The 56,323-nt window shown below is 70.3% G+C and carries 52 protein-coding genes and 2 tRNA genes (1 of these 54 running past the window's edge); 33 read left to right on the forward strand and 21 right to left on the reverse strand.

From position 1 onward, the window contains the following. Window positions 1-81, reverse strand: partial view of an aminopeptidase N gene (gene pepN, locus ACFWXC_RS34585; RefSeq protein ID WP_384484887.1) — the 5' end (the start) only. 2,523 nt of this gene lie to the left of the window's left edge; the window shows 81 of its 2,604 coding nt (coding positions 1-81); the start codon lies at window positions 79-81; its stop codon lies beyond the left edge, outside the window. A gap of 137 nt (window positions 82-218) precedes the next feature. Here pepN and ACFWXC_RS34590 point away from each other — a divergent pair, with 137 nt between their 5' ends. Next, window positions 219-881, forward strand: a complete 663-nt coding sequence (locus ACFWXC_RS34590; RefSeq protein ID WP_384484889.1) for a DsbA family protein — start codon at window positions 219-221, stop codon at window positions 879-881. Window positions 882-1,036: 155 nt separating this feature from the next. On the opposite strand, the gene ACFWXC_RS34595 is transcribed toward ACFWXC_RS34590, so the two are convergent. The 8 genes from ACFWXC_RS34595 to ACFWXC_RS34630 all read right to left on the reverse strand — a co-directional run bounded on the left by ACFWXC_RS34595 (window position 1,037) and on the right by ACFWXC_RS34630 (window position 9,548). Next, complete coding sequence (locus ACFWXC_RS34595) at window positions 1,037-1,684, reverse strand: superoxide dismutase (protein ID WP_384484891.1); 648 nt, start codon at window positions 1,682-1,684, stop codon at window positions 1,037-1,039. A gap of 133 nt (window positions 1,685-1,817) precedes the next feature. After that, entirely contained in the window at window positions 1,818-3,215 is a 1,398-nt protein-coding gene (locus ACFWXC_RS34600; RefSeq protein WP_384484893.1) for an amino acid permease, read from the reverse strand. 113 nt (window positions 3,216-3,328) lie between these two features. Continuing rightward, window positions 3,329-4,222, reverse strand: coding sequence for a TauD/TfdA dioxygenase family protein (locus ACFWXC_RS34605; protein ID WP_384484895.1), 894 nt, complete (start codon window positions 4,220-4,222; stop codon window positions 3,329-3,331). Window positions 4,223-4,233: 11 nt separating this feature from the next. Continuing rightward, window positions 4,234-5,565, reverse strand: a complete 1,332-nt coding sequence (locus tag ACFWXC_RS34610; RefSeq protein WP_384484897.1) for an LLM class flavin-dependent oxidoreductase — start codon at window positions 5,563-5,565, stop codon at window positions 4,234-4,236. Next, on the reverse strand, window positions 5,562-6,275 hold the full coding sequence (locus ACFWXC_RS34615) for an ABC transporter ATP-binding protein (RefSeq protein WP_384484899.1): 714 nt from the start codon (window positions 6,273-6,275) through the stop codon (window positions 5,562-5,564). Before ACFWXC_RS34615 ends, ACFWXC_RS34610 begins: the two co-directional genes overlap by 4 nt. After that, window positions 6,251-7,093, reverse strand: coding sequence for an ABC transporter permease (locus tag ACFWXC_RS34620; protein WP_384484901.1), 843 nt, complete (start codon window positions 7,091-7,093; stop codon window positions 6,251-6,253). Before ACFWXC_RS34620 ends, ACFWXC_RS34615 begins: the two co-directional genes overlap by 25 nt. Next, complete coding sequence (locus ACFWXC_RS34625; RefSeq protein WP_384484903.1) at window positions 7,090-8,157, reverse strand: ABC transporter substrate-binding protein; 1,068 nt, start codon at window positions 8,155-8,157, stop codon at window positions 7,090-7,092. Before ACFWXC_RS34625 ends, ACFWXC_RS34620 begins: the two co-directional genes overlap by 4 nt. 206 nt (window positions 8,158-8,363) lie before the next feature. Beyond that, window positions 8,364-9,548, reverse strand: a complete 1,185-nt coding sequence (locus tag ACFWXC_RS34630) for an ROK family protein (protein WP_384484905.1) — start codon at window positions 9,546-9,548, stop codon at window positions 8,364-8,366. A 443-nt stretch (window positions 9,549-9,991) separates the two neighbouring features. Here ACFWXC_RS34630 and ACFWXC_RS34635 point away from each other — a divergent pair, with 443 nt between their 5' ends. Next, window positions 9,992-10,576 (forward strand): biotin transporter BioY, encoded by a 585-nt coding sequence (locus ACFWXC_RS34635; RefSeq protein WP_384484907.1) that lies wholly within the window; start codon window positions 9,992-9,994, stop codon window positions 10,574-10,576. Window positions 10,577-10,643: 67 nt separating this feature from the next. Here ACFWXC_RS34635 and ACFWXC_RS34640 read toward each other — a convergent pair whose 3' ends face one another. Then, the gene (locus tag ACFWXC_RS34640) at window positions 10,644-11,354 is read right to left on the reverse strand and encodes an LPXTG cell wall anchor domain-containing protein (protein ID WP_384484909.1); all 711 of its coding nucleotides are present in this window, start codon (window positions 11,352-11,354) and stop codon (window positions 10,644-10,646) included. Between the two features lie 315 nt (window positions 11,355-11,669). On the opposite strand from ACFWXC_RS34640, the gene ACFWXC_RS34645 reads away from it, so the two are divergent. Next, window positions 11,670-13,379 carry a protein kinase gene (locus ACFWXC_RS34645; protein WP_384484998.1) on the forward strand — a complete coding sequence of 570 codons (1,710 nt, stop codon included), beginning with the start codon at window positions 11,670-11,672 and terminating at the stop codon, window positions 13,377-13,379. Between the two features lie 12 nt (window positions 13,380-13,391). Here the strand turns inward: ACFWXC_RS34645 and ACFWXC_RS34650 are convergent, their stop codons facing one another. Continuing rightward, window positions 13,392-14,861: an amino acid permease gene (locus tag ACFWXC_RS34650; RefSeq protein WP_384484911.1), complete on the reverse strand. Its 1,470-nt coding sequence runs from the start codon at window positions 14,859-14,861 to the stop codon at window positions 13,392-13,394. Window positions 14,862-15,076: 215 nt separating this feature from the next. On the opposite strand from ACFWXC_RS34650, the gene ACFWXC_RS34655 reads away from it, so the two are divergent. Beyond that, complete coding sequence (locus tag ACFWXC_RS34655) at window positions 15,077-15,562, forward strand: ribose-5-phosphate isomerase (protein ID WP_384484913.1); 486 nt, start codon at window positions 15,077-15,079, stop codon at window positions 15,560-15,562. A 181-nt stretch (window positions 15,563-15,743) separates the two neighbouring features. Next, on the forward strand, window positions 15,744-16,547 hold the full coding sequence (locus ACFWXC_RS34660; RefSeq protein ID WP_384484915.1) for an Fpg/Nei family DNA glycosylase: 804 nt from the start codon (window positions 15,744-15,746) through the stop codon (window positions 16,545-16,547). A gap of 10 nt (window positions 16,548-16,557) precedes the next feature. Here the strand turns inward: ACFWXC_RS34660 and ACFWXC_RS34665 are convergent, their stop codons facing one another. After that, window positions 16,558-17,799: a GNAT family N-acetyltransferase gene (locus ACFWXC_RS34665; protein WP_384484917.1), complete on the reverse strand. Its 1,242-nt coding sequence runs from the start codon at window positions 17,797-17,799 to the stop codon at window positions 16,558-16,560. A gap of 175 nt (window positions 17,800-17,974) precedes the next feature. Between ACFWXC_RS34665 and ACFWXC_RS34670 the strand changes: the two genes are divergently transcribed. Then, window positions 17,975-19,138, forward strand: coding sequence for a PP2C family protein-serine/threonine phosphatase (locus ACFWXC_RS34670; protein WP_384484919.1), 1,164 nt, complete (start codon window positions 17,975-17,977; stop codon window positions 19,136-19,138). A 246-nt stretch (window positions 19,139-19,384) separates the two neighbouring features. Beyond that, window positions 19,385-19,852, forward strand: coding sequence for an HD domain-containing protein (locus ACFWXC_RS34675; RefSeq protein ID WP_384484921.1), 468 nt, complete (start codon window positions 19,385-19,387; stop codon window positions 19,850-19,852). A 6-nt stretch (window positions 19,853-19,858) separates the two neighbouring features. On the opposite strand, the gene ACFWXC_RS34680 is transcribed toward ACFWXC_RS34675, so the two are convergent. After that, window positions 19,859-21,016 (reverse strand): acyltransferase family protein, encoded by a 1,158-nt coding sequence (locus ACFWXC_RS34680; RefSeq protein ID WP_384484923.1) that lies wholly within the window; start codon window positions 21,014-21,016, stop codon window positions 19,859-19,861. A 462-nt stretch (window positions 21,017-21,478) separates the two neighbouring features. Here ACFWXC_RS34680 and ACFWXC_RS34685 point away from each other — a divergent pair, with 462 nt between their 5' ends. Continuing rightward, the gene (locus tag ACFWXC_RS34685; protein WP_360483848.1) at window positions 21,479-21,673 is read left to right on the forward strand and encodes a hypothetical protein; all 195 of its coding nucleotides are present in this window, start codon (window positions 21,479-21,481) and stop codon (window positions 21,671-21,673) included. Between the two features lie 261 nt (window positions 21,674-21,934). Here ACFWXC_RS34685 and ACFWXC_RS34690 read toward each other — a convergent pair. Further along, window positions 21,935-22,005 (reverse strand) — tRNA-Gly (locus ACFWXC_RS34690). A 163-nt stretch (window positions 22,006-22,168) separates the two neighbouring features. Here ACFWXC_RS34690 and ACFWXC_RS34695 point away from each other — a divergent pair. The 5 genes from ACFWXC_RS34695 (at window position 22,169) to clpX (ending at window position 27,089) form a co-directional block, all read left to right on the forward strand. Next, a tRNA-Pro gene (locus tag ACFWXC_RS34695) sits at window positions 22,169-22,245 on the forward strand. 187 nt (window positions 22,246-22,432) lie between these two features. Continuing rightward, entirely contained in the window at window positions 22,433-23,821 is a 1,389-nt protein-coding gene (tig, locus tag ACFWXC_RS34700) for a trigger factor (protein ID WP_384484925.1), read from the forward strand. A gap of 450 nt (window positions 23,822-24,271) precedes the next feature. After that, window positions 24,272-24,880 carry an ATP-dependent Clp protease proteolytic subunit gene (locus ACFWXC_RS34705; RefSeq protein ID WP_384485000.1) on the forward strand — a complete coding sequence of 203 codons (609 nt, stop codon included), beginning with the start codon at window positions 24,272-24,274 and terminating at the stop codon, window positions 24,878-24,880. 67 nt (window positions 24,881-24,947) lie between these two features. After that, on the forward strand, window positions 24,948-25,613 hold the full coding sequence (locus tag ACFWXC_RS34710; RefSeq protein WP_217549465.1) for an ATP-dependent Clp protease proteolytic subunit: 666 nt from the start codon (window positions 24,948-24,950) through the stop codon (window positions 25,611-25,613). Window positions 25,614-25,802: 189 nt separating this feature from the next. Further along, window positions 25,803-27,089: an ATP-dependent Clp protease ATP-binding subunit ClpX gene (gene clpX / locus ACFWXC_RS34715; protein ID WP_384484928.1), complete on the forward strand. Its 1,287-nt coding sequence runs from the start codon at window positions 25,803-25,805 to the stop codon at window positions 27,087-27,089. Window positions 27,090-27,156: 67 nt separating this feature from the next. Here clpX and ACFWXC_RS34720 read toward each other — a convergent pair whose 3' ends face one another. Then, window positions 27,157-28,122, reverse strand: coding sequence for a hypothetical protein (locus tag ACFWXC_RS34720; protein WP_384484930.1), 966 nt, complete (start codon window positions 28,120-28,122; stop codon window positions 27,157-27,159). A gap of 137 nt (window positions 28,123-28,259) precedes the next feature. Between ACFWXC_RS34720 and ACFWXC_RS34725 the strand changes: the two genes are divergently transcribed. From ACFWXC_RS34725 to ACFWXC_RS34780, 12 genes are all read left to right on the forward strand, one after another. Continuing rightward, complete coding sequence (locus tag ACFWXC_RS34725) at window positions 28,260-30,884, forward strand: valine--tRNA ligase (RefSeq protein WP_384484932.1); 2,625 nt, start codon at window positions 28,260-28,262, stop codon at window positions 30,882-30,884. Window positions 30,885-31,050: 166 nt separating this feature from the next. Then, window positions 31,051-33,495: a SpoIIE family protein phosphatase gene (locus tag ACFWXC_RS34730; RefSeq protein ID WP_384484934.1), complete on the forward strand. Its 2,445-nt coding sequence runs from the start codon at window positions 31,051-31,053 to the stop codon at window positions 33,493-33,495. Between the two features lie 55 nt (window positions 33,496-33,550). Continuing rightward, on the forward strand, window positions 33,551-35,053 hold the full coding sequence (locus ACFWXC_RS34735) for a bifunctional folylpolyglutamate synthase/dihydrofolate synthase (protein ID WP_384484936.1): 1,503 nt from the start codon (window positions 33,551-33,553) through the stop codon (window positions 35,051-35,053). A 2-nt stretch (window positions 35,054-35,055) separates the two neighbouring features. After that, complete coding sequence (locus tag ACFWXC_RS34740) at window positions 35,056-35,430, forward strand: DUF4233 domain-containing protein (protein WP_384484938.1); 375 nt, start codon at window positions 35,056-35,058, stop codon at window positions 35,428-35,430. Window positions 35,431-35,497: 67 nt separating this feature from the next. Then, window positions 35,498-35,911, forward strand: coding sequence for a nucleoside-diphosphate kinase (gene ndk / locus ACFWXC_RS34745; RefSeq protein WP_362575699.1), 414 nt, complete (start codon window positions 35,498-35,500; stop codon window positions 35,909-35,911). Window positions 35,912-36,231: 320 nt separating this feature from the next. Continuing rightward, window positions 36,232-37,251 carry a rod shape-determining protein gene (locus tag ACFWXC_RS34750; RefSeq protein WP_099928866.1) on the forward strand — a complete coding sequence of 340 codons (1,020 nt, stop codon included), beginning with the start codon at window positions 36,232-36,234 and terminating at the stop codon, window positions 37,249-37,251. A gap of 163 nt (window positions 37,252-37,414) precedes the next feature. After that, on the forward strand, window positions 37,415-38,437 hold the full coding sequence (mreC, locus tag ACFWXC_RS34755) for a rod shape-determining protein MreC (protein ID WP_384484940.1): 1,023 nt from the start codon (window positions 37,415-37,417) through the stop codon (window positions 38,435-38,437). Window positions 38,438-38,452: 15 nt separating this feature from the next. Further along, window positions 38,453-39,130 (forward strand): rod shape-determining protein MreD, encoded by a 678-nt coding sequence (mreD, locus tag ACFWXC_RS34760; protein ID WP_384484942.1) that lies wholly within the window; start codon window positions 38,453-38,455, stop codon window positions 39,128-39,130. A gap of 94 nt (window positions 39,131-39,224) precedes the next feature. Next, on the forward strand, window positions 39,225-41,492 hold the full coding sequence (mrdA, locus tag ACFWXC_RS34765; protein WP_384484944.1) for a penicillin-binding protein 2: 2,268 nt from the start codon (window positions 39,225-39,227) through the stop codon (window positions 41,490-41,492). A 28-nt stretch (window positions 41,493-41,520) separates the two neighbouring features. Next, complete coding sequence (gene rodA / locus ACFWXC_RS34770) at window positions 41,521-42,720, forward strand: rod shape-determining protein RodA (RefSeq protein ID WP_384484946.1); 1,200 nt, start codon at window positions 41,521-41,523, stop codon at window positions 42,718-42,720. Between the two features lie 149 nt (window positions 42,721-42,869). Further along, window positions 42,870-44,387 carry a CHAD domain-containing protein gene (locus tag ACFWXC_RS34775; protein WP_384484947.1) on the forward strand — a complete coding sequence of 506 codons (1,518 nt, stop codon included), beginning with the start codon at window positions 42,870-42,872 and terminating at the stop codon, window positions 44,385-44,387. A 102-nt stretch (window positions 44,388-44,489) separates the two neighbouring features. Beyond that, the gene (locus tag ACFWXC_RS34780) at window positions 44,490-46,466 is read left to right on the forward strand and encodes a TIGR03960 family B12-binding radical SAM protein (RefSeq protein ID WP_384484948.1); all 1,977 of its coding nucleotides are present in this window, start codon (window positions 44,490-44,492) and stop codon (window positions 46,464-46,466) included. Between the two features lie 40 nt (window positions 46,467-46,506). Here the strand turns inward: ACFWXC_RS34780 and ACFWXC_RS34785 are convergent, their stop codons facing one another. From ACFWXC_RS34785 to ACFWXC_RS34795, 3 genes are all read right to left on the reverse strand, one after another. Next, entirely contained in the window at window positions 46,507-47,196 is a 690-nt protein-coding gene (locus tag ACFWXC_RS34785; protein ID WP_384484949.1) for a DUF899 domain-containing protein, read from the reverse strand. Window positions 47,197-47,313: 117 nt separating this feature from the next. Next, window positions 47,314-48,081: an SDR family oxidoreductase gene (locus ACFWXC_RS34790; RefSeq protein ID WP_384484951.1), complete on the reverse strand. Its 768-nt coding sequence runs from the start codon at window positions 48,079-48,081 to the stop codon at window positions 47,314-47,316. A 14-nt stretch (window positions 48,082-48,095) separates the two neighbouring features. Next, window positions 48,096-48,422, reverse strand: a complete 327-nt coding sequence (locus tag ACFWXC_RS34795) for a putative quinol monooxygenase (protein WP_384484953.1) — start codon at window positions 48,420-48,422, stop codon at window positions 48,096-48,098. A 107-nt stretch (window positions 48,423-48,529) separates the two neighbouring features. Between ACFWXC_RS34795 and ACFWXC_RS34800 the strand changes: the two genes are divergently transcribed. From ACFWXC_RS34800 to ACFWXC_RS34815, 4 genes are all read left to right on the forward strand, one after another. Further along, the gene (locus ACFWXC_RS34800; protein WP_384484955.1) at window positions 48,530-49,066 is read left to right on the forward strand and encodes a winged helix-turn-helix transcriptional regulator; all 537 of its coding nucleotides are present in this window, start codon (window positions 48,530-48,532) and stop codon (window positions 49,064-49,066) included. Between the two features lie 240 nt (window positions 49,067-49,306). Beyond that, complete coding sequence (locus tag ACFWXC_RS34805; RefSeq protein WP_384484957.1) at window positions 49,307-50,017, forward strand: isochorismatase family cysteine hydrolase; 711 nt, start codon at window positions 49,307-49,309, stop codon at window positions 50,015-50,017. After that, the gene (locus ACFWXC_RS34810; RefSeq protein WP_384484960.1) at window positions 50,007-50,774 is read left to right on the forward strand and encodes an SDR family oxidoreductase; all 768 of its coding nucleotides are present in this window, start codon (window positions 50,007-50,009) and stop codon (window positions 50,772-50,774) included. Before ACFWXC_RS34805 ends, ACFWXC_RS34810 begins: the two co-directional genes overlap by 11 nt. A 68-nt stretch (window positions 50,775-50,842) precedes the next feature. Then, complete coding sequence (locus ACFWXC_RS34815) at window positions 50,843-51,460, forward strand: VOC family protein (protein ID WP_384484962.1); 618 nt, start codon at window positions 50,843-50,845, stop codon at window positions 51,458-51,460. Between the two features lie 24 nt (window positions 51,461-51,484). On the opposite strand, the gene ACFWXC_RS34820 is transcribed toward ACFWXC_RS34815, so the two are convergent. Continuing rightward, the gene (locus tag ACFWXC_RS34820; RefSeq protein ID WP_384484964.1) at window positions 51,485-52,105 is read right to left on the reverse strand and encodes a DJ-1/PfpI family protein; all 621 of its coding nucleotides are present in this window, start codon (window positions 52,103-52,105) and stop codon (window positions 51,485-51,487) included. 184 nt (window positions 52,106-52,289) lie between these two features. Here ACFWXC_RS34820 and ACFWXC_RS34825 point away from each other — a divergent pair, with 184 nt between their 5' ends. After that, complete coding sequence (locus ACFWXC_RS34825) at window positions 52,290-52,526, forward strand: DUF6400 family protein (RefSeq protein ID WP_384484967.1); 237 nt, start codon at window positions 52,290-52,292, stop codon at window positions 52,524-52,526. A 38-nt stretch (window positions 52,527-52,564) separates the two neighbouring features. On the opposite strand, the gene ACFWXC_RS34830 is transcribed toward ACFWXC_RS34825, so the two are convergent. Then, complete coding sequence (locus ACFWXC_RS34830) at window positions 52,565-53,527, reverse strand: zinc-dependent alcohol dehydrogenase family protein (protein WP_384484969.1); 963 nt, start codon at window positions 53,525-53,527, stop codon at window positions 52,565-52,567. A gap of 97 nt (window positions 53,528-53,624) precedes the next feature. Between ACFWXC_RS34830 and ACFWXC_RS34835 the strand changes: the two genes are divergently transcribed. Further along, window positions 53,625-54,233 carry a TetR/AcrR family transcriptional regulator gene (locus tag ACFWXC_RS34835; protein WP_384484971.1) on the forward strand — a complete coding sequence of 203 codons (609 nt, stop codon included), beginning with the start codon at window positions 53,625-53,627 and terminating at the stop codon, window positions 54,231-54,233. A gap of 83 nt (window positions 54,234-54,316) precedes the next feature. Then, window positions 54,317-54,781 carry a hypothetical protein gene (locus tag ACFWXC_RS34840; RefSeq protein ID WP_384484973.1) on the forward strand — a complete coding sequence of 155 codons (465 nt, stop codon included), beginning with the start codon at window positions 54,317-54,319 and terminating at the stop codon, window positions 54,779-54,781. A gap of 52 nt (window positions 54,782-54,833) precedes the next feature. On the opposite strand, the gene ACFWXC_RS34845 is transcribed toward ACFWXC_RS34840, so the two are convergent. Next, window positions 54,834-55,187, reverse strand: a complete 354-nt coding sequence (locus tag ACFWXC_RS34845) for a DUF805 domain-containing protein (protein ID WP_384484975.1) — start codon at window positions 55,185-55,187, stop codon at window positions 54,834-54,836. Between the two features lie 181 nt (window positions 55,188-55,368). Between ACFWXC_RS34845 and ACFWXC_RS34850 the strand changes: the two genes are divergently transcribed. After that, window positions 55,369-56,217: a hypothetical protein gene (locus tag ACFWXC_RS34850; protein ID WP_384484977.1), complete on the forward strand. Its 849-nt coding sequence runs from the start codon at window positions 55,369-55,371 to the stop codon at window positions 56,215-56,217. Window positions 56,218-56,323 lie beyond the last annotated feature (106 nt).

Raw genomic sequence — 56,323 nt, forward strand, 5'->3', positions numbered from 1 at the left:
CAGTGACACCTCGTAGCCGTCCACCGACAGCAGGGCGGCCCGCTCCCGGGCCTCGTCGCGGGACAGATTCTCACCGGGCACGGGCGGCACTCCCTCATCGTTGTCGGTACGCCGGAACAGCACCGATCCTCCCATGCGCCCCTGACCGGGGGGACCCGGGAATGGGGTGACCGATGGCGGTGTTGCGGCTGGAAAAGGACCGTATTCCGAGGAGAGCCATGTCCGAGACCCTGACGAGTTCCGGCAAGACCCCTGTCGACTTCTGGTTCGACCCGCTCTGCCCCTGGGCCTGGATGACGTCCCGGTGGGTGCTGGAGGTCGAGAAGGTCCGGGACATCGAGGTCCGCTGGCACATCATGAGCCTGGCCGTGCTCAACGAGCCCAGGCTGGACGAGCTGCCCGAGGAGTACCGCGAGCTGCTGGAGACCAAGGCGTGGAAGCCGATCCGCGTGGTCACCGCGGCCTGGCAGAAGCACGGCGCCGACGTCCTCGGTCCGCTGTACACCGCGCTCGGCACCCGTATCCACAACAACGGCGAGGGCCCGACCCTCGAGGCCGTCGCCGGCGCCCTCGCGGACGTCGGTCTGCCCGCCGACCTGATCGACTACGCCGAGCAGGAGGACTTCGAGTTCGACGCCGAGCTGCGTGCCTCCCACAAGGAGGGCATCGACAAGGTCGGCCAGGACGTCGGCACCCCGGTCATCGCGGTCCCCGGCGCGGACGGCGAGCAGATCGCCTTCTTCGGCCCGGTCGTCACCCCCGCCCCCAAGGGCGAGGAGGCGGCCCGCCTGTGGGACGGCACCCTCGCGGTCGCCTCCGTCCCCGGCTTCTACGAGATCAAGCGGACCCGCACCAAGGGCCCCGACTTCAGCAACCTGTAGACCCGATCGCGCCCGCCTCGGCCGCGAGCCCTTACGGGAGAGCCCCCGCGAGTCACTCCCCCAGAGGGGGTACCCCCACTCGCGGGGGCTTCCTTTCTTCCGCCTGCCCTCGTGAGCGGTGAGAAGACGATCACGAGGCAGGGCGCACCGGTGGCTCAGGGAGCCAGCAGCAGCACATCCGCGCGGGACTTCGCCGCCTCGTAACGGCGGGCCACGTCCTGCCAGTTGACGACCGCCCACATGGCGTCGATGAAGTCGACCTTCTGGTTCCGGTACTGCAGGTAGAAGGCGTGCTCCCAGGCGTCGAAGACCAGGATCGGGGTGGAGCCCTGGCCGACGTTGCCCTGGTGGTCGTAGACCTGCTCGACGACCAGGCGGCCGCTCAGCGCCTCGTGGGCGAGGACGCCCCAGCCGGAGCCCTGGGTGGTCGCGGCGGCCTTGGTGAGCTGGGCCTTGAAGCCGGCGAAGGAGCCGAAGGACTCGGTGATCGCGTCGGCCAGGTCGCCCACGCCGTCGGCCGCCAGCGGCTCGCCGCCGCCGTCCTTCGGGCCGGTCATGTTCCGCCAGTAGATGCTGTGCAGGATGTGGCCGGACAGGTGGAAGGCCAGGTTCTTCTCCAGGCCGTTGACCGAGCCCCAGCTGTCCGTGTCCCGTGCCTCCGCGAGCTGCTCCAGCGTGTCGTTGGCGCCCTTCACGTAGGCCGCGTGGTGCTTGTCGTGGTGCAGCTCGATGATCTCGGGGCTGATCACGGGCGCGAGCGCGGAGTAGTCGTAGGGCAGTTCGGGAAGCGTGTACACGGGCATGGGCGTGAGTCCCCTCCGGACCTCTTATTGCAAAAGGCTTGCAACTACACGTTAGCAACAAGAAGCCTGGTGCGGGCAAGAAACAAGGCCCCCACGTGTCGTCACGTGAGGGCCTCGCGGGAAGAGGGCGGGGTCAGCCGCCGGCGCGCCGCCGCTGCCGGAGGTACCCGGCCGCCGCGAGTACGGCGGTCATCCCGCCCGTGGAGTACAGCTGCACCCGGGTGTCCGCCTCGCGGGCCATCAGGACGAAGACCGCGGTCATGCCGGCCAGCGCCAGCCACGTCAGATACGGGAACGCCCACATGCGGACGACTAGCTGCTGCGGGGTCTCCCGCTCCTCCCGCTCCAGACGGCGGCGGAGCAGCAGCTGGGAGACGGCGATGAAGATCCAGACGACCAGGATCACCGCGCCGATCATGTTGAGGAGCCAGGGGAAGACGTCGTCCGGGCGCCAGTAACTGAGCACGACACAGACGAAACCGAAGACGCAGGAGGTGAGGACCGCGAGGCGCGGCACGCCTGCGGAGACCCTGCCCAGTGCCTTGGGGCCCTGGCCGCGCTCCACCAGGGAGTAGGCGATGCGCGAGGAGCCGTAGATGTTGGCGTTCATCGCGGAGAGCAGCGCGGCCAGGACGACCACGTTCATCACCTGGCCGGCGCCGGGGATGCCCAGGTGGTCGAGGGCGGCGACGTACGGGCCCTGCTCGACGACCTCCTTCGAGTCCCAGGGGACCAGGGTGACGATGACCGCCATCGAGCCGATGTAGAAGAGGGCGATGCGCCACATGGCGGTACGGACCGCGCTCGCCACGCCCCGCACCGGGTCCTGCGACTCGGCCGCCGCGATGGTGACCGTCTCCAGGCCGCCGTAGGCGAAGACCGAGGCGAGCAGGCCGACGATCAGGCCCTCGCCGCCGTTCGGGAGGAAGTCGGCGAGGTGGGCGGTGCCCGGGGAGTCCGTGCCCGGGAGCACGCCGGCGATCGCCAGGACGCCCAGGACCAGGAAGAGGCCGATCGCGCCGACCTTCAGCGCCGCGAACCAGAACTCGAACTCGCCGAAGTTGCGCACCGCGGCCAGGTTCGTGACACAGAAGACGGCCATGAAGAGGGCCACCCACGCCCACTCCGGGGTGCCCGGCAGCCAGCCGGTCACGATCTTCGCGGCGCCGATGCCCTCCAGGCCCACGGCCGTGCAGAGGAGGACCCAGAAGGACCAGCCGGCCGTGAAGCCCGCCCAGGGGCCGATCGCCCGCTCGGCGTGCGCCGAGAAGGAGCCCGACGACGGGTGGGCGGCCGACATCTCGCCCAGCATCCGCATCACCAGCATCACGAGCAGGCCGGAGAGGGCGTAGGCGACGACGACGGACGGGCCGGCGGCGGCGATCGCCGCGCCGGAGCCCACGAACAGGCCCGCGCCGATGACACCTCCCAGGGCGATCATCGACAGGTGGCGCTGCTTGAGGCCGTGGGAGAGCGAGGCGTCGGCACCCTGTGCGGGCGGCTTCTCGACCTGGGTGGTGCTGTGCGGCATGGGCGCGGCTCGTCCAATGCGTGAGATGGGCAAAAACGCCCACAGTCTGGGCGGCCGCTCCGCTCACAGGGAGCGGTCGCCCACTATCCGGACGTCCTGCTAACGCACCGGGGTCACGCGGCCACGGAGGTGTAGTGCGAGGCGTCGCCCGCGATCGAGTAGCTCTCCTTGCCCTCGGTGCCCACCGGGACGTCACCGGCGAGGGTCACCCGGTGCAGCCGGCGCGGCAGGCCGTCGTAGTTGTCGATGGCGTAGTGCTGGGTGATCCGGTTGTCGAAGATCACCAGCTGGTTCGGCGACCAGCGGTGGCGCAGGATGTTCTCCGGCCGGGTGACGTACGCCTGGAGCAGCTCGAGGATCTTGCGGGACTCGGACGGCGAGAGGCCCGCGATCCGCTGCGCGAAGCCGCCGATGAACAGGCCGCGTTCACCGGTCAGCGGGTGCACGCGGACCACCGGGTGGACCGTGCGGTACGTGATCGAGGTGAACTGGGCGCGCTGGGCGGCCTGCTCCTCGTCGATCTCCTCGTCGGGTACGGCGTAGTCGTAGTCGTTGGTGTGCTCCGCCCACAGCGTGTCCGCCAACTGGCGCAGCGGTTCCGGCAGTTGGCGGTAGGCGGCGGCCGAGCTGGCGATCAGGGTCTCGCCGCCGTACGGCGGGACGGTGACCGAGCGCAGGGTGGTGGCCTGCGGCGGGTTGAGGACGAAGGTCACGTCCGTGTGCCAGTGGTTGGCGGCCCGGCCGCGCTCGCTGTCGACCGGCAGGACGTTCGGGACACCGGCGATCGAGGAGACCGTCGGATGCGCGGTGGTGACCTCGCCGAAGTGCCGGACGAAGGCCTGCTGGGTGTCGTCGTCGAGGTTCACGTCGTCGAAGACGAGCGCCTTGTGCGTGCTGAGGGCCTCGCGGATCGCGGCGGCGGTCTCCGCGCCGAGCGGCCGGGAGATGTCGACGCCGGACACCCGGGCGCCGATGTTCGCGGTGACCTTGGTGATCTCCAGGGACATGGTGATTCCTTTCAGACGAGTGCGGGGGCGTACTGGTTGGCGGGGCGGGGCAGGCCGTAGCGCTCCCGCAGGGTCCGGCGCGGGCCGTATTCCGTGCGCAGCAGGCCGCGGGCGCGCAGGATCGGTACGACGTGGTCGACGAAGGCCTCCAGGCCGGAGGGCAGCACCGGCGGCATGATGTTGAAGCCGTCGGCGGCGCCCTCGGTGAACCAGGTCCCGATCGCGTCGGCGATCTGCTCGGGCGTCCCGGCGAAGGTCAGATGGCCGCGGCCGCCGCCGAGCCGGCCGATCAGCTGCCGTACGGTGAGCCGGTCGCGGCGGGCGAGTTCGACGATCAGCGTGTAGCGGCTCTTGGCCCCTTCGACGGCGTCCTCGGACGGCAGGTCGGCGGGCAGCGGCGCGTCCAGTTCCAGGGTGCCGGGGGCCAGTTGCAGGAGCCGCTCCAGGCGGTCGACACCGTGCCGGTGCACGATGTGGTCCTCCAGGAGCCGCTCGTTCGCCCGCGCCTCGGCCTCCGTCGAGCCGATCACCGGGACGATGCCCGGCAGCACCTTGATGTGGTCCGGGTCCCGGCCGGCCGCGGCCGTGCGGGCCTTGAGGTCGGCGTAGAAGGCGCGGGCGTCCTCGATGGTCTGCTGCGCGGTGAACACCGCCTCGGCGTACCGGGCCGCGAACGCCTTGCCGTCCTCGCTGGAGCCCGCCTGCACCAGCAGCGGGTAACCCTGCGGGGAGCGCGGCACGTTGAGGGCGCCCTCGACACTGAAGTACGGCCCCTGGTGCCGGGGCGGGTGGATCTTCGCGTCGTCGCCCCAGACGCCGGCCGCCTTGTCGGCGACGATCGCGTCGTCCTCCCAGCTGTCCCAGAGCTTCAGGGCCACGTCCAGGAAGTCGGCGGCCCGGGCGTACCGCTCGGCGTGCGCGGGCTCCGCGTCCAGACCGAAGTTGCGGGCCGCCTCCGCCCCCGCGGTGGTGACGATGTTCCAGCCCGCCCGGCCGCCGCTGACGATGTCGAGGGAGGCGAACCTGCGGGCCAGGTTGTAGGGGGAGTTGTAGGAGGTGGAGGCGGTGGCGATCAGGCCGATGTGCTCGGTGGCGGTGGCCAGCGCGGTGAGCAGGGTGAGGGGTTCGAGCGCCCCGGAGGGCCGCTGCTCGACACTGCCCCACAGGTGCGGGCCGTCGGCGAGGAAGAGCGAGTCGAAGGTGCCGCGCTCGGCGGTGCGGGCCAGCCGGACGTAGTGCGCGAGGTCGGTGTGCGCGTAGGGGTCGCTCTCCGGGAGGCGCCAGGAGGCCTCGTGGTGACCGGTGTTCATGAGGAAGGCGTTGAGGTGGAGCGGGCGGGTCATGCGGGGTCCTCCGTGACACCGAGGGCGGCGAGCAGCCGCTTCCGATAGAGGGCGCTGGGCTGGGTGCGGTCGACGGTCAGATCCAGGCCGATCCGGCCGTTCTCCAGGACCAGGACGCGGTCGGCGAGGACGATCGCCTCGTCGACGTCGTGGGTGACGAGCAGCACGGACGGCCGGTGCCGCTTCCACAGCTCGCGCAGCAGGTGGTGCATCTTGATGCGGGTGAGGGCGTCGAGCGCCCCGAACGGCTCGTCGGCGAGGAGCAGTTCGGGCTCGCGGACCAGGGAGCGGGCGAGCGCGGCACGCTGCGCCTCACCGCCGGACAGCTCACCCGGCCAGGCCCGCTCCCGGCCGCCGAGACCGACCTCGTCGAGCGCGGAGCGGCCCTTCGCGTCGGCGTCCTTGCCGTCCAGTCCCAGCACCACGTTGTCCAGCACCCTGCGCCAGGGCAGCAGCCGCGAGTCCTGGAAGACCACCGACACCCGTTCCGGGGCGGTGAGTTCCCCGCTGCCGGTGACGCCGTGGTCGAGTCCGGCGACCGCCCGCAGCAGGGTGCTCTTGCCGGAGCCGCTGTGTCCCAGCAGAGCGGTGAACTGCCCGGCGGGCAGGTCCAGGTCGACGCCGTCGAGGACCGTACGGCCGCCGAACGACCGGGTCAGTCCCCGGAGCCGGACGGCGGGACGGGTCAGCTGCTCAGTGTGCGGCGCCATGACAGCACCCTCCGTTCGATGCCACGGACCACGGTGTCGGAGACGAGGCCGAAGACGCCGTAGATCAGCAGGCCGACCAGGATGATGTCGCTGCGGCCGTAGTTCTGGGCCTGGAACATCATGTAGCCGAGGCCGCTGGTGGCGTTGATCTGCTCCAGGACGACCAGGCCGAGCCAGGATCCGGTGACACCGAGCCGGAGTCCCACGAAGAATCCGGGCAGCGCGCCGGGGATCACGATCTGCCGGACGAACTGGAGCCTCGACAGGTCCAGGACCTCGGCGAGTTCGACGTACCGGCTGTCGATGGCGGACAGCGCGGCATGCGTGTTCAGGTAGACCGGGATGTAGACGACGATCGCGATGATGGCGATCTTGAAGGTCTCGCCGATCCCCAGCCAGAGGATGAACAGCGGGATCAGACCGAGGGTCGGTATCGCCCGGTTGATCTGCACGGTCCCGTCGATCAGCGCCTCCCCGGTCCGGCTGAGCCCGGAGGCCAGGGCCAGCAGCACCCCGGCGGTCAGCCCGATCGCGAAGCCGTACCCGGCCCGCTCCACGGAGGTCAGGACGTCGGTGCGCAGCGTCCCCGCGGTCCACAGGTGGTACGCCGTGTCCAGGACCGTCCAGGGCGCCGGGACGGCACCCGGGTCGAGCTGCCCGGCGGCGGACGCGATCGCCCAGGCGGCGAGGAAGACCAGGGGTCCCGCCAGCCGGGCGGCGGGCAGCCGGCGGCCGGGGGAGAGGCGGCGGCGCGGGCGGACCCGGCGGGCCTCCTCGTCGACGGGAACCGGCACGGTGCCGGTGGCCACGGCGGTCATTTCCGGTACTCCGCCGGTACGGCCTTCGCGGCGATGGACTCGAAGCGGTGGTCGAAGAGCGAGGAGACGTCGGTCTTCTTCACGAAGCCGCCCTCCGTCAGCAGATCGGCGGTCTCCTGCTCCCACTTGATCGCCTCGTCCCAGCTGGGCGGGAACAACGGCTTGTTGGCGAGTTTCGTGATGCCCTGGGCCTGGGCGAGGGTCAGGTTCTGGGTCTTGACGTAGAACTCCTCGTTCCAGGTGTCCGGGTTCTCCCACTGCCAGACCAGGCCCTTGGCCCACTGCGGGATGTACGCGGCGACCGCGGCCGCCTTGGCCTTGTCGTTCAGCACCGCCTGCGGCGCCCACAGCAGGTTGAGCAGGTCGACGACGTCGGTGGCGATCGTGCGGGCGCCCTTCGCGCCGTACTGCTGGATATAGGCCGGCGCCTGGGTGTTGCCCAGCGGGGCCACGTCCACCTGGCCGGACTGCAGGGCGGTGAAGAACTGGTTGCTGGTCAGCGGGACCAGCCGGACGTCGTCGTAGGCGAGCCCGGCCTCCTTCAGTGCCCGCAGCAGCACGACCCCCTGGGCCTGCCCCTGCGAGAACGCCAGCTTCTTGCCCTTGAAATCGGCGACCGTGCGGATGTCGCTGCCGGGCTTCGTCGCGAACAGATAGTTGGGTTTGCGGGTGATGTTGATCGCCACGATCTTCGTCGCGAAACCCTGGAACTGCGCCTGGATCGGCGGAATTCCCGCGTTGTTCGCGAGGTCCAGCGACTTGGCGCGGAACGCGTTGATGACGTCGGGACCGGCCCCGATGTTCAGCCAGCTCGACACCGTGAACGGCAGCTCGGGCAGTTTCGCCAGCTTGAACTGCAACTGCTGGGTGTTCAGATAGGAGGCGATCTTCAGGCTAGTGCCGGCCGGGACCTTGGCGGCCAGCGGGGCGGTGGACGCGCCCGCCGTCTCGGCGGCGGCCGTGCCGCCCGCGCAGCCGCTGAGCCCGGCCACGGCCGCCGAGGCGCCGAGCAGCGAGGTGAGGAAGAGCCGGCGGTCGATGCCGGAGGAGGACGCAGAAGGCATGGGAGTGCTCCGGGGAGAAAAGCAGCTGAGAAGCAGCAGAAAGGCAGGGAGAATTCCCGGCGGCAGAAGGCCGGAAAGAAAGATCTCACGCAGCGGGAAATGCGCGCTCGGGGCGCGTCAAGACGTCAGCAACAGAGGGTGCGACAGGTCATGAGAAGGATGTTCCTTGCCGTGGACGACGGCTGTCAACATTCCGAGTTTCTGAATTAAATAAGCCGTGGTGACGCGCTCAACGGGTCCCGGTACAGCACGTCGAGGACCACCGAACCGCCCGCCACCGCCAGCACCCGGTCCCCGAAACTGGTCGGCGCGACCACGGCCGCCCGCTGAGGCCCGACCGCCTCCCGCAGCGCGGCCAGGCAGTCCTCGCGGTGCAGTACGCCCACCTCGGTGACCACCACGCTCTCCGGGTTGAGGACGTCCAGGAGCAGCCCCGCCGCTCGCCCGGTCAGCCGGGCCCGCTCCACCAGCAGCCGCACCGCCACCGGATCACCGGCGCCGGCCGCCGCGAGGACGTCCATCGGATTGGCGCCGTCGACGACCCCGGCCGCCCGGGCCCGCCGCACCAGCGTCTGCTCGCTCAGCTCCACCTGGAGACAGCCGGTGCGCCCGCAGCCGCACGGCTCGGTACCGCCCGGCACCGGGAGATGGGCGATCGTGCCCGCCTGCGAGCGCGGACCGTGGTGCACCTCGTCGCCGGTGGCGAAGGCCGCGTCGACCACGTTCCCGACGAACAGGTGCAGCACGCTCCGGCTGCCCCGGGCCCGCCCGAAGAGCCGCTCCCCGTTGACCAACGCCCGGGCGTGCCCGTCCACATGGACCGGCAGCCCGGTGCCCGCGCCGAGCAGTTCGCGCACCGGCACCTCGCGCCAGCCCAGCAGCGGGTGCTCGACGACGGTCCCGGAGTCCCGGTCCACCCAGCCGCCGACCGCGACCCCGACGCCCAGCGGCCGGCTGCCCGGCACCCCGTCGAGCAGCGCGGCCAGCCCGGCGGCGGCCCGCTCCAGCACCCCGCGCGGCTCGGTCTCCCGGTGCTTCAACTCCCGCCGTACGAGCACCCGTCCGCGCAGATCGAGCAGCGCGACCGTGGTGTACGGCACGGCCACGTGCACCCCGCCGACCACGAACCGCGAGTCGTCCAGGTCCACGGGAACGTGCGGCCGGCCCACCCCGCCGGCCCGGTGCGGCGCCTGCGCCTCCCGGATCAGGCCGAGTTCGGTGAACCGGGCGCAGTAGTCGGTGACGGAGGCCGGGGACAGGCCGGTCAGCCGGGCGATGGTGGAGCGGGCCACCGGCCCGTGCTCCAGCACCGACCGCAGCACCACGCTGGCGCTGGTCCGCCGCCGGTCGCCGGGGGGAGAAGGGAGCGGGGGTGCCGCGGTACGGGGCATGGGAACCGTCCTCGGGAACGGGGGCCGACACGTCTCGGAGGGTGAGGCGCGCCGGGTCCGGTCCCTGCCGCGCGGCCTCAGACCGGACGGCGACAGGTGGCAGCCCCTTGCCGTCGCAGGTCGACATAGCGACGCGACGTGAAGTTCCGGGACTGGGCGACCATGTCCGAAAGCGTAGGCCAGCGACCCGGAATCCCACCAGACCACTGGGATTCGGTTGGTGGAACTCCACAGGCCTGTTCAACGCCGTTGACGTGACTGAAACATCTCTGCCTCAGTGATCGGCGTCACCTCGAACCGCGTGTAACCCGCACCCTTTGTGGGGAGCCCACCAAGTGCCCGTTGCGGCCTTTGTCGATCGCTGACGTGTTCGGCCCGGGTGGGCCGGGATAGCGTCACGGTGTCCCCCGCCCGTCCGCCCACCCTCACCTCGCGGAGTCCCCATGAGCACCGCCACCGCAGCCGCGTCGACCCGCACCGGCACCGTCCTCGCCGACCTCCTGCCCGCGTCCCGGGTACGCGACGTGGCCCTCGTGGCCGGCGGCGCCGCGCTCACCGGCCTCGCCGCCCAGATCGCCGTCCCGGTCCCGGGCTCCCCGGTCCCGGTCACCGGCCAGACCTTCGCGGCCCTGCTCGTCGGCACCGCCCTCGGCGCCCGCCGCGGCCTGCTCTCCCTGGCCCTGTACGCGCTGGCGGGCCTCGCGGGCGTGCCGTGGTTCGCGAGCGGCACCTCCGGGGTCTCCGTCTCCTTCGGCTACATCCTCGGCATGATGCTCGCCTCCGCCGTCGTGGGCTCCCTGGCCCGCCGCGGCGCCGACCGCAACGTGCTGCGGATGGCGGGCACGATGCTGCTCGGCGAGGCGATCATCTACGCGATCGGCGTGCCGTACCTGGCCTACGCCGCCCACCTGTCCGCGTCCGCGGCGATCGCCGCCGGCCTCACCCCGTTCCTGATCGGCGACGCGGTGAAGGCGGCCCTGGCGATGGGCGCGCTGCCGGCCGCCTGGAAGCTCGCCGACAAGGGCTGACGGGACCGAAGCGGGGAAGGGGCCCGAGGCGCATCAGCGCCTCGGGCCCCTTCTCGTGGGTGCGACGTCAGTTCGTGCGCCGCTGCGACCACCACACGCCCGCCGCCCCGGCCGCGATCAGTGCCGCGCCGGCCAGGCCGAGCGGCAGCACGTCACTGCCCGCACCGGTCTTCGGCAACTGGTCGCCGCCCGGTCCGACCGGCTTGTTGTCGGTGCCGAGCAGCAGCGGGGTGGCCGGGGCGTTCGGCGACGGGTTCGTCGTACCGAACGGCACCGGGCCCTGCTGCCAGAAGGTCTGCTTCCCGTCCGCGCTCTGGACGGGCAGACAGATCTTCCCGGTCTTGCCCAGGTCGAACGTGGCGTCCACCGGGTACGACTTCGACTTGCCCGCGCCGAGCGCGCCGACCGGGCAACTGAAGCCGCTGTTCGAACCGTCCGGCAGGTCCTTCTCCGCGATGGCGTCGCAGCCCTGCACGTTCGTGACCTTCAGGCCGTCGAAACCGACCACCAAGAGCCTGATGTCGGCGCTGTCCTTGGTTCCTTCGTTCTTGACGGTGGCGGTAATCGCCGTTTTCTGTGAACTGTTGTCGACCGAGATCTTCTCGGGCAGCGTGGTCGTCAGCTTCACGCCCGCCGGTGCCTGGTCAACCGCCTTTCCCCCCTTGCCGCTTGCCGGTCCCTGGTCATCGGCGGCAGCCGTGAACGGCAGGATCATCACGGCCGAGAAAGATGCCGTGACCAGCGATCCCGCGACGACTGCCATACGACGAGAACTCATGTTCGTCCCCCTTGCAACCCCCTGGACCGCGCCTGAATTCGCGGTCACTTGAAGAGGTACCACAAGATTTCTCCGCACTATGCTGGTACCGCCGTAAGTGTGACCATTGTGTGTCAGCAGGGGCGGTCGTTGAGGGGGTGCAGCGAATTGCCGGAGAATTCAGGGAGTTCAGGGAGTTCAGGGATCTCAGGGAATTCCGGTAGTCCAGGGAATTCGGTTGGTCCAGTGAATGCGGAGAGCGCAGGGCACGGTGGTGTCCCCGGGCTGCTGGTGACCGGCCGCTACCGGCTGGCCGAGAGTATCGGGCAGGGGGGCATGGGGCGGGTGTGGCGGGCTGTCGACGAGACGCTCGACCGGCAGGTCGCCGTCAAGGAGATGCGGATCGACGGCCTCGACGCCGAGGACACCCGCACCCGCCGCGAACGCACCCTGCGCGAGGCCAGGGCCACCGCCCGGATCGACCACCCCAACGTCGTACGGGTCTATGACGTCGTCGACGAGGGTGAACGCCTGTGGATCGTCATGGAGCTGATCCACGGCCGTTCACTGGAGTGGATCATGGCCGAGGAGGGGGCGCTGAGTCCGCGCGCGGCGGCCCGGATCGGCCTCGGCCTGGTCGCCGCGCTGCGCCAGGTGCACGCCGGGGGAGTGCTGCACCGCGACATCAAACCCGGGAACGTACTCGTCGAGAACGCCGCCGGCCGGGTCGTCCTCACCGACTTCGGCATCGCGGCGATCCAGGACGCCAAGGCGCTCACCATGGTCGGCATGCTCGTCGGCTCCCCCGACTACATGGCACCCGAGCGGATCTCGGGGCGTCCGCAGGGCCCGCCGTCGGACGTCTGGTCGCTCGGCGCGACCCTGTGCGCGGCCCTCGGCGACCGTTCCCCCTTCTCCCGCGACACGACCCTGGCCACCCTGCACGCGGTCCTCTACGAGCAGCCCGAACTCCCCGCCGGGGCAGGCCCGCTGCACGACCTGCTGGCGGCGCTGCTGGCGAAGGAACCGACGGCGAGGCCCGGCCTGGCGGAGGTGGAAGAGACCCTGCGCCCAGTCGCGTACCCACCCCAGACCCCGACGCAGACCTACCCGGCCCCGACCCCGGCCCCGACCCCGACCCCGACCTCGGCTCCGGCCCCGGTTCCAGCGGAGCGCCCGACCCCGGCGTACGTGGACCTGACGAAGCTGCGCATTCCGGCACCGGAGGACGAACGCCCACCGTCACCACCGCCGGTCAGCGCATCGACGGAGGCGGCGACGCAACGCTCCGAGGTCCGCTCGGAGACACCGCCCAGCAATTCAGCGGGCCCCACCATGCAGCGCCCCGAAAGGGGCGCGGGGCTGCATCCATCAGCGGCTCCGCCGCGGAGCGCGACAAGCCCCCACGCACCCGCGGCGCCCCACCACCGCAAAGCCCCCAAACGCACAACTCTCCTGGCCGTACTGGGAACCGCGGCGGTAGCCACCGCCCTCGCCATCCTCCTCACCACCACAACAGGCGGCGGCGACAACGACACAGCGGCCGGTACCTCTCCGTCCCCCTCGACCGCCACGCCCACCACATCGGCGCCCACAGTCGAGGGCACCGCCCGCCCCCGCACACTCCCGCCCGGCGCCCACGAGGAGGCCGGCGGATTCGCCTGGGTGACCCCGAAGGGCTGGCGCAGGGACGTGAAGACCGGCGCCGAGGTGCACTACACCTCCCCCGACGGCAGCCAGGAACTCGTCGCCAAGTCCTCCCTGGCCCGCGGCGACCTCATGGACAGCTGGAGCGCCTCCGAACGCAGCGCCCACCAGGGCCGGGACTACAGCAAGATCAGGCTGGTCGAGACGAGGTTCCGCGGCTACCCGGCGGTGATCTGGGAGTACACCTTCACCCTCAAGGGCGTCCCCTGGCACGCACGGCTGCTGGGCTTCGACGCCGACGGCAAGTCGTACCAGATCAACACCTGGTACCAGCCGGCGATCGAAACCCAGGCCGTGCGGACCTACGAGCGGGTCAAGGAGGGCTTCACCCTGCTGTGACCGGCGGTCGGCTCAGCCGACGGACACCTTGTCGGCGGGCTCGCCCGCCTCCGCGGCGGCCGCCCCGCGGCTCCCCGCGAGCTTCTGCTTCACCACGGCGACGGCGATCACGAGCGCCGCGACGAGCAGCGACAGCAGCACGGTCGTACGACCGCTGCTCTCGCCCTCCGTGTCGGTCAGCATGTAGCCCAGGACGAACACGATCAGACCGGCCGTCGCCCAGGTCAGGTACGGGTACAGCCACATCTTCACGACGAGCTTCTCCGGCGCCTCGGCCTGGATGATCTTCCGCATGCGCAGTTGCGAGAAGCAGATGACCAGCCAGACGAACAGGGCGACCGCGCCGGAGGAGTTGACGAGGAAGAGGAAGACGGAGTCCGGGAACCGGTAGTTGAAGAAGACGGCGACGAACCCGAAGACGACGGAGGCGACGATCGCGGCCACCGGCACACCGCGGGAGGTGGTCCGGGCGAACGCCTTCGGCGCGTCGCCGCGCTGTCCGAGCGAGAACGCCATCCGGGAGGCCGTGTACAGACCGGAGTTGAGACAGGACAGCACCGAGGTCAGCACGATGAAGTTCATGATCTCGCCGGCGTGCGCGATACCGAGGGAGTCGAGGGCGGCGACGTACGAGCCCTTCTCCTTGATCGACGGGTCGTTCCAGGGCAGCAGCGCGACGACGATGAGGATCGAGCCGAGGTAGAAGACGCCGATCCGCCAGATGATGCTGTTGGTGGACTTGGTGACGGCCCGCTGCGGGTCCTCGGACTCACCGGCGGCCAGGGTGGCGATCTCGCTGCCCATGAAGGAGAAGACGACCAGCAGCACACCGGTGAGGATCGCGCCGGGCCCGTGGGGCAGGAATCCGCCGTGGTCGGTGAGGTTGGCGAAGCTCGCCTTGTCGGCGTGCACGCCGGGCAGCACGCCGAAGACGGCCAGCAGGCCGACGACGATGAACGCGCCGATCGCGACGACCTTGATCCCGGCGAACCAGAACTCGAACTCGCCGTAGGAGCCGACCGAGATCAGGTTGGTGGCGGTGAGGACCACCATCACGATGAGCGCCCAGCCCCACTGGGGCACGGCCGGGATCCAGCCCTCCAGGATCTTGGCACCGGCGGTGGCCTCCACCGCCAGCACCACGACCCAGAAGAACCAGTACAGCCAGCCGATGGAGAACCCGGCCCAGCGGCCGAGCGCGCGGTCCGCGTGCGCGGAGAACGAACCGGAGGTCGGATTGGCGGCGGACATCTCGCCGAGCATCCGCATCACGAGGACGACGAGCGTGCCGACGAGGGCGTACGACAGCAGGATGCCGGGTCCTGCGGTGGCGATACCGGTGCTGGAACCGACGAAGAGACCGGCGCCGATGACACCACCGATGGCGATCATCGACAGATGGCGGTTCTTGAGTCCTGCGTGCAGGCCGTTGCCGGGATCACCGGCCGGGGACGGGGCAGTCGTGGTCGGCTGCGAAGTCATGGGGGGAATTCCTTTGCGCCGTTGAGCGGGGGTGAGCGGGGGTCCCGTACGAGCGGCGTACGAGTTGGTCCAGTGAAACGGAGGCAGACGAATTCCTGAACCTTTGAATCCAGATCGTTACTTGAGGTTTTCCTGAGGTTCTGTAGTGTTACTCACACTTTCCGGGGTTCAGCCCCGACGCTGCCGTGCGTTAACGGGCGTGTCACACTCGTCCCATGCGCGTGTATCTCGGCTCCGACCATGCGGGCTTCGAACTCAAGAACCACCTCGTCGAGTGGCTGAAGGCGGCGGGCCACGACCCCGTCGACTGCGGCCCCCACATCTACGACGCCCAGGACGACTACCCGCCTTTCTGCCTCCGCGCGGCCGAGCGGACGGCGGCGGACCCCGAGTCCCTCGGCATCGTGATCGGCGGCTCCGGCAACGGTGAGCAGATCGCCGCGAACAAGGTGAAGGGCGTGCGGGCGGCGCTCGCCTGGAGCGAGGAGACCGCGTCACTCGGCCGGCAGCACAACAACGCGAACGTCGTCGCGGTGGGCTCGCGGATGCACACGCAGGAGGAGGCGACGAAGTTCGTCGAGACCTTCCTGAACACGCCGTTCTCCGAGGGCGAGCGCCACATCCGCCGCATCGACATGCTGACGGAGTACGAGACGACGGGCGACCTCCCGCCGATCCCGCCGCACCACCCCCAGCCGTAACACTCTTCCCCGCCCGGCCGCCTGCCCACCCACCCGACTCGGCCCACCGAGAGGCGAGGCCCGGGGGCGGCCGGCGGTTGCACGGCCGCGACCCGGCGGGGTGCCCTCAGTCTCCTGTCCTCTCGACGTTCTCCTCTTCACCGAGCGAGTCGGGTGGGTGGGTGGGAAAGGAATGGCTTTCGTGCCGGAAGGGCACACTATTCATCGGCTCGCGGCGGACTACCGGCGGCTCACCGGACCCGTACGGGTCAGCAGCCCGCAGGGCAAGTTCTCCGACGCCGCGCAACTGATCGACGGCGCCCCCCTCACCCGTACCGAAGCCCACGGCAAGCACCTCTTCCTCGGCTTCCGGGACAGCGACTGGGTCCATATCCACCTCGGCCTCTTCGGCAAGGTCACCTTCGGCGACGCCCCCGCACCCCCGGCCACCGACACGGTCCGGCTCCGCCTCGCCGACGCCGGCTCGTACGTCGACCTGCGCGGCCCCACCACCTGCGCCCTGATCACCGACGGCGAGAAGAGCGCGATACACGCCCGCCTCGGTCCGGACCCGCTCCGTGACGACGCCGACCCGGACGTCGCGTACCGGAGGATCTCCCGCAGCCGTACGACCGTCGCCGCGCTTCTGATGGACCAGAAGGTCATCGCGGGGGTCGGCAACGTCTACCGCGCCGAGGTGCTGTTCCGGCACGGGATCGATCCCTATCGCGCGGGCAGGGAGATCAGGCCCGCCGAGTGGGACGCGGTGTGGGCCGATCTCGTCGGGCTCATGCACGAAGGCGTACGGAACAACCGCATCGACACCGTCCGCCCCGAGCACACCCCGGAGGCGATGGGACGCCCACCGCGCGTCGACGACCACGGCGGCGAGGTGTACGTCTACCGCCGGGCCACCCTGCCCTGCCACGTCTGCGGCACCCCTATCCGCACCGCCGACCTCGCCGCCCGCAACCTCTTCTGGTGCCCCCGCTGCCAGGAACGCTGAGCGGCGGGCACTAGAAACCGTGCGGCAGCCACGGCAGTACCGGCGACCCGAACGCCGTCGACGCCTCCGCCAGCGCCCCCGGCCGCAGCTCCCGCACCCGGCCGGCGCGGGCCAGCGACAGCAGGGAGACACCACCGAGGTACGCCGCCCCCAGTTCCCGTATGGACAGGGCGAGTTCGGCCGCGTCGGTCGTACGTTCGCAGGACGCGCCCTTGGCGTCGCCGGTCAGCCGCCAACGCCCCGCGTTCCACGGGCAGAAGGCGTCGGCCACCTCCAGCACCACGTCCACCGGCGCCTGGTAGGTCCGCGCCGTGAGCGCCGCACCGACGTCGACGAGACGGACGTACCCCATGTCCCGCACCCGCGTCAGACAGCGCCGGATGTCGGAGACCAGGTACTGCCAGGCGTCGTCGACCGGCCGCCCCCGTACCGTCAGCTTCGACATCAGGTCGATGCCGAACAGGAACCGCCACAGCGCCGCGTCGCTCGCCGCGTCCAGCGCGGCCAGGTCCTCCAGCGTCACCGTGCCGTCGTGCCCGCTCGGCGACCAGCCCAGCTTGGTCCGGAACCGGGCGTACCCGGTGACCCGCCCGTCCCGCTCGGCGACCACGCACTGCAGCGCCGACGCCCCGTCCCGCTCGCTCTCCGGGTCCAGCAGCCCCGCCCGCTCCCAGCCGGGCTGCCGGGCCAGCATCCCGGGCCGCAGCGGCACCAGCTCCGCGTACACCGCCTCGCACGCGCCGAGCACGTCGGCCGGCGCCGCGTACCGCAGGCGTACGCCGTCGGTGCCGGCCGGCACGTCCAGCGTCACCCGGCTCGTGTCGATCTCGGCGTGCAGCTGGTAGACCGCCGTGTCGTACCCGAAGCGGCCGTAGATCGCCGGCTCGGAGGCGGTCAGCGCGGCGAGCGCCTCGCCCCGCTCCCGTACGTCGGCCAGCTGGCGCCGCATCATCGCGGTCAGCACCCCGCGCCGCCGGTGCGTCGCGGACACGCTCACCATGGAGACGCCGGCCACGGGCACCACGGCACCGCCCGGCACGGTCATCCGGAAGCTGAACGCCCCGCCCGTCCCGACGAGTTCGGTCCCGTCCCAGACGGCCAGCGCACGCTCGGCCTCCGTCAGCGACCGGTCCAGCTCGCGCTCCTCGGCCGACGCCGGGCCGTCCCCGAAAGCCCGCACCAGGTGGTCCCACCAGCCGTCGAACTCCTCGGCACGCAACACCTTCAACTCGGTCGTACCGTCGCTCGCCATATGCCATGCCTATCAGGGTCAATGCGGGACAAGCCAGCGAATTTCTCCTGGACGGCGACGCGGGGGCTTCCGGTGAAGTTCACTGTGAAGTCGCAGTCGATGGTGAACCTCGGACGGGGGACAAGTGGGACCTCCCGTGCCAAGCAGCTGGTCCGATGGATAGGGTCCCGAACTAATGGCAGTAGACGGAGACCGGCGCGGAAAGGCCGAGACGTTCACGGCCCGGTGCAAGATGCAGTGGCACCGGGCCCGCGTCGGCCTGCGCAGAAGCGCCGTGGACTACTTCCGCGGCGACGGCTCCGACTGGATCGCGCTCGTCGGACTCCTGCTGACCGTCCCGGTGCTGGCGGCCATGACCCTCGCCAACTCGGTGTGGTTCTCCCCGGCCTCCCTGGTGCTGCCGATCATCGCGGGCGGCCTGCTGCTGCGCCCGGCAAGCCTGCTCGGCCTGTACGCGGCGGCGGCCACGGCGCTGATCGTCGAGTCGGTACGGCTCGGCCCCTACACCGAGGGCCCCTCCCGGGTCACCCCGGGCGTGGTCCTCGTCGTCGCCGCCTGCGGTTTCTTCGGCCTTCTCACCGCCCAGTTCCGCAGCCGGGTCGGCGTGCCCTGGCGGCGCGGCGGCACCATGCTCTTCGACCTGCGCGAACGCATCCGGGTGCAGAGCAAGCTGCCGAAGCTGCCGCCGGGCTGGCACCGCGAGATGGCCCTGCGGCCGGCCGGCGGGCAGTCCTTCTCCGGCGACTTCGTGGTCGCGGCCCGCACGAACAACGGCCGCACGATGGAGGTCGTCCTCACGGACGTCTCCGGCAAGGGCATGGACGCGGCGTCCCGCGCCCTGCTGCTGTCCGGCGCGTTCGGCGGCCTCCTGGGTTCGCTGCCCCCGCACGCCTTCCTCACCGCCGCCAACGGCTACCTCCTGCGCCAGGACTGGGACGAGGGCTTCGCCACCTCGATCCACCTGGTCCTCGACCTGGACTCCGGCGACTACGAGCTCTACTCCGCGGGCCACCCCCCGGGCCTCCAGCTCAGCGCGGGCAGCGGCCGCTGGGAGGAGAAGGTCGCGGAGGGGCCCCTCCTGGGCGTGTACGACGGCGCGCAGTTCGACTCGGTCAAGGGTTCGCTGCGCCCGGGGGACGTGCTGATGCTCTTCACGGACGGCCTGGTGGAGACGTCGGACCGGGACATCGTGGAGGGCATCGACCGCCTCACGGGAGAGGCCGACCGCTATGTCGCCGGCGGCTTCCACGGGGCGGCCTGGCACCTGATCGAGGCGGTGGCGAAGGACGTGAACGACGACCGGGCGCTGCTGCTGATCTGCCGGGAGGCGGCGCGGTGAGGAGGCCGACGGTCGGGCTGCGGGCCGGTGGGGGCTGGTCGCGCAGTTCCCCGCGCCCCTGACGGGGCGCTTCGCCCGCCGTCTCTCCTCAGCTGCGGGCAGTCGTGCCTCCCCCAGTGCCTTAAGGGCCTGGGAGGTGCCCCCAGGCGGCACGGGTGGGCGCTGGGGGTACCCCCTCTGGGGGAGGCACCCTGCAAGCGCCGGTAAGCGTCCCCACCCCCACCCCCGCCACGGGATACTCGCACCGTGACTCCGACCCCGCTCTCCCTCGCCGAAGTGGAGACGCTCGCCCGAGCCGCTCACGCGGCGCAGACCGACAAGGCCGGCCGCCCCTACGCCGAGCACCTCGCCGCCGTCGCCGAAGGCGTCCGCGTCCGCGGCGGTGACCCGGAGCAGATCGCGGCCGCCTGGCTGCACGACGCCGTCGAGGACCACGCCCTCACCGCGGACTGGCTGGCGGCGGCCCCCCTCACCGCCCGCACCAGGGCCATCGTCCTCGCCGTCACCAAACGCCCCGGCGAGCCCCCCGAGACGTACGCCCGCCGCATCCTGGACACCCCGGGCGCGCTCCTCGTCAAACAGGCCGACCTCGCGCACAACGCCGACCCCGGCCGTCTCGCCGTACTCGACGAGGACACCCGCAAACGGCTGACCGAGAAGTACGCCCGGATGCGCGCCCTCCTCGGTCTGTCCGCGCAAGCGGAATCCGCGTAAGCGGAATCACGCGTTGGCCATCTCCCGGTCCTCCCGGTCCTCCCGGTCCTCCCGGTCCTCCCGGCCCTCGCGGCTCTGCCGCCCCCGCGCCATCTCCGCCGGGTCCTGCCGGAACGCCCAGGCCATCCTCGGCTCCATGGCGAACCGGAACACCCGCTGGACGGGCCGGGAGCACAGCAGCGTGACGACGACGCCGGCGAGCGCGGTGACGAGGATCTCGCCGAGCGGCCCGTGCAGCCACCTCGGGTCGAACCAGCCCGCGTGGTCGGCGTACTTCACGACGAAACCGTGCAGCAGGTAGCCGTACAGCGTGCCCGCGCCCAGTGCCGTGAACCACATCCGCCGGCCCGGTACCCAGGACAGGAAGCAGGCCGTCAGCAGCATCGAGCAGCCGAACATCGCGAGCACCATCACCGGCCCGCACCACCACGGCGCACCCAGCTCCTGCGCGGAGTCCCGGTGGTAGAACCACGCGGTGTTCATCCGCGGCACCGACCACCAGGCGAACGCCAGCGCGACCGCGAACACCGGCACCGCGGCGATCCGCACCGGCCACCGGCGTACCAGCCGGAAGTGCTCGGGCCGCAGGCACAGGCCGAGCACGAAGTACGGCAGGAACTGCAGGACCCGCTGGAGGTCCAGGTCGTCACCGATGGTGGGGGACACGGACGCCAGCATCGCGACGAGGAAGGCGACCGGCAGCGGGTGGCGGACCGCCCGCCAGATCGGCGTGGTCAGCCGCCAGACGAACAGCGCGCACAGGAACCAGGTCAGGTACCAGGGGTCGAGCAGGCTGATGTCCTGACCGGGGGAGTGGGCGACGTACCGCTGGAACAGCGAATAGGCCGTCTCGAACAGGACGTACGGCACGAGGACACCGGTGACCAGGCGCTTCAGCCGGTCCGGGCGCATGTCGAAGTTCCGCGAGAAGTAGCCGGAGATGATGATGAACGCCGGCATGTGGAAGGCGTACACGACGCAGTACAGCGCCTCCAGGACGCGGCTGTCGCCCTTCAGCGGCTCCCAGGAGTGACCCATCGCGACGAGCACGATCGCCAGGTACTTGGCGTTGTCGAAGAACGCGTCGCGCTGTCTGTCCGCCGGCGGCCGGGCCGGGGGACGCGGTGCTGGGTTCTGGCCGGGGGACGTGGCGGCGGCAAACATCTGAGGCACCCTAGCGGCGCCTGTGGGATTTCGTAAAACCGCCGACGTGAATGCGGGATATCCGCCGTGATCGCCTGCGAACCGCCGGTCGATTTACCGGGGTCGACTCCTGTACCCATGCAGTTTCATGCAGCACTTACACCCGTGATGTCCCTATTCATCCTGACTAATTGGTGCATAACGTCTGCATGTGGCCCCGCCTTGTGATGCCTGTGTCAACAATTCGAATTGGCTGCGCGCGCGTTGTGTGGACACCGAAACCATGCCTGCCAATTGCCTTGGATCTGCGGCCGGGTGGAGCCTCGAATTACTGTGCGGGCGGGGACCGGTGGGCGGTGAGTTGTCGACGTTGTGTCACGGGCCGCATAGTGCGGCCGGGTTGGTGGCACGATGGTTCTGGCGGGGGTGCGGGGTCGTACCCCCGGGCCGGGAGAGCGGAACCGACCGAGGGCGTGATCAGTTGTGGCCATTTCACTGTCTGTGGTGCTGCTGTTGGCGATCATCCTGGTAGTGCTGATCAGAGGGGGGAACATCAAGGCCGGCCCCGCGATCGTCGCCGTCCTCTTCGGCTTCTTCCTCGCGTCGACCGGGATGGCCCCCTCCATCCAGCGCTTCCTCGACTCGATAGCGCAGACCATCAACTCGATCAATTTCTGACCGCGCGGGCGCGCGGGCGCGCGCCCGGACCGGCGCGACGGAACACGAGACGTGGACAGACGTCGATGGACGTGGACAGACGTCAACAGACGTGGACGACGGAACGCGAGACGTAGATTCCGTACGCCCTGTACAGCGTCCGCTCCTCCGTCCGCGCGGTCGGCGTGCCCGGCCCACGACGGTGCGGGGCGACCCGGCCCTGAACGCACCGAAGGCCCAGGCGGGAGGTCGGAACCTCTCGCCTGGGCCTTCGCCACGCGGAGCGGGCGACGGGAATCGAACCCGCGTAGTCAGTTTGGAAGACTGAAGCTCTACCATTGAGCTACGCCCGCACACCATGCGCCGCAGGTCCGTGACCGCGGCACAGAAGGCATCGTAGCGGGTCGTACACCGCGTAGGCCAACGTGTTGGTCCCCGCGGATGCGAGTCCGACGCGGGTGAACAAAGCGGCCGACGTGGGCGGCCCGGGCATGTACCCTACGTGTCGCACCGAAACGGGGTGTGGCGCAGCTTGGTAGCGCGTCCGCTTTGGGAGCGGAAGGCCGTGGGTTCAAATCCCGCCACCCCGACCACCGAATGACGGCGTCCGTCTTGATCGCCTTTTGGGGCGCTGAGCGGCTGCGGTTACTATGCAAGCTGCGCGCCCGCGTGTCCCGGCCCCCACTCGGCGGCCTACGAACTCCTCCGGGCGGCGAAACTCCGCCGGTGCCTCTCTGGTCCCGGCAGAACCCAAGCAGTCAGCCACAAGGAGACCGAACCGTGAAGAGCGCCGTGGAGACCCTGAACCCGACTCGGGTTCGGCTCACTGTCGAGGTGCCCTTCGAGGAGCTCAAGGACAGCCTCGACGCGGCGTACAAGAAGATCAACCAGCAGGTCACGGTGAAGGGCTTCCGCAAGGGCAAGATCCCGGCCCGCGTCATCGACCAGCGGTTCGGCCGCGGTGCGGTGCTGGAGGAGGCCGTCAACGACGCGCTTCCGAAGTTCTACACCGAGGCGGTCAACGAGGCCGAGCTCAACCCGCTGGGCCAGCCCGAGGTCGACATCACCGAGCTGAAGGACGGCGAGACGCTGAACTTCACCGCCGAGGTCGACATCCGCCCCGCCCTGGAGATCCCGGACTACTCCGGTATCGAGGTCGAGGTCGACGCGGTCGAGGTGACCGACGAGGACATCGAGAAGTCCGTGGAGCAGCTCCGCGAGCGCTTCGCGTCCACCTCTCCGGTCGAGCGGGCCGCCGAGGAGGGTGACGTCGTCACCATCGACCTGGAGGCCAAGGTCGACGGCGAGGTGCTGGAGGACGGCATCGCCGACGGCGTGTCCTACACCATCGGCTCCGGCGAGCTGCTCGACGGCATCGACGACGCCGTGAAGGGCCTGGAGGCCGGTGGCGAGGCCACCTTCACCTCCGAGCTCAAGGGCGGCTCCGCGGCCGGCCAGGAGGCCGAGGTCACCGTCAAGGTCACCCAGGTAGCCGCGCGTGAACTCCCCGAGCTGGACGACGAGTTCGCGCAGCTCGCCTCCGAGTTCGACACCCTGGACGAGCTGAAGGCCGACAGCCGCAAGCGGCTGGCCGACATGAAGACGTACGACCAGGCCACGCAGGCCCAGGAGCGCGTCCTGGACAAGCTCCTGGAGCTCGTCGAGGTGCCCGTCCCCGAGAAGCTCCTCGAGGACGAGATCAACACCCGCAAGCACAACCTGGAGCACCACCAGCTCGCCCAGATGGGCCTCGACCTCGAGAAGTACCTCGAGATCCAGGGCAAGACCGCCGAGGAGTTCGAGGCCGAGACCAAGGAAGCCGCGGTCAAGGGCATCAAGACCCAGTTCGTCCTCGACGAGCTGGTCAAGGTCGAGAAGCTGAACGTCAACCAGGAGGAGCTCACCGAGCACCTCATGCGGCGCGCGGCCTCCTCCGGCATGTCCCCCGACCAGTTCGCCCAGGCCGTCGTCGAGGGCGGTCAGGTCCCGCTCCTGGTCGGCGAGGTGGCCCGCGGTAAGGCCCTGGCCGTCGTGGTCGAGGCCGCCACGGTCAAGGACACCAACGGCGAGCTCGTCGACCTGGACGACGAGGACGAGACCGAGGCGGAGACCACCGAGGCCGCCGCCGAGACCACGGACGCCCCCGCCGAGGAGAAGACCGAGGGCTGAGCCCACGGCGCCCACAACGGCGTACAGAGGGCTCCTGGGACCTGTTCCCGGGAGCCCTTTGTCGTACGGGCCGGGGTACGGGCCGGGGCGGCGCGCCCGAAGGCGGCACAGCCGCCGCTCGGGGGCGCGGGGCTGCAGGGGACATGCGGCTGCCACCGCGCGGGCGCGACAAGCCACGACGGCGCCGCACTCGCCCGCCCAGGGGCACGGTCACGGCGGGTTGACAGCGGTCCTTCCGCCGGAGGCGCCCGCTCTACGCCCCCGGCGAACAGCCCTGTTACCGGGATTCCCCGAAGGGACCATCGCGTTAGGGTCCATGAGTACGGGGCAAGGAGACCGGGGTCCAAGGGAACCGAGCCCCGGCCAAGCCCCCGGCAGGGATCCCGCTAGGGAAACGTAAGACGGCCCGGCGCCGTCGTAAGACGAGCAGGTGGATACGTGACGAATCTGATGCCCTCCGCCGCCGGCGAGCCTTCCTTCGGTGGTGGCCTCGGCGACCAGGTCTACAACCGGCTGCTCGGCGAGCGGATCATCTTCCTGGGCCAGCAGGTCGACGACGACATCGCCAACAAGATCACCGCGCAGCTGCTGCTGCTCGCGGCGGAGCCCAGCAAGGACATCTTCCTCTACATCAACAGCCCCGGCGGCTCGGTGACGGCCGGCATGGCGATCTACGACACCATGCAGTTCATCCCGAACGACGTGGTCACCATCGCCATGGGCATGGCGGCCTCGATGGGCCAGTTCCTGCTCACCGGCGGCACCGCCGGCAAGCGCTTCGCCCTGCCGCACACGGACATCATGATGCACCAGGGCTCCGCGGGCCTGGGCGGTACGGTCTCGGACATCAAGATCCAGGCCCAGTACCTGCTGCGCACCAAGAAGACCATGTCCGAGTTGACCGCCCTGCACTCCGGCCAGAGCGTCGAGACGATCGTCCGCGACGGCGACCGCGACCGCTGGTTCACCCCGGAAGAGGCCAAGGAGTACGGTCTCATTGACGGGATCATCACGCATGCCTCCGGTGTTCCGGGAGGCGGCGGTACCGGCGCCTCCTGAGCCCGGCCACGCCACGCTCCGCCGAGACTCCAGCCCCCCGAACGCCACCAGGACGGTGAACACCCTCATGAGCAACATCCCCGGCGCTGCTGACGCCCGCTACGACGGGCCCCGGCCCGACGCCCGCTACGTCATCCCGCGCTTCGTCGAGCGCACCTCCCAGGGCATCCGCGAGTACGACCCGTACGCGAAGCTCTTCGAGGAGCGCGTGATCTTCCTCGGCGTCCAGATCGACGACGCCTCCGCCAACGACGTCATGGCGCAGCTGCTGTGCCTGGAGTCGATGGACCCGGACCGGGACATCTCGATCTACATCAACAGCCCGGGCGGCGACATGACCGCCCTCACGGCGATCTACGACACGATGCAGTTCGTGAAGCCCGACATCCAGACGGTCTGCATGGGCCAGGCGGCCTCCGCCGCCGCGATCCTGCTGGCCGCCGGCACGCCCGGCAAGCGCATGGCGCTGCCGAACTCCCGTGTGCTGATCCACCAGCCGGCCGGTTCCACCGGCCGCGGCCAGCTCTCCGACCTGGAGATCATCGCCAACGAGTTCACCCGGATGCGCGAGCAGCTGGAGGACATGCTGGCCAAGCACACCAAGCGGCCGATCGAGAAGATCCGCGAGGACATCGAGCGCGACAAGATCCTCACGGCCGAGGAAGCGCTGGAGTACGGCATCGTGGACCAGATCATCTCCACCCGGAAGATGAACAACGCTGACGTCCGCTGACAGAGGATGTAGTCTCTGCCGCCCTTGGCCCGGTTTGACCGCGGGCTCGGCAAGGTGCACGTCAAAGTGAACCGTGCCAAGGGGGGCCCGTACGGGGGGCCCGGCAAGGTACCGTCGACATAAGGCAGCACCAGGAGCCGCTGGATTCGAAAGAGTCCAGGCGTCTCCCAGGCGAAGGGGAAGCACACCGTGGCACGCATCGGTGACGGCGGCGATCTGCTCAAGTGCTCGTTCTGCGGCAAGAGCCAGAAGCAGGTCAAGAAGCTCATCGCAGGGCCCGGTGTGTACATCTGCGACGAGTGCATCGACCTCTGCAACGAGATCATCGAGGAGGAACTCGCCGAGACGAGCGAGGTGCGCTGGGAGGAACTCCCCAAGCCCCGCGAGATCTACGAGTTCCTGGAGGGCTACGTGGTCGGCCAGGAGCCGGCCAAGAAGGCACTCTCGGTCGCGGTGTACAACCACTACAAGCGGGTCCAGGCCGGTGAGAACAGCGGCGGCCAAAGCCGCGAGGACGCCATCGAGTTGGCGAAGTCCAACATCCTGCTGCTGGGCCCCACGGGCTCCGGCAAGACGCTCCTGGCGCAGACCCTGGCCCGCATGCTGAACGTCCCGTTCGCGATCGCCGACGCGACCGCGCTGACGGAGGCGGGCTATGTGGGCGAGGACGTCGAGAACATCCTCCTCAAGCTGATCCAGGCGGCCGACTACGACGTCAAGAAGGCCGAGACCGGGATCATCTACATCGACGAGATCGACAAGGTCGCGCGGAAGAGTGAAAATCCGTCGATCACCCGGGACGTCAGCGGCGAGGGCGTGCAGCAGGCCCTGCTGAAGATCCTGGAGGGCACCACCGCGTCGGTGCCGCCGCAGGGCGGCCGCAAACACCCGCACCAGGAGTTCATCCAGATCGACACGACGAACGTGCTGTTCATCGTGGGCGGTGCGTTCGCGGGCCTGGAGAAGATCATCGAGTCCCGGGCGGGTGCCAAGGGCATCGGCTTCGGCGCGACGATCCGCTCCAAGCGGGAGCTGCAGTCCAAGGACCAGTTCGAGGACGTCATGCCCGAGGACCTGGTCAAGTTCGGCATGATCCCCGAGTTCATCGGCCGGCTGCCCGTCATCACCTCGGTGCACAACCTGGACCGCGAGGCCCTGCTCCAGATCCTGATCGAGCCGCGCAACGCGCTGGTGAAGCAGTACCAGCGCCTCTTCGAACTCGACGGCGTGGAGCTGGACTTCGAGCGCGAGGCCCTGGAGGCCATCGCCGACCAGGCCATCCTCCGCCAGACCGGCGCGCGCGGCCTGCGCGCCATCATGGAGGAAGTCCTCATGTCCGTGATGTACGAGGTGCCGTCCCGCAAGGACGTGGCCCGCGTGGTCATCACGGCCGACGTCGTCCACTCCAACGTCAACCCGACCCTGATCCCGCGCGACGTGCGCGGCCGGGGCGCGGGGGAGCAGAAGTCGGCGTAACCACGTCAACACCGAAGCGCCGGGCCCTCCTCCAAGGAGGGCCCGGCGCTTTCGCGTGGGTCGGCGGCTACTTGGCGACGCGCACTTCACTGCGTACATCGGCCGCGATCTTCGCCGACTCGTCGATGCTGTACGACTTCACCGCCGCCGTCGGCTCCACCATGCCGATGGTGCTGTAGTCCGCCCAGATGCACAGGTAGGCCGTCTGGGCCTTGCCGGTGAGCTGGTTCTTGCCCTTCGCCTGCTGGCACTTCATCACCGCGCCGTCCAGCCCGTCGGGCGAGACGGACCGGGCGTCGCCGACGAACTGCACGTCGTCGTCCGAGGTGCTGTCCTTCTTCATGTTGGCGAAGGTGGCGTCCAGCGCGGCCTCCGGATCCTTCACCGACCCGTACACGCCGAAGAGGGTGACGTTCTCGGCGGTCTGCGCCTTCGCCACGTCCGTCGGGTCGCTGGTGTCCAGGGACTCCAGGTCGACGGTCGAGTAGATCGCGGTGACCGAGGTGGCGCCGGTGACACCGGACTTGGCGAGGTCCTCGGCGTCGCTCGAACTCGCCTTCTGCTCGCTGGAGTCACCCACCCGCTTGTACTTGGCGGACAGGACCGAGGCCGGCGCGGTCAGCTTGTGCGGCCCGTCGTCCTTGAGTCCGCCGCCACCCCCGGCGAGCACGAAGTACGCGCCGACCGCGACGGCGGCGACCACCGCCACCGCCCCGATGACCAGCCCCGTCTTCTTCCTGCCGCCGCCCGGAGCCGGCGGCTGCGGAACGCCGTAGGGAGGCTGGCCGTACGGCGGCTGCTGGCCGTACGGGTTCTGCTGCGGGGGAACACCCTGGGGCGGGTAGCCGTAACCGGGCTGCCGGCCGTAGGGCCCCTGCTGCGGCGGGGCCTGCTGGGGGTAGCCGTAGCCGGGCTGGGGCGCCTGCGGCGGCTGGCCGTACGGACCCGGCTGCTGCTGCGGCGGCGGCCCTCCGTACGGTCCCGGCTGCTGCGGCGGCGGCCCTCCGTACGGGCCCGGCTGGTTGTAGCTCATCTCTGGGTTCCCCTCCAGATGCTTATGTGTTCCCGACATCCTGGCTCAGCCACAGGAGGCTCATGGCGCGGGGGTGCTCACCGTTACAGAACAAACGCGTTTCGGGACTGCCCCGTGACACCTCTAAACTGAGCCCCGTGACCGAGAACGCTCAGCAGCAGCCCACAGCGCCCAGCACCGAACTGCCGACCCAGTACGCGCCGGCCGACGTAGAGGGGACGCTGTACGAGCGCTGGGTGGAGCGCGGGTACTTCGAGGCGGACGCGAAGAGCGACAAGCCGCCCTACACCGTCGTCATCCCGCCGCCGAACGTCACGGGCAGCCTGCACCTCGGGCACGCCTTCGAGCACACCCTCATCGACGCCCTCACCCGCCGCAAGCGCATGCAGGGCTACGAGACGCTGTGGCAGCCCGGCATGGACCACGCCGGCATCGCCACGCAGAACGTCGTCGAGCGGGAGCTGGGCAAGGAGGGCAAGTCCCGCCACGACCTGGGCCGGGAGGCCTTCGTCGAGCGCGTCTGGCAGTGGAAGGCCGAGTCCGGCGGACAGATCTCCGGCCAGATGCGCCGCCTCGGTGACGGCGTCGCCTGGTCCCGTGAGCGCTTCACCATGGACGAGGGTCTGTCCCAGGCCGTCCAGACCATCTTCAAGAAGCTCTACGACGACGAGCTGATCTATCGCGCCGAGCGCATCATCAACTGGTGCCCGCGCTGCCTCACGGCCATCTCGGACATCGAGGTCGAGTACCAGGACGACGACGGCGAGCTGGTCTCCATGAAGTACGGGGAGGGGGACGACACGATCGTCGTCGCCACCACCCGTGCCGAGACGATGCTCGGTGACACGGCCGTCGCCGTGCACCCCGACGACGAGCGCTACAAGCACCTCGTCGGCAAGAACATCCGCCTCCCGCTCACCGAGCGTTTCATCCCGGTCGTCGCGGACACCCACGTCGATCCGGAGTTCGGCACGGGCGCGGTCAAGGTCACCCCGGCCCACGACCCGAACGACTTCGAGATCGGCCAGCGCCACAACCTGCCGAACATCGCCGTGATGGACGAGCATGCGGTCATCACGGTCCCGGGTCCGTTCCAGGGCCTGGACCGGCTGGAGGCCCGCTCCGCCATCGTCGCCGCGCTGCGCGCCGAGGGCCGGATCGTCGCCGAGAAGCGGCCGTACGTCCACTCGGTCGGCCACTGCTCGCGCTGCAAGACCACCATCGAGCCGCGGCTGTCCATGCAGTGGTGGGTCAAGGTCGGCCCGCTCGCCAAGGCCGCCGGTGACGCGGTCCGCGACGGCCGGGTCAAGATCCACCCGCAGGAGATGGAGAAGCGGTACTTCGACTGGGTCGACAACCTCCACGACTGGTGCATCTCGCGGCAGCTGTGGTGGGGTCACCGCATTCCGGTCTGGTACGGCCCGAACGGCGAGGTCGTCTGCGTCGGCCCCGACGACGAGGCCCCGACCGGCGAGGGCTGGCACCAGGACACCGACGTCCTCGACACCTGGTTCTCCTCCGGCCTCTGGCCCTTCTCGACCCTCGGCTGGCCCGAACAGACCGAGTCGCTCGCGAAGTTCTACCCGAACTCCGTCCTGGTCACCGGCTACGACATCCTCTTCTTCTGGGTCGCCCGGATGATGATGTTCGGCCTGTACGCGATGGACGGCACCCCGCCGTTCCACACCATCGCCCTGCACGGCATGGTCCGCGACCAGTTCGGCAAGAAGATGTCGAAGTCCTTCGGCAACGCGGTCAACCCGCTGGACTGGATGGACAAGTACGGCTCGGACGCGCTCCGGTTCACGCTCGCCCGCGGCGCCAACCCCGGCGTCGACGTCCCGATCGGCGAGGACTGGGTCCAGGGCTCGCGCAACTTCGCCAACAAGATCTGGAACGCCACGCGCTTCGCGCTGATGAACGGCGCGACGGTGCAGGGCCCGCTGCCGGACGCCTCGGAGATGTCGGCGACCGACCGCTGGATCCTCTCCCGTCTCAACGCGACGGTCGCCGAAGTCGACGCGCTCTACGACGACTTCCAGTTCGCCAAGCTCTCGGACGTCCTGTTCCACTTCGCGTGGGACGAGGTCTTCGACTGGTACGTCGAGCTGTCCAAGACGACGTTCATGGCGGGCGGCGAGCCGGCGAAGGTCTCCGGGCGGGTCCTGGGCGAGGTCCTGGACGTCACCTTGCGCCTCCTGCACCCGATCGTCCCCTTCGTCACCGAGACGCTGTGGACGACGCTGACCGGCGGCGAGTCGGTCGTCATCGCCGAATGGCCGACCGACTCCGGTTTCCGTGACGCGGGCTCCGAGCGTGAGATCGAGACGCTTCAGCAGGTCATCACCGAGGTCCGCCGCTTCCGTGCCGACCAGGGCCTCCAGCCCGGCCAGCGGGTCCCCGCCCGGCTGACGCTGGACGGCACGGCCCTGGCGCCCCACGAGGCGGCCATCCGCCAGCTGCTGCGCCTCCAGCCGGAGGGCGACGCCTTCGCGGCCACGGCCACCCTCCCGGTCGCCGGCGCCACGGTCGCCCTCGACCTCTCCGGCACGATCGACGTGGCGGCGGAGCGCAAGCGGCTCGCCAAGGACCTCGCGGCCGCCGAGAAGGAGAAGGCCCAGGCGACGGCCAAGCTGGGCAACGAGGCCTTCCTGGCGAAGGCCCCGGACAACGTGGTGGACAAGATCCGCGGCCGGCTGGCCAAGGCGGACGAGGACATCGCCCGGATCCAGGCCCAGCTGGACCGCCTTCCGCAGGCATGACCCGCACGCCCCCGCAGGCGTCCGCCAGCCCGTTCCCCGGGCCGCCGGGCGCCTGCGCGCATTTTCTCCGTCACCAAGCACGGACCGGCCACCGCCCTACAATCCAAAAGTAGGAACATGACCCTAATGTTCCGTTTTGATGCTTCGTGGCGGAGGGAACGCCCGCATGCTGCGCAGGGGCCGAACGACGACACCTCCGCAAGGGGGACTGGTCCCCCTGACGGCTGTCACGGGTGCCCTGCTCGCCCTGCTCATCGGTCTCGTCTTCCTGATGCTGCTGTGGGCGATCCAGGACGCACGCGGCTCCCTGGTGACCGCCCGGGGCGGCCGGCCGGCCCTCACCCAGGCCCTGGCCGTCGAGAAGGCCGTGCTCGACATGGAGGGCGGTCAGCTGCGCTACGTCATCACCGGGAAGGACGAGTTCCTCGAACCGTGGCGGACGGGACGGGCCGAGTTCCCCGTGCAGGCACAGCGGCTCGTGGACATGAGCCCCTCCCTCTCCCAGCAGCGGCTCGCCCGGCAGATCCGGGAGTCCGGGCAGTCCTACATCGACGACTACTCGGTCCCGCTCGTCGACGCGGTCCGGCGCGGTGATCCCGATGCGGGCAGCAATGCGCGCACGCGCGAGGGCAGGGAGCTCGTCGAGGAGCTCCGCGGCCAGCTCAGCGACTACCTCGGCGACGAGCGCGTCGTCATCAACAAGCAGGAGCGTGCCCTCGAACACCGGATGGACCGGCTGACCTTCGCGGCATCCATCGGTGTCGCCGGGGCGGTCCTGCTGATCGTCGGCTACGGCGCCTACGTGACCCGGGTGATCGTCTGGCCGGTGCGCAGAATGGCCGTCACCGCCACCCGGCTCGCCGCCGGTGACCTCAGCGCACGGGTGCCGCCCTCCGGCAGACGGGAGATCGGGCAGCTGGAGACGGCGTTCAACACCATGGCCGCCTCCCAGGAGAAGAGCCACCGCCGGCTCCGGCTGCTCTACGACGCCGGTACGGCCGTGGGCACCACCCTCGACGTGCGGCGCACCGCCGACGAACTCGTCCGGGTCGCCGTCCCCCGCTTCGCCGACCACGTCACCGTCGATCTGGCGGCAGCCGTCCTGACCGGCGGGGAGCCGGCGGACGACGACGGCACGGGCCTGCGCCGGGTCGCCCGGGGCGGCATCCGCGAAGGGGCGCCGCTGGACCCGGTCGGCGCACCGGCCGCCCTCTGCCGGGCCGCCCCCGGCAGCGGCGCCGCCCTCCACTCCGACCTGCGCACCGCCCCGGCGGGGTGGGCCGCCGACACCCGGTGCGCGGACCGGCTCCTCGCCTACGGCATGGGCTCGCTGATCACCGCGCCGCTGTCGGCACAGGGCGTCCCGATGGGGATGATCGCCTTCTGGCGGACCCGGGACTCCCCGCCGTTCGAGAAGGACGACCTGTCCGACGCCGAGGAACTGGCCGCGAAGACCGCGGCCGCCATCGACAACGCGCGGCGCTACACCCGGGAACGCGAGACCGCGCTGGCCCTCCAGCACAGCCTGCTGCCGCACAGCCTGCCCGCCCGGCCGGCCGTCGACATCGCCTACCGCTACCTCCCGACCGGCACCCGGGCCGGAGTCGGCGGCGACTGGCTCGACGTGATCCCGCTGTCGGGCACCCGGGTGGCCCTGGTCGTCGGAGACGTCGTCGGCCACGGCATCCAGGCCTCGGCCACCATGGGCCGGCTGCGTACGGCGGTCCGCACCCTCGCCGACGTCGACCTGCCGCCGGAGGAGCTCCTCACCCACCTCGACGACCTCGTCCTCCACCTCGACGACGGCGCCCTGGAACCGGCCGGAGAGGTCGGCTCGACCTGCCTGTACGCCGTCTACGACCCGGTCTCGAGGCGCTGCTCCCTCGCCAGCGCGGGCCATCCGCTGCCCTTCGTGATCACCCCGCAGGGCGTGGTGGAGAAGGCCCCCGGCCAGGCCGGACCACCGCTCGGGCTCGGCGGACTGGCGTTCGAGACGACCGAGCTGGACCTCGCCGGAGGCACCACCCTCGCGCTGTTCAGCAACGGGCTGGTGCACTCCCGGAACCTCGACCTGAGCCAGGGCCTCGACCTGCTCCGCCGTGCGCTGGCGACGCCCGGGAAGTCGCTGGAGGCGACCTGCGACCACGTGGTGGCAGCCCTGCGCACCGGCGAGCCCGCCGACGACGTCGCGCTGCTGCTGGCCCGCACCCGCGCCCTGCCCTGCGACCAGGTGGCCACCTGGGACGTCCCCGCGGACCCCGAGCACGTCGCCCGGGCCCGGACCCTGACCACCGGCCAGCTCGGCGCCTGGCAGCTGGACGACCTGTCGTACACCACCGAACTGGTGGTCAGCGAGCTGGTCACCAACGCCATCCGCTACGGCGGCTCCCCGATCCAGCTGCGCCTCATCCGGGACACCACGATGCTGATCTGCGAGGTCTCCGACGGCAGCAGCACCGCCCCCCACCTGCGACGGGCCCGCGTCTTCGACGAGGGCGGCCGCGGCCTGCTGCTGGTCGCCCAGCTCACCCAGCGCTGGGGCACCCGGCAGACCTCCGTCGGCAAGACCATCTGGTGCGAGCAGACCCTGCCCACCGCCGGGCCCTCCTAGCCCGCCGGGCCCTCCTGGGCCGCCGGGCGCGTGCCGGGCTCCGTAGACTGGTGCCGTGAGTGATCTGCCTCCGCGCGACCCCAATGACAGCTTCGACGAGATCATCGAGGCCGAGACGGACCGCGACCCCGATCTCGCGGTGATCGAGGCCGGCAGCCGGACCCTGCGTACCCAGGGCGGCCCGGCGCAGGCCGACGTCCCGGGCCGCCCCGAGGACCCCGAGGTCGACCGGGCCCTGCGCGAGGTCGAGGCGGAGCTGGCGACCCGCTGGGGCGAGACCAAGCTGGAGCCCTCGGTCACCCGGATCACCGCCCTCATGGACGTCCTGGGCGAGCCCCAGCGGGCGTATCCCTCGATCCACATCACCGGCACCAACGGCAAGACCTCCACCGCCCGCATGGTCGAGGCCCTGCTCGGCGCCTTCGACCTGCGCACCGGCCGCTACACCAGCCCCCACGTGCAGTCGGTCACCGAGCGCATCAGCCTCGACGGCGCCCCGATCTCCGCCGAGCGGTTCATCGAGACCTACCAGGACATCAAGCCGTACGTCGAGATGGTCGACTCCCGGCAGGAGTACCGGCTCTCCTTCTTCGAGGTGCTCACCGGCATGGCGTACGCGGCCTTCGCGGACGCCCCCGTCGACGTGGCCGTCGTCGAGGTCGGCATGGGCGGCTCCTGGGACGCCACCAACGTCATCGACGGGGACGTCGCCGTCGTCACCCCCATCGACCTCGACCACACCGACCGGCTCGGCGAGACCACCGCCGAGATCGCCGGCGAGAAGGCCGGGATCATCAAGCAGGACGCCACCGTGATCCTGGCCCAGCAGCCGGTGGACGCGGCCCAGGTGCTGCTGAAGAAGGCCGTCGAGGTGGACGCCACGGTGGCCCGCGAGGGCCTGGAGTTCGGCGTGGTCGCCCGCCAGGTCGCCGTCGGCGGGCAAGTGCTCACCCTGCGCGGCCTCGGCGGCGAGTACGACCAGGTCTTCCTCCCGCTGCACGGCCCCTACCAGGCCCACAACGCGGCCGTCGCGCTGGCGGCCGTGGAGGCGTTCTTCGGCGTCGGCTCCCAGCGCCCCGAGCCCCTCGCCGTCGACACGGTCCGCAAGGCGTTCGCGGCGGTCACCTCGCCGGGCCGCCTCGAAGTCGTCCGGCGCTCTCCCACCGTCGTCCTGGACGCCGCGCACAACCCGGCCGGCGCCCGCGCCACCGCCGAGGCGGTCGGCGAGGCCCTCGACTTCAGCCGGCTGATCGGCGTGGTCGGGGCCAGCGGCGACAAGAACGTCCGGGGCCTCCTGGAGGCCTTCGAGCCGATCTTCGCCGAGGTCGTGATCACCCAGAACTCCAGCCACCGCGCGATGGACGCGGACGAACTGGCCGCGGTCGCCGTCGAGGTGTTCGGCGAGGACCGCGTCCAGGTCGAGCCGCGGCTGCCCGACGCCCTGGAGGCCGCGATCACGCTGGCCGAGGAGGAGGGCGAGTTCGCGGGCGCGGGGGTGCTGGTCACCGGCTCCGTCATCACCGTCGGCGAGGCCCGGCTGCTCCTGGGGAGGCGCTGACGATGCGTACGCTCTGTGCTTCCACCCTGATCGGCGAGTTCTTCGTCATCGGCTTCGCGGCGCTGGTCGCCATCAAGGACCCCGACCTGTCCACCGCCACGGTGTGGCTGGTCAGCGGCATCGCGATGGTCTTCTGCCTGGCCCTGTGCGGTGTGATCACCCGCCCCGGCGGCATCGCCCTCGGCTGGGCCCTGCAGATCGCCCTGATCGCCTCCGGCGTCTTCGTGCCGACGATGTACTTCCTGGGCGTGGTCTTCGCGGCCCTGTGGTGGGCGTCGGTGCACTACGGCAGGAAGATCGACGAGGCGAAGGCGCGCTTCGCCGCCCAGGCGGACCGGGCGGACCGGTCTGCGGCCCCGGGAGCTGACACTGCGTGACGGGCGTCCGGACCAGCCCTGTAGCCTCTCCTCACCGCACACGTAAGTACCGCGAAGGAGCCCTCACGTGACTCAGCGCACCCTCGTCCTGCTCAAGCCCGACGCCGTCCGTCGCGGCCTGACCGGCGAGATCATCGGCCGTATCGAGCGCAAGGCCGACTGGCGGATCACCGCGCTGGAACTGCGCTCCCTGGAGCGGGCGACGCTGGAGCAGCACTACGCCGAGCACGTCGGCAAGCCGTTCTACGAGCCGCTGGTCGAGTTCATGGCCTCCGGCCCGGTCGTCGCCCTGATCGTCGAGGGCGAGCGGGTCATCGAGGGCATCCGCGCGCTGGCCGGTCCCACCGACCCGATCGCCGCCGCGCCGGGCTCCATCCGCGGCGACTTCGGCGTGATCGTCCGCGAGAACCTGATCCACGCGTCCGACTCCGAGGAGTCCGCCGAGCGCGAGGTCAAGATCTTCTTCCCGGGCCGCGCCTGACTCCCCGGGACGGGGTCCGTAGAGTTTCCGTAGATTTTTCTGACTGAACGTCAGTCCGCTACTCCGTCTGGCCTGGGACGGTCGAATGATTTCGGCCGTCCCTCGGCATATGCGTGCCGTTCGGGGGAACGAGTGCCCCCGTCGGACCGTCTCCACAAGCGAGACGGCCCCGCACGTGCTGACAATGGCGAAGACCCTCGCGCGGTGTTCGTGCAGGCGCGTCTACGATGGAAGCCTTCACGTCACAGCACCAACTTCGCCGACCTGAAATGCCCTCAAAAGCTCCCGGGAAGGCCAGACGAATCCTGATGGGGAACTCAATGTCGTTCATCGGCCGTGACATGGCTGTCGACCTCGGGACCGCCAACACGCTGGTGTACGTCAGGGGTCGCGGGATCGTACTCAACGAGCCGTCCGTCGTCGCGATCAACACGAACACCGGTGGAATTCTGGCGGTCGGCGCGGAAGCGAAGAAGATGATCGGGCGCACGCCCGGCAACATCGTCGCCGTACGTCCGCTGAAGGACGGTGTGATCGCCGACTTCGAGATCACCGAGCGGATGCTCCGCTACTTCATCCTGAAGATCCACAAGCGGCGCTACCTGGCGCGGCCGCGGGTCGTCGTGTGCGTGCCCTCCGGTATCACCGGTGTTGAGCGCCGCGCGGTGATCGAGGCGTCGTCGCAGGCCGGTGCCCGCCAGGTGCACATCATCGAGGAGCCCATGGCGGCCGCCATCGGTTCCGGCCTGCCGGTCCACGAGGCCACGGGCAACATGGTGGTGGACATCGGCGGCGGCACCACGGAGGTGGCGGTCATCTCGCTGGGCGGCATCGTCACCGCCCAGTCGATCCGTGTCGCGGGCGACGAGTTGGACAACGCGATCATCCAGCACATCAAGAAGGAGTACAGCCTTCTTCTCGGTGAGCGGACGGCCGAGCAGATCAAGATCACGATCGGTTCGGCGTACGACCTCGACGACGACCAGCACACCGAAATCCGCGGCCGGGACCTGGTGTCCGGGCTGCCGAAGACCGTCGTCATCTCGGCCGCCGAGGTCCGCAAGGCGATCGAGGAACCCGTCAACGCGATCGTGGACGCCGTCAAGACCACGCTGGACAAGTGCCCGCCGGAGCTGTCCGGTGACATCATGGACAGGGGAATCGTTCTGACCGGCGGCGGAGCACTGCTGCGCGGTCTGGACGAGCGGCTGCGCCGGGAGACCGGCATGCCGATCCACATCGCCGAGGACCCGCTGGACAGCGTGGCGCTCGGCTCCGGCAAGTGCGTCGAGGAATTCGAGGCGCTCCAGCAGGTCCTGGACGCCCAGCCGCGCAGATGACGTAACTCTTCGATTCCGCCGTACGAGATGATCCCCTCTCGTGCGGCGGATCGTTGATATGGAGGCATAGGCTCGCACGAACGAGCTTCCTCCCCCTGACTTTCCCCCGATTCACCGCACAAGCTCCCGCAGGTTCCTATCGAGGAAGGCACGGCCGCCGCACGTGAGGGACACGAAAGAGAGCCGGCTGCTCCTGGTGCTGCTGATCGCGATCGCGTTCGCGCTGATCACGGTGGACATCCGAGGTGGCAGGAACTCCCCGGTCGACGGCGCCCGGCAGGCCGCGGCCGCGGTCTTCGGCCCGATCGAGAACGGCATGTCGACGGTGGTGGACCCGGTGGGCAACGCCGTCTCCGCCGTCCGCGACTCCGGTGCACGGCACGACCGGCTGGCCCGGCTGGAGAAGCAGAACGCGACCCTCAAGGCGAAGCTCGGCAGCAACGACCGCAACCGCAGCCGCCTGGCGCAGCTCGACAAGATGCTGAACATCGCCGCCGAGGGCCAGTACGGCATCAAGGGCGCCCAGGTCATCGCCATAGGGTCGGCGCAGGGCTTCTCCTGGACCATCACCATCGACGTCGGCGCCAACGACGGCATCAAGCGCGACATGACCGTCCTCAACGGCAACGGCCTGGTCGGCCGCGTCACCACGGTCGGCCCCGACGCCTCCACCGTCCTGCTCGCCAACGACCCCGACTTCACCGTCGGCACGCGCATGGAGGGCAGCGACGAACTCGGCTTCGCCTCCGGGCAGGGCGACCGCCCGCTGCGCGTCGAACTCCTCAACGGCAAGGCCGAGGTGAAGAAGGGCGACCGGCTCGTCACCTTCGGCTCCCAGGCCGACCGGCCCTTCGTGCCCGGCGTCCCGGTCGGCACGGTCTCCAGCGTCGACCCGTCCAACGGCGGCCTCACCCGCACCCTGTACGTCACGCCGTTCGTGTCCTTCACCAAGCTCGACATCGTCGGCGTGGTCGTCGAGGCGCCGAAGAAGGACCCGCGCGACGAGGTGCTCCCGGCCAAGCCGAAGCCGACGCCGATCCCGACGGTGACCGTCACGGTCACCCCGTCCGCGAGCGCGAACACGGACGCGAACACGGGATCGGACTCGGGCACGGACTCAAGCACCGACTCGGGCACGAACTCGGGCACGGACGAGACCGACACCAACGACCAGCAGCAGCGGTAGGAGCTGAATCCCTTCATGCGTGTCAACCGGATCCTGCTCTCCACCGCCCTGGTCGTCGTCGCCCTGGTGGTCCAGGTGAGCGTCCTCGCCCGCCTCCACCTCCCCGGTGCCGTCCCCGACCTGATGCTGCTCACCGTCCTCGGCCTCGCCATGGTCTACGGCCATGTCGGCGGCGCCCTCGTCGGCTTCGGCGCCGGACTGCTCGCCGACCTCGCCCCGCCCGCCGACCACGCGGCCGGCCGTTACGCCCTGGTGCTGTGCGTCGTCGGCTACTTCGCGGGCCTGATCAAGCCGGAGAACGGCCGGCTGAAGTCCGCGACCGGGCCGATGCTCGTCGTGGTCGCCGCCGCCATCGGCTCCACCCTGCTGTACGCGAGTGTCGGCGCCCTCGTCGGCGACACCGCCGCCCGCCACGTCGGCATGACCAGCCTGCTGATCAGCGCCGCCCTCTACGACCTGCTGCTCGCCCCCTTCGTGGTCCCCGGCATCATGTGGCTGGCCCGCCGCGCCGACAGCGACCCGCTGACGGAGGCCAACTCCGGCACCAGGTCGGGCGACATCTCCTCCGGCTGGCTCTCCTCCGGCACCGGACTGCGCATCGGCGGCCAGCGCGGCGGCCTCGGCTCCCTGAAGGCCAGGGCCCGCACCCGCAACGTCCGCGTCGGCCGCATCAAGGGGGTCAAGCGCCTGTGAGCGCAGGGGAGTTCACCCGGCGGCCCGGCGGCGCCGCCCACAGCTTCGTCGTATATGACACATACGTACAGCACTGAGAGGGGGAGGCAACCCAGTGACCAATATTCCCGAGACCGGACGGACCCCACGGGTCCAGATCCGTCTCGTCGTCATCCAGATCCTGGTCCTCTCCCTGCTCGGCACCCTCGGCGGCCGCCTGTGGTACCTGCAGATCCGTGAGGGCGCCGAGTACCAGAAGGAAGCCTCCGGCAACCACGTCCAGCAGGTCGTCGAGCCCGCCGTACGCGGCTCGATCCTGGACGCGCGCGGAGTCCCCATCGCGGACAACGAGACCCGGCTGGTCGTCTCCGCCTCCCGTACCGACCTGCTCAAGCAGGCGGACGACGGCAAGGCGGTCCTCACCAAGCTCGCCGGCGTCCTCGGGATGAGCCCCACCGAGGTCATGCAGAAGGTCCGCCTCTGCGACTCCAAGACCCCGCAGCCCTGCTGGAACGGCTCCCCCTACCAGCCGATCCCGATCACCGACGAGGCCACCGCCAAGCAGGCCCTGCAGATCCGCGAGCGCGCCGAGGACTTCCCCGGCATCACCGCCGAGCCCGAGGCCGTACGCCGCTACCCGGCCCCCGGCAAGTCCAACACCTCCCAGGTCCTCGGCTACCTCTCCCCGGTCACCGACGACGAGATCCAGCAGGCCCAGAACACCAGCTCGCCCTACCTGCGTTCGGACATGGTCGGCCGCTCCGGCCTGGAGCGCCAGTACGACAAGGAACTGCGCGGCAAGGCCGGCGTCACCCGCTACGAGGTGGACAACCTCGGCCGGGTCATCGGCAAGGCCAAGTCCGATGCCGCCGAGCCCGGTTCCAACCTGGTCACCAGCATCGACTCCCGGGTCCAGCGGGTCGCCGAGTACGAGCTGGACAACGCGATGAAGGTCGCGCGCAAGCAGTACGACAAGATCACCCAGGAGAACTACAAGGCCGACTCCGGCGCCGTCGTCGTGATGGAGGCCAAGACCGGCCGGATCGTCGCCATGGCCTCCGCGCCGACCTACGACCCGAACGTCTGGGTCGGCGGCATCTCCGCCAAGGACTACCAGGCCCTCACCGGCAAGAACTCCGACTACCCGCTGCTCAACAGGGCCATACAGGGTCAGGCGGCGCCCGGTTCGACGTTCAAGGTGGTCTCCACGGCCGCCGCGGTCCAGGCCGGCTACGTGTGGGACGGCGGCTACCCCTGCACGAGTTCGTACTCGGTGGGCGGCCAGGTCTTCAAGAACTTCGAGGGCGAGAACTTCGGCCCGATCTCGCTCGGCCGCGCCCTGGAGGTGTCCTGCGACACCGTCTTCTACGGCCTCGCCGACCGCGAGTGGAAGAAGGACGGCGGCATCAACCCGAAGAAGGGCGAGCCCAAGGACTGGTTCTTCAAGACCGCCCACCAGTTCGGCCTCGGCAAGGAGACCGGCGTCGACCTCCCCAACGAGGTCACCGGCCGGGTCCCCGACCGCCAGTGGAAGCTCGACTACTGGAAGGCCAACAAGGACGCCTGGTGCAAGTCCGGCAAGAAGGACGGCACCTACGTCGAGAAGATCGAGTACGAGAACTGCCTCGAAGGCAACAAGATGCGCGAGGGCGACGAGATCAACTACTCCATCGGCCAGGGCGACACCCTCGTCACGCCGATCCAGGAGGCGATGATCTACGGCGCGGTGGCCAACGGCGGCACCGAGTACCAGCCGACCATCGGCAAGGCCATCATCAGCGCCGACGGCAAGTCCGTCCAGGAGATCAAGCCCAAGGCGCTGCGCAAGCTGCCCGTCAGTCAGGCCGCTCTCAAGGGCATGGACGAGGCCTTCGCGGGCGTCATCACCCGCGGTACGGCCGCCTGGAAGTTCGGCGGCTGGCCGCAGGACAAGATCGCCCTGCACGGCAAGACCGGTACCGCCGAGGTCTACGGCAAGCAGACCACGTCCTGGCTCGCCACCTACACCAAGGACTACACGGTCATCATGACCATCGCCCAGGCCGGTACCGGTTCCGGTGCCTCCGGTGAGGCGGTCCGCAACATCTACAGCGCGCTGTACGGCGTCGGCGCCGACGGCTCCGTCGACAAGTCGAAGGCGCTGCTCTACAGCCCGCAGCAGGGCCTGCCGAAGGTCCGCACGGACGGCACCATCGCCTCCCCGAAGATCTCCAAGGACCCGGTGAAGGACTTCCAGGCGAGCCAGCAGAGCGACAAGGGCGACGACGGCCAGCAGACCCCGGCCACCACGTCCTCGCCGTCGACGGGCAACCGCGACACCCGAAGGCGGGCGCGGAACACCCGGAACACCCGGAAGAGGGGAAGCCGGAGGATGCCGACGTGAGAAGCGTTTGTGGCGGGAGGTTCCCGGCATGACCGGAGTCAACAGCTTCTCCGTCTCCGGCTACGGTCCCGCGCGGGCCGGCTGGACCCGGCTGCTCGCCCGGGACTCGCTGGCCCGCCGCCTGGACTGGCCGATGCTGATGGCGGCCCTGGCACTGTCCCTGCTGGGCTCGCTGCTGGTGTTCTCGGCGACCCGCAACCGCACCGAGATCAACCAGGGCGACCAGTACTACTTCCTGTTCCGGCACCTGATGAACACCGGCATCGGGCTCGCCCTGATGATCGCCACGGTCTGGATCGGCCACCGCCAGCTGCGCAACGCGGTGCCGATCCTCTACGGCCTGTCGCTGCTCGGCATCCTCGCCGTGCTCACCCCGCTGGGCTCCACCGTCAACGGCGCGCACTCCTGGATCGTGCTCGGCGGCGGCTTCTCGCTCCAGCCGTCCGAGTTCGTCAAGATCACCATCATCCTGGGGATGGCGATGATACTGGCGGCCCGGGTCGACGCCGGTGACAAGAAGTACCCCGACCACCGCACGGTCCTGCAGGCCCTGGGCCTGGCCTCGGTACCGATCCTGATCGTGCTGCTGATGCCCGACCTCGGCTCGGTCATGGTCATGGTGATCATCATCCTGGCCGTGCTGCTCGCCTCCGGCGCCTCCAACCGCTGGGTCTTCGGCCTGCTCGCGACCGGCCTGCTGGGCGCGATCGCGGTCTGGCAGCTGCACATCCTGGACGAGTACCAGATCAACCGCTTCGCGGCCTTCGCCAACCCCGACCTCGACCCCGCGGGCGTCGGCTACAACACCAACCAGGCCCGGATCGCCATCGGCTCCGGCGGCCTGACCGGTGCGGGCCTGTTCCACGGCTCGCAGACCACCGGCCAGTTCGTCCCCGAGCAGCAGACCGACTTCGTCTTCACGGTGGCGGGGGAGGAGCTGGGCTTCGTCGGCGCGGGCCTGATCATCGTGCTCCTCGGCGTCGTCCTGTGGCGGGCCTGCCGTATCGCCCGCGAGACGACCGAGCTGTACGGCACGGTCGTGGCGGCGGGGATCGTGGCCTGGTTCGCGTTCCAGGCGTTCGAGAACATCGGCATGACCCTCGGCATCATGCCGGTCACCGGCCTGCCGCTGCCGTTCGTGTCGTACGGCGGCTCGTCGATGTTCGCGGTGTGGGTGGCGGTGGGGCTGTTGCAGTCGATCAGGGTGCAGCGCCCGATGTCGGCGTGACGGGACACACAGCGGGGCAGCGGGACACCTTGAGGGTGAAGTGAGCATGTCGTTTCCGATGTGTTCACCTCACCCTCATTTTCATTTTTCCTCCGATTTACCTCCGGTGCCCGCTGTCCCTGTGCGGCAACGCCCACTAGATTCGGTTCATGGCGGATACGAAGCGTGAGATCGAGCGCAAGTACGAATCCGACGAGAGTGGACTCCCCGACCTGACCGGCGTCGCCGGCGTGGCGAACGTCGTGGACAAAGGCACCGCCGAACTCGACGCGACCTACCACGACACCTCCGACCTGCGCCTGGCCTCGGCCAGAGTCACCCTGCGCCACCGCACCGGAGGCACCGACGCCGGCTGGCACCTCAAACTCCCGGTGGCCCCCGGCATCCGCGACGAGATCCACGCCCCGCTCTCCGACACGATCCCCGACGAACTGGCCGGCCTGGCCCGCTCCCGGGTCCGCGAGGGCCGGCTGGTCCCGGTGATCCGGCTGCGCACCACCCGCGACGTCCGCCACCTCGTCGACGCGGAGGGCGCCCTGCTCGCCGAGGTGAGCGTGGACCGCGTCCGGGCCGAACGGCTCTTCGGCGGCACGGGCAAGGCCCAGTGGACCGAGATCGAGGTGGAACTCGCCGACGGCGGCGACCCGGCCTTCCTCGACAAGGTGGAGAAACGGTTGGGCAAGGCGGGCGTACGACCGTCCAAGTCCGCCTCCAAGCTGGCCCGGGCACTGGCCGAGACCAAGGGCGGCAAACCGCGCAAGCCGAAGCCGGACTCCGGCGCGCCCGGCACGGCCGGCGACCACGTCCTGGCCTACGTCCGCGCCCAGCGGGACGCGATCGTCGAACTCGACCCCGCCGTACGCCTGGACACCGAGGAGGCCGTCCACGACATGCGGGTGGCCACCCGCCGGCTGCGCAGCACCTTCCGCACCTTCGGCACGGTCCTCGACCGGGAGGTCACCGACCCGGTCGCCGACGAGCTGAAGTGGCTGGCCGGAGAACTCGGCGTGGGCCGCGACCAGGAGGTCCTCGCCGAACGCCTGATGACCGCCCTGGACGAGGTCCCCGGCCCCCTGGTCTCCGGCCCCGTCCACGACCGTCTGCACGCCTGGGCCGAGGCCGGCGAGCGCGGCTCCCGGGGCCGGCTCCTCGGCGTCCTGGACTCCAAGCGCTACCTCGCCCTGCTGGACACCCTGGACGCCCTGGCCGCCGACCCGCCGCTGCGCAAAGCGGCCGCCGGGAACCCGGAGAAGGTCCTCGCCAAGGCCGTGCACAAGGACTTCGCGAAGGTGACCGGCCTGATCGAGACGGCCATGGCACAGCCCCCCGGCCACGACCGCGACCTCGGCCTGCACGAGGCCCGCAAGAAGGCCAAGCGCACCCGCTACGCGGCCGAGGCGGCCCGCCCCGCCCTCGGCGGCCCGGCGAAGTCCCTGGTCAAGTCCATGAAGTCGCTCCAGTCCCTGCTCGGCGAGCACCAGGACAGCGTGATGGCCCGCGAGACCCTGCGCGAGCTGTCCGCGGTGGCCCACGCGGCCGGGGAGAGCGCGTTCACGTACGGGCTGCTGTACGGCCGCGAGGAGGGGCGGGCGGCGGCGGTGGAGGCACGGACGCCGGACGCCTGGAAGGAGATCAAGAAGGAGACCGGGACGGATGCCCCCGCCTGAGCGGGCGTACGGGGGACACCGCCGGGCGCGCTACGCTGGATGACCACCCTCCCCCAGCCTCCGGCCGGGGGTGCCCCCAGTCAGCTCACAAAGGTCCGCGAGATGCCTGCCGAAGCCGCCGCCCAGGTCGCCGAGTCTGTGTTCCCGCAGCTCGAAGCTCTGCTCCCGCATGTGCAGAAGCCGATCCAGTACGTCGGCGGTGAGCTCAACTCCACGGTCAAGCCGTGGGAGGACTGCGACGTCCGCTGGGCGCTGATGTACCCGGACGCGTACGAGGTCGGCCTGCCCAACCAGGGCGTCATGATCCTCTACGAGGTCCTCAACGAGCAGGAGGGCGTCCTCGCCGAGCGCACGTACAGCGTGTGGCCGGACCTGGAGGCGCTGATGCGGGAGCACCGCGTCCCGCAGTTCACGGTGGACAGCCACCGGCCGGTGGGCGCCTTCGACGTCCTGGGCCTGAGCTTCTCCACGGAACTCGGCTACACGAACATGCTCACCGCCCTCGACCTCGCGGGCATCCCCCTGGAGTCGAAGGACCGCGGCCTGGACGACCCGATCGTCCTGGCGGGCGGCCACGCGGCCTTCAACCCGGAACCCGTCGCCGACTTCATCGACGCGGCGATCATCGGCGACGGCGAGCAGGCCGTCCTCGACATGACGAAGATCATCCGCGAGTGGAAGGCGGAGGGCCGCCCCGGCGGCCGCGAGGAGGTCCTCTTCCGCCTGGCGAAGACGGGTTCCGTCTACATCCCGGCCTTCTACGACGTGGAGTACCTCGCCGACGGCCGTATCGCCCGCGTGGTCCCCAACAAGTCGGGCGTCCCGTGGCGGGTCAGCAAGCACACGGTCATGGACCTGGACGAATGGCCGTACCCCAAGCAGCCCCTCGTCCCCCTGGCGGAGACGGTCCACGAGCGCATGTCCGTCGAGATCTTCCGCGGCTGCACGCGCGGCTGCCGCTTCTGCCAGGCCGGCATGATCACCCGCCCCGTGCGCGAGCGCTCCATCACCGGCATCGGCGAGATGGTCGACAAGGGCCTCAAGGCGACCGGCTTCGAGGAGGTCGGCCTCCTCTCCCTATCCTCCGCGGACCACTCGGAGATCGGCGACATCGCCAAGGGCCTGGCCGACCGCTACACCGAGGACAAGATCGGCCTCTCCCTCCCCTCCACCCGCGTCGACGCCTTCAACGTCGACCTGGCGAACGAGCTGACGAGGAACGGCCGCCGCTCCGGCCTGACCTTCGCCCCCGAGGGCGGCTCGGAACGCATGCGCAAGGTCATCAACAAGATGGTCTCGGAGGAGGACCTGATCCGCACGGTCGCCACCGCCTACGGCAACGGCTGGCGCCAGGTGAAGCTGTACTTCATGTGCGGCCTGCCCACGGAGACCGACGAGGACGTCCTGCAGATCGCCGACATGGCGATGAACGTCATCCAGAAGGGCCGCGAGGTCTCCGGTCAGGGCGACATCCGCTGCACGGTCTCGATCGGCGGCTTCGTCCCGAAGCCCCACACGCCCTTCCAGTGGGCCCCGCAGCTCTCCGCGCAGGAGACCGACGCCCGCCTCGAGAAGCTCCGCGACAAGATCCGCGGCGACAAGAAGTACGGCCGCTCGATCGGCTTCCGCTACCACGACGGCAAGCCCGGTATCGTCGAGGGCCTGCTCTCCCGCGGCGACCGCCGCATCGGCGCCGTGATCCGCGCGGTCTACGAGGACGGCGGCCGCTTCGACGGCTGGCGCGAGCACTTCTCCTACGACCGCTGGATGACCTGCGCCGACAAGACGCTGCCGGCCTACGGCGTGGACGTCGACTGGTACACCACCCGCGAGCGCACCTACGAGGAGGTCCTCCCCTGGGACCACCTCGACTCCGGCCTCGACAAGGACTGGCTCTGGGAGGACTGGCAGGACTCCCTCGACGAGACAGAGGTCGAGGACTGCCGCTGGACCCCTTGCTTCGACTGCGGGGTGTGCCCGGCCATGGACACGCAGATCCAGGTGGGGCCGACGGGGAAGAAGCTGCTGCCGTTGACGGTCAAGAACGGCGCGTCGGCGGCGGGCGGGCACGCGCACTGAGGCGAGCCGTCCGGTTCACCCACTCGTCTTCCGTGGTGGTTCAGCCGGAACCCGGGCCGTAGAGCGCAGCGATGTTCTCGGACGTCGCCCACCGGCTGTAGGTGGGGGACTGGGGCCAGCCCTCGGGTGAGTCCTGCCATTCCTCCTGACGTCCGTACGGCAGGAGATCGATCAGCGCGAAGCTGTGGCTGAGCTGCTCGGTGCCCCGGCCGTCGGTGTGCCAGGTGCGGTAGACGGTGTCGCCGTCGCGCAGGAACACGTTGACTGCGAATCCTCCACCGGGCGGTGCGCCGACGTCCGACCCGAACGGGCTGTTCGCGGTCGAGTACCACGTCATCCGGTTCCCGACCCGCTCCTTGTAGGCGAGCGCCTCCTTGATCGGGCCCTGGGTGACGACGACGAACCGGGCGTCGTAGTTGTCCAGGAACTCCAGGCGGGTGTACTGCGAGGTGAACCCCGTACAGCCCGGGCACTGCCATTCCCTGCCGGTGAACCACATGTGGTTGTAGACGATCAGCTGCCTCTTGCCCTCGAAGACGTCTGCCAGCCGAACGGGGCCGTCCTCGCCCTCGAGGGTGTAGTCGGGCATCTCCACCATCGGCAGGCGGCGACGCTCGGCGGCGATGGCGTCGAGTTCCCGTGTCGCGGCCTTCTCCCGGGCACGCAGTGCAGCGAGCCGGTGTTCCCAGGTCGCGGTGTCGACGACGGGTGGTAGCGCGTGGTCGGTCATGGTGTCCTCACAGCTCTCGTGCGCAGCTCTGGCCTGTACGGAGACAGACTGCGCAGAGCCCGGAAACTCATCGACCGGCCCGCGAGCGCCGTGCAGTGAACCTCTCTCGACGGCCGGCTACCAGTCGATGTCGGTCAGCAGGAAGGGGCTGTCCTCCGGGGCCTCCTTGCGGGCCCGTAGGGCTTGTTCGGCGGGTGGGCCCACCGGTACGCGCAGGGGCGGGTCGGGCTGCTCGATCGTCTGCGCCACCGTGACGGCCACGTCCCCCGGTGTGACCGCCTCGCCGCGCAGGGCGCCGAGTGCCTCGTACAGCGGGCTGTAGGGGCCGTTCTCCTTCAGGAACACCTTGGCGCGTTCGGCGCCGCCCGAGGAGACCGCGCCGGGCTGGACGATGCTCACCTTGACGCCGAAGTGGCCCGTCTCGATGGCGAGCGTCTCGGCGAGGGCTTCCAGCGCCCATTTGCTGGCGCCGTAGGGGCCTATCAGCGGAAGCACCAGACGGCCCTGGATGCTGGAGACGAAGACCAGGTGGCCCGCTCCCCTCTCCCGCATCGCGGGGAGCACGGCCTGTGCCACGCGCAGCGCGCCCAGGGTGTTGAGCTGGAAGAGCCGGTCGACCTCCGGGAGCGGAACGCTCTCCAGCGGTGCCCGGACGGTGGTGCCGGCGTTGCTGACCAGCACGTCGATCTCACCGGCCTGGCGCATGGCCTGGTCGACGGTGTCCTGGTCGGTGACGTCGAGGCGCAGGCGCCGGTCGACGGGGAGGCCGGCCAGGGTCTTCGGATCGCGTGCGGTGGCGATCACCCGGTGGCCGCGGGCCGCCAGCTCGACGGCTGTCGCTCGGCCGATGCCTCTGGAGGCGCCGGTGATGAGTACGGAGGACATGGAGACCTCGTCTTTCAGGACAGGGAGGTGGCGTCCGGCGCCGGGTGCCGGTCGGCGATGACGTTTCCCCTCATCAGCCAGGTCGGTCCTGCGGCGTAGGCGCTCGCCTCGGCGAAGAACGCGGCGAAGTAGGGGCCGCCGGCATGGGCCTCGAACGCGTCCGCGTCCGCGTAGACCTCGTTCAGGTAGAAGACGTCCGCGTTCTCCTCGTCCGCGATGACCTCGAACCGGTGGGATCCGGGTTCGTTCGCCAGGGAGTCGCGGGCGGTCCTCCCGGCCGCCCGGACGAAGTCGTCGCGGTGTTCCGGCTGGACGGTGAAGGACACAAGGAACTGGTACATGGTCGGTCTCCTCGGCTCGACGGAGCAGTTCAGTCACTGAACTACTCCTGGTGAGACCGTAGCACGGCTCAGTTCAGTGAGTGAACTGGAGGAGGTAAAGTGGGCGCATGACACTCCCCAGTACCTACGCGGACCGCAACTGCTCGCTGGTGCGCACCCTGGAAGTCGTGGGGGAGCGATGGACGCTCCTGATCGTCCGCGACGCGTTCTTCGGAGTGCGCCGGTTCGGGGACTTCGCCACCCAGCTCAAGATCCCGCGCGCGGTGCTGACCGACCGGCTGAAATCCCTCGTCCGGGAGGGCGTGCTCACCCGGGACGACGCGGCACGCGGCGCGGTCGAGTACCGGCTGACCGACAAGGGCGTCGAGCTGTGGCCCGTCGTACGCGCCCTGATGGACTGGGGAGACGCCTTCTACTCCCCGGCGGGGGTGAGGCGCGCCTTCCGGCACGAGCGGGACGGCGGGCTGATCGACCGCGAGGGGCGGTGCGAGGAGTGCGGCGCGGTCGTTCCGGTCCCGGAGACCGTGCTCGAACGCGGGCCCGGATTCGAGCCGTCCGACTCGGACGACGATCCCGTGTCCGCGGCGATCAACAGGCCGCGGCGGCTTCTGGAACCGATCACCCTGTCGTCCTCGCCGGGCTGACCCGGAGCACGCGTTCCCGAAGCCGGCGGGAGCCGCGGCCCGGATGCCGTTCGGCCGGGGGAGTGACAGACTGGGGTTTCTGAGTCGGCGGGCCTGTGACGGAGTGTTACGGAGAGCCTGTGGCGCGGAGAGTTCGAAGGCGGCCGTCGGCTGTTGTCTCCGGTGGCGTGTCCCGGGCAGCGCTCCCGAGCCGTGTCCCGGCAGCGAGCGATCCGGTCGCTGACCAGTTGGGAACCGTCCATGACTGCTGAGACCTCCGAAGCGCGGAACGCCCCGTACCCCCCGCACCCCCCGTACCCCGCGGACGAAACCGCTCTGCTGATCGTCGACCCCTACAACGACTTCCTTTCCGAGGGCGGCAAGTTGTGGCCCCGGGCGAAGGAAGTGGCGGAGGGCGTGGACCTGCTCGACCACATGCGGACCGTGCTCGCCACCGCCCGCGCCCAGGGCTTTCGCGTCTTCGTCGTGCCCCACCACCGGACGACCCCGAGCGACTACGGCACCTGGGACCACCTGTCCCCGACCCAGCGGCGCGTCGTCGCGCAGCAGACCTTCGCCGAGGGCAGCTGGGGGGCCGAGTGGCACCCCGACTTCCGGCCGCGCGAGGACGAGATCGTCGTACGGCAGCACTGGGCGTCCAGCGGATTCGCCAACACCGACCTCGACTTCATGCTGAAGCAGCACCACATCCGGAAGATCGTGCTGATCGGGATGCGGGCCAACACCTGTGTGGACACCACCGCGCGCTACGGTCAGGAACTCGGCTATCACGTGACCCTCGTCCGTGATGCCATCGCCTCCTTCAGCTGGGAGGAGATGACCGCGACCTTCGAACTCAACGCGCCCCTGTACGCCCACGCGGTCCTCACCACCGAGGAGTTCGTCGGGAAGGCGGACGGCGGGGCCGGCGCGGGCTCCCCGGAGACCGGAGGCGGCGGTCATGAGCGGTGACGGTGACGGGGCCGAGAGGAGCGGCGGCGGGCGTGGCGAACTGGCCGGTCAGACGGTCGTGGTGGTGGGCGGCAGCGCGGGCATCGGTCTGGAGACCGCGCGGCAGGTCCGGGCGGCCGGCGGCGAACTGGTGCTCGTGGCGCGCAACGCCGAGCGCCTCCAGCGGGCCGCGGACGAACTACAGCCGCGGAGCACGGCCGTGTTCGACGCCTTTGACACCGAACGGACGGAGCGCTTCCTCGGGGAGCTGCCCGGTCGGGTCGACCATGTGCTGGTCACGGCGGGCAGCCCGGCGTACACGCCGCTCGACGACCTCGACCTGACCGACGCCGGACGGGACTTCGGCGGGCGTCTCGCGATGGTGCTGGCGGTGGCGCGGGCGAGCCGGGGGAAGGTCAGGGCCGGCGGGACACTGCTGTTCATCGGCGGCACCGGCGGCCGGCGGCCCGCGCCCGGGATGGCGGTGACGGGCGCCCTCACCGCGGCGCTGCCGGCGCTGATCGCCAACCTGGCACTGGAGGTCGCGCCGGTGAGGGCCAACCTCATCGCGGCCGGGTTCGTGGACACACCGCTGTCGGCCTCCCTGCTGGGCGACCAACTCGAGGCGCGGCGCGAGGCGTTGAGGAAGACGCTGCCCATCGGGCGGGTGGTCGGTCCGGCCGACGTCGCCGCCCTCGCGGTGCACCTCATGGTCAACGACGCCCTCACCGGCGCCACCTACGACATCGACGGCGGCCAGCAGCTCCTCGCGCACTGAGCCCCTGCCGGGCCTGGTCGCGGGTCCGGCCGTCGCCGGTGTTCCCTCCGAGACGGGAAGGGCAAGCCATGGACATGAAACTGGAGGTCGTCGTGGTGCCGGTGTCCGACGTGGACCGGGCCAAGGACTTCTACACGGCGCTGGGCTGGCGGCTCGACGCGGACGTCGCCACCGACGGGGAGTTCCGGGTGGTGCAGATGACCCCACCGGGCTCCCCGGCGTCGGTCATCTTCGGCGAGTCGGTCACCGAGCAGACGCCCGGCTCGGCCCGGGGGCTGCATCTGGTCGTCGACGACATCGACACCGCCCACGACGAGCTGGCGCGGCACGGCGCCCACCCCAGCGAGGTGTTCCACGACGCCGGCGGTGTCTTCCACCACGCCGACGGCGACGCCCGGGTGCCCGGTCCCGAACCGCGGCACGGCAGCTACGGCTCCTTCCTGTCGTTCAGCGACCCGGACGGCAACGGCTGGCTCCTTCAGGAGGTCACCGAGCGGCTCCCGGGACGTCTGGATCCCGCGGCCACCTCGTTCGCCTCGGCCGACGACCTGGCGGGCGCCCTGCGGCGGGCCGCGGCCGCACACGGCGAGCACGAGGCGCGCACCGGCGCGGAGGACCCCGGCTGGCCGGACTGGTACGCGCGGTTCATGGTGGGCGAGCAGGCCGGGACGCAACCGCCCGCGTGACCGTCAGCGCGGTGCGGTCTCGCGTCAGCGCGGTGTGGTCCCGGCGGTGGCCGTGGCCGTGCGGACGGCGCGCAGGGCGCGGTCGACGGTTTCCTGGTTCTCGCCGACCGGGGCCACGTAGTCGAGGACCCCGCGTGCCGCGTCCTCGCCGAGGGTCCGGGTGATCACCCACGTGGCGAGGTACTGGGACGCCAGGCAGCCACCGGCCGTCGCGATGTTCCCCTCCGCGTGGAACGGCGTGTCCAGGACGGTGACCCCGGCCGCCTCGACGAAGGGCCGGCTCTTGCGGTCCGTGCAGACGGGCATGGAGTCCAGCAGCCCGAGCCGGGCGAGCACCAGCGCGCCGGAGCACTGCGCGCCGACCAGCTGCCGGGAGGGGTCGAGCCGCAGCCGGGAGATCAGCCGGTCGTCGGCGACCACCTCCCGTGCCTTCACCCCGCTGCCGACCAGCACCACATCGGCGTCGGTCACGAACTCCATCGGGCGCTGCCCGGTCACCTCGACGCCGTTCATCGACGTGACCACCGGCGTCGGTGTCGTGATGAAGGCCTCCAGGCCGTCCTTCCGGCACCGGTTGATCAGCGCGGCGGCGATGAAGCTGTCGAGTTCGTTGAATCCGTCGAAGGTGAGCACGGCTACCTGCATGGCGTCTCCTCGAAGCACAGCGGGGGGTGCGATTTTCTCAGGAGGCCGGGACCGGGTCGCGGGCCGATCCGCGGCCGGTGGCCGTTCGTGGTCAGCCTACAGAGTCCCGCGGCGCCGATGACCTGCTGTGATGTGTCCCACGGGCTCTTGTCCCGGACCGGCCCGCCTGCCTAAATTCGGTCATATGTCCAGTTCTGATGCCTCCCTTCCCGCCGAACCGGTCGACTTCGACGTCGATCTCACCGGGCACGAGATGACCCGGCGCGCCCACGTCATGGAGGCGCTCGGCGACGCCTGGGACCCCGTCGAGACGGCGCGGGGCGAGGAGGAGGCGTACGACCTGCTGTACTCCGGGCTCGACGAGGAACAGCAGCGGCTGTACGACTCGCTCGTCGCCGCCGGGGTGCTGCCCCGACGCTGATTCCCGCCCCCGGGACATGTCCCCGGGGCACCGTGGCGCTACGGCGTCAGCACGATCCGGCCGAACACCTCCCCGGCGGCCATCTTCCGGTGCGCCAGTACGGCCTCGGCCAACGGCAGCGACTCGTGCACCACCGTCTCCAGTTCGCCGCGGCCCGCGGCGGCGAACTGCCCGGTCCTGACCGCGCGCCGGTCGGTCGCGGGCACGGTGTCGGCGCTGAAGGTCGCGAACGACAGGGACCTGCGGAACGCCGCGACCATGCTCATGCCGAAGTCGGCCGACGGCGGTCCGGCGACCATGCCGACGGCCACCAGACGGCCGTTCGGTTCGAGCCTGCCGAGGAACGACGGCAGGTCCGCACCGGCCACGATGTCGATGATCACGTCATATCCGGCGGGTGCGTCCTCGCCGCCCTCTCCGGAACGGTCCAGCACATGGGTCGCGCCGAGCCCGCGCAGCCGTTCGCCGCGCTCGGCCGACGACGTCGTCACCGTGACCGCCGCGGCACCGTCCCGGGCCGCGAGCTGGACCGCCGTGATCCCGATGCTCCCGGCCGCGCCCCGCACCAGCACCGACTCGCCGGGCCTGAAGCGGGCACGGTCGAGCGCGAAGCGGGCCACCACGCCGGAGCTCCCGAGGGTCACCGCGTCGGCGGCGGACAGGCCCGCGGGCAGGGGCAGGACCTCCTCGACCGGGGCGATCGCCTGTTCCACATAGCCGCCGCCGGTGCCCGTGAACGCCCAGACCCGCCGGCCGAGCCACACCGGGTCGACGCCCTCGCCGACGGCGCTCACCGTGCCCGCCACCTCGCTGCCGGGAACATGGCCCTCCCGGAAGCCGTAGCCCGCGAGCGCGCCGCTGCGGATCAGGGTGTCGGCGCCGCCGACCCCGATCGCCTCGGTGGTGATCAGCACCTGTCCGCCGGCGGGAACGGGTGCCGGGAGATCGACGACCGCCAGGCCCTCGGGGCCGCCGAACGTCCGGATCATCACTGCTTTCACATGGGCCTCCTGCGTACGGGATCGAGCGGAGCCGGGGGTGCCCGCTGCTCCCGGACGCTAAGGGGCGCCCTGCCCCGGCTTGGCTAATGTGAGAGCGGTGACCGACCGTTTGTCTCACTCACTGCGTTCCGACGCCCGGGACAACCGCGCACGCGTGCTCGACGCCGCCCGCGCGCTCTTCGCCACCGAGGGGCTGAACGTGCCGATGCGCACGATCGCCCGGCGCGCCGGGGTCGGCCCCGCCACCCTGTACCGCCGGTTCCCGACCAAGCAGACCCTGGTCACGGAGGTCTTCCGGGACCAGGCGCGGGCCTGTCACGCCATCGTCGACGAGGGGCTCGCCGACCCGGATCCGTGGCACGGCTTCCGTCTCGTGATCGAGAAGGTCTGCGAACTGCACGCGCACGACCGCGGTTTCACCGAGGCCTTCAGGTCGGCCTTCCCCGACGCGATGGACTTCGCCGCGGACCGCGCGGCCACCCTGAGGTCGGTCGCGAGGCTGGCCGACCGTGCCAAGGGCACCGGCCGGCTGCGCCCCGACTTCGTCATGGACGACCTGGTCCTCATGCTCATGGCCCAGCGGGGCATCCGTACCGCGTCGCCGGCCACCCGGGTCGCGGCCTCCCGGCGCTTCGCCACGCTGGTGATCCAGGCGTTCCAGGACCCGCCGGCTCCCACGCCTTCGTGGCCGGCGGCGAAACCGTGACACGACCGCCATGGAAGGCGCACCGGTCCGGCCGCACAATCGGGGAGAGCGAAGACCGCTGAGACACGGGGGAGTTGGCGGGCATGGAACTGGAACTGGGCTACGACCTGCTGGGCAGCAGGCTCCGCTCCATCGGGGACGTCCACCTCACCTACGGCCGGTGGGGCGGCAGGCCGCACGCGCTCGGACCGCATCCGCTGGAGTACGACATGCTCGGCAGCCGGCTGCGCCGGATCGGTGACATCGAGATCGGGTACGGCCGTCTCGGCAGCGTCCCGAGGACGTTCGGGACCTGGGACGTCGACTGCGCCGCCTGGTCCGGGATTCCGCGCCGCATCGGGCCGTACCCCGTGGACCACCCCAGGCTCAGCGGCCGGGCGAGGGCGGTCGGCCCGCTCACCCTGTCGTACGACGCCCTCGGCACCCGCCCCCGCCGCATCGGCCTCCCCAAGGACCTGCACACCCTCCCCGACGACCTCCTGCGGGTGCTCTTCCTGGTCCTGCACCTCCAGGCCGAACGCAACAAGAGTTCGTCCGCGGCCTCGTAGACGCGCGAAGGCCCGCCGGACGGATCCGGCGGGCCTTCGAGGTGATGACGCGTCAGACGGCGGCCGTGTACTTCGGGTTGTCGCCGTACTGGTTCTGCTCCGGCTTGCCCTCGGAGGCGAGCCAGACCAGCACGATGATCCAGCCGACCAGCGGGATGATGCTGACCAGGATCGTCCAGCCCGAACGGCCGGTGTCGTGCAGCCGGCGGACCGCGACACCCAGGGCGGGCAGGAGGACCGCCAGGCTGTAGATCGCGCCCAGGGCGGCGAACCCGATGACCCGCCCGATGACCGCCAGCACGATGCTGATGATCAGGTTGAACAGGAAGAACATCCAGTATTCCTGCCGGCGCGCACGGCCGCTGAACACCGCGTACTTCTTCAGTACGTCCACGTACCAGTTCATTGCTCGTCCCCCAAGGACCCAAGAAAGGTTCAAGATTTCGCTGGCGCCCAGCAAATCAAGCCGCCGTGGCCGGTTCCATCCAGATTGGCGTGTGCGGGACAACCGTTACCGTGTCGCCGCCGATCGGTGATCAAGGGGGGCCGATCGCATCCGCGCGGCACGCGATAGCGTCTCTGTGGCCATGGACGTGCAGAAGCAGCCGCAGCGGCAACCGCAGACGTCGCCGACCCAGCACCCCGAGGGGTGTCTCGTCGTCGCGATCAGGATCCCCGTCCGCATCTTCGTGTTCCTGGTGGTGCTGCCGATACGGCTGCTCTGGGACGCCTTCGCCGCCGTCGCGCAATTCCTGTGGCGGTACCTCGTCCTCCCCGTCGCGCGATTCCTGTGGCGGTATCTCCTCGCCCCCGTCGGCCGCGCCGTCGCCTGGCTCCTGCACGTGCTCGTCGTCGTCCCGCTGAGCTGGCTGTACCGCTACCTGCTCACCCCCCTCGGTCACGCCCTCGTGTGGCTGTACGCGCGCGTGCTCACCCCGATCGGCCATGCGGTGCTCTGGCTCCTCACGCCCGTCGCCCGAGCCGTCGCCTGGGTGTTCGAGCAGCTCGCCACCGCCCTGTACTGGATCGCGCGGGTGCTCCTCGTGCTGCCCGCCGTCGCCCTGTGGCGCTGGATCCTCAAGCCCGTCGGCCATGTCCTCGGCATCGTCCTCAGGGAGATCTGGGAGGCCCTCGGCCACGCCTGGCGGGCCGCCGGCCACGTCGCACGGGCCGTCGGACGGATTCTCGGGACCCTCTTCCGGTGGATCTTCCTGGAACCCGCGCGCTGGCTCTACCGGACCGTCCTCACCCCGGTCGGACACGTCGTACGCGACCTCGTGCTGCGCCCCGCCGCCCAGGTCGCACGGGCCGTCGGACGCGCCGTCCGGCAGGCCCGCGCCGACCTGCGCCGCGCCCTGTTCGGCGAGCCGGCCCCGCCGCCGGCCGTGGACCGGCGGGAACCCGCAGGCCGCGACACACGTACTCTTGATGGATAGCAGGACACGGCAGCACGGCCCCCGCGGTACGGCTGCTCTCACCAGAACCACGAAGGACTGACGACACTGGGCAAGCGACAGCCCGAAGGCCCGCCGCCCGCACCGG

The sequence above is a fragment of the Streptomyces sp. NPDC058683 genome (genome assembly GCF_042716195.1).
GTDB lineage: Bacteria > Actinomycetota > Actinomycetes > Streptomycetales > Streptomycetaceae > Streptomyces.

Excerpts from the sequence above, each read along its gene's own strand:
- ACFWXC_RS34590 (WP_384484889.1), top strand. The coding sequence starts at position 219 with ATGTCCGAGACCCTGACGAGTTCCGGCAAGACCCCTGTCGACTTCTGG.
- ACFWXC_RS34595 (WP_384484891.1), bottom strand. The coding sequence starts at position 1,684 with ATGCCCGTGTACACGCTTCCCGAACTGCCCTACGACTACTCCGCGCTC.
- ACFWXC_RS34600 (WP_384484893.1), bottom strand. The coding sequence starts at position 3,215 with ATGCCGCACAGCACCACCCAGGTCGAGAAGCCGCCCGCACAGGGTGCC.
- ACFWXC_RS34605 (WP_384484895.1), bottom strand. The coding sequence starts at position 4,222 with ATGTCCCTGGAGATCACCAAGGTCACCGCGAACATCGGCGCCCGGGTG.
- ACFWXC_RS34610 (WP_384484897.1), bottom strand. The coding sequence starts at position 5,565 with ATGACCCGCCCGCTCCACCTCAACGCCTTCCTCATGAACACCGGTCAC.
- ACFWXC_RS34615 (WP_384484899.1), bottom strand. The coding sequence starts at position 6,275 with ATGGCGCCGCACACTGAGCAGCTGACCCGTCCCGCCGTCCGGCTCCGG.
- ACFWXC_RS34620 (WP_384484901.1), bottom strand. The coding sequence starts at position 7,093 with ATGACCGCCGTGGCCACCGGCACCGTGCCGGTTCCCGTCGACGAGGAG.
- ACFWXC_RS34625 (WP_384484903.1), bottom strand. The coding sequence starts at position 8,157 with ATGCCTTCTGCGTCCTCCTCCGGCATCGACCGCCGGCTCTTCCTCACC.
- ACFWXC_RS34630 (WP_384484905.1), bottom strand. The coding sequence starts at position 9,548 with ATGCCCCGTACCGCGGCACCCCCGCTCCCTTCTCCCCCCGGCGACCGG.
- ACFWXC_RS34635 (WP_384484907.1), top strand. The coding sequence starts at position 9,992 with ATGAGCACCGCCACCGCAGCCGCGTCGACCCGCACCGGCACCGTCCTC.
- ACFWXC_RS34640 (WP_384484909.1), bottom strand. The coding sequence starts at position 11,354 with ATGAGTTCTCGTCGTATGGCAGTCGTCGCGGGATCGCTGGTCACGGCA.
- ACFWXC_RS34645 (WP_384484998.1), top strand. The coding sequence starts at position 11,670 with ATGGGGCGGGTGTGGCGGGCTGTCGACGAGACGCTCGACCGGCAGGTC.
- ACFWXC_RS34650 (WP_384484911.1), bottom strand. The coding sequence starts at position 14,861 with ATGACTTCGCAGCCGACCACGACTGCCCCGTCCCCGGCCGGTGATCCC.
- ACFWXC_RS34655 (WP_384484913.1), top strand. The coding sequence starts at position 15,077 with ATGCGCGTGTATCTCGGCTCCGACCATGCGGGCTTCGAACTCAAGAAC.
- ACFWXC_RS34665 (WP_384484917.1), bottom strand. The coding sequence starts at position 17,799 with ATGGCGAGCGACGGTACGACCGAGTTGAAGGTGTTGCGTGCCGAGGAG.
- ACFWXC_RS34670 (WP_384484919.1), top strand. The coding sequence starts at position 17,975 with ATGGCAGTAGACGGAGACCGGCGCGGAAAGGCCGAGACGTTCACGGCC.
- ACFWXC_RS34680 (WP_384484923.1), bottom strand. The coding sequence starts at position 21,016 with ATGTTTGCCGCCGCCACGTCCCCCGGCCAGAACCCAGCACCGCGTCCC.
- ACFWXC_RS34705 (WP_384485000.1), top strand. The coding sequence starts at position 24,272 with ATGCCCTCCGCCGCCGGCGAGCCTTCCTTCGGTGGTGGCCTCGGCGAC.
- ACFWXC_RS34710 (WP_217549465.1), top strand. The coding sequence starts at position 24,948 with ATGAGCAACATCCCCGGCGCTGCTGACGCCCGCTACGACGGGCCCCGG.
- ACFWXC_RS34720 (WP_384484930.1), bottom strand. The coding sequence starts at position 28,122 with ATGAGCTACAACCAGCCGGGCCCGTACGGAGGGCCGCCGCCGCAGCAG.
- ACFWXC_RS34730 (WP_384484934.1), top strand. The coding sequence starts at position 31,051 with ATGCTGCGCAGGGGCCGAACGACGACACCTCCGCAAGGGGGACTGGTC.
- ACFWXC_RS34740 (WP_384484938.1), top strand. The coding sequence starts at position 35,056 with ATGCGTACGCTCTGTGCTTCCACCCTGATCGGCGAGTTCTTCGTCATC.
- ACFWXC_RS34750 (WP_099928866.1), top strand. The coding sequence starts at position 36,232 with ATGTCGTTCATCGGCCGTGACATGGCTGTCGACCTCGGGACCGCCAAC.
- mreD (WP_384484942.1), top strand. The coding sequence starts at position 38,453 with ATGCGTGTCAACCGGATCCTGCTCTCCACCGCCCTGGTCGTCGTCGCC.
- rodA (WP_384484946.1), top strand. The coding sequence starts at position 41,521 with ATGACCGGAGTCAACAGCTTCTCCGTCTCCGGCTACGGTCCCGCGCGG.
- ACFWXC_RS34775 (WP_384484947.1), top strand. The coding sequence starts at position 42,870 with ATGGCGGATACGAAGCGTGAGATCGAGCGCAAGTACGAATCCGACGAG.
- ACFWXC_RS34780 (WP_384484948.1), top strand. The coding sequence starts at position 44,490 with ATGCCTGCCGAAGCCGCCGCCCAGGTCGCCGAGTCTGTGTTCCCGCAG.
- ACFWXC_RS34785 (WP_384484949.1), bottom strand. The coding sequence starts at position 47,196 with ATGACCGACCACGCGCTACCACCCGTCGTCGACACCGCGACCTGGGAA.
- ACFWXC_RS34790 (WP_384484951.1), bottom strand. The coding sequence starts at position 48,081 with ATGTCCTCCGTACTCATCACCGGCGCCTCCAGAGGCATCGGCCGAGCG.
- ACFWXC_RS34795 (WP_384484953.1), bottom strand. The coding sequence starts at position 48,422 with ATGTACCAGTTCCTTGTGTCCTTCACCGTCCAGCCGGAACACCGCGAC.
- ACFWXC_RS34800 (WP_384484955.1), top strand. The coding sequence starts at position 48,530 with ATGACACTCCCCAGTACCTACGCGGACCGCAACTGCTCGCTGGTGCGC.
- ACFWXC_RS34805 (WP_384484957.1), top strand. The coding sequence starts at position 49,307 with ATGACTGCTGAGACCTCCGAAGCGCGGAACGCCCCGTACCCCCCGCAC.
- ACFWXC_RS34810 (WP_384484960.1), top strand. The coding sequence starts at position 50,007 with ATGAGCGGTGACGGTGACGGGGCCGAGAGGAGCGGCGGCGGGCGTGGC.
- ACFWXC_RS34815 (WP_384484962.1), top strand. The coding sequence starts at position 50,843 with ATGGACATGAAACTGGAGGTCGTCGTGGTGCCGGTGTCCGACGTGGAC.
- ACFWXC_RS34820 (WP_384484964.1), bottom strand. The coding sequence starts at position 52,105 with ATGCAGGTAGCCGTGCTCACCTTCGACGGATTCAACGAACTCGACAGC.
- ACFWXC_RS34825 (WP_384484967.1), top strand. The coding sequence starts at position 52,290 with ATGTCCAGTTCTGATGCCTCCCTTCCCGCCGAACCGGTCGACTTCGAC.
- ACFWXC_RS34840 (WP_384484973.1), top strand. The coding sequence starts at position 54,317 with ATGGAACTGGAACTGGGCTACGACCTGCTGGGCAGCAGGCTCCGCTCC.
- ACFWXC_RS34845 (WP_384484975.1), bottom strand. The coding sequence starts at position 55,187 with ATGAACTGGTACGTGGACGTACTGAAGAAGTACGCGGTGTTCAGCGGC.
- ACFWXC_RS34850 (WP_384484977.1), top strand. The coding sequence starts at position 55,369 with ATGGACGTGCAGAAGCAGCCGCAGCGGCAACCGCAGACGTCGCCGACC.